This is a genomic window from Pseudomonas sp. EZ-C24, assembly GCF_014525325.1.
In the GTDB taxonomy this organism is placed as follows: domain Bacteria; phylum Pseudomonadota; class Gammaproteobacteria; order Pseudomonadales; family Pseudomonadaceae; genus Aquipseudomonas; species Aquipseudomonas shirazensis.
In genome coordinates, this window is the sequence record NZ_JACDIU010000002.1 from 1 (window position 1) to 54,912 (window position 54,912).

Sequence of the window (54,912 nt, forward strand, 5' to 3'; positions counted from 1 at the left end):
GCGGCCCCAATATCTTCAGCCTGCAATCAAGCTCAGAACAGTACGCGCGAGCGGATAGTGCCCTTCACGTGCTGCAGTTTTTCCTGAGCCAGATCCGAATACTCGGCATCGACGTCGATCACCACGTAGCCAACCTTCTCGTCGGTCTGCAGGAACTGACCGGAGATGTTGATTCCGTTTTCGGCGAAGACCTTGTTGATCTCGCTGAGCACGCCCGGGATGTTTTCGTGGATGTGCAGCAGGCGGTGCTTGCCTGGGTGGGCCGGCAGGGCCACTTCCGGGAAGTTGACCGACGACACCGAAGTACCGTTGTCGCTGTACTTGACCAGCTTCTCGGCGACTTCCAGGCCAATGTTGGCCTGCGCTTCGGCAGTCGAGCCACCGATGTGCGGGGTGAGGATGACGTTGTCCAGGCCACGCAGCGGGCTTTCGAACTCGTCATCGTTGGAGCGCGGCTCCACCGGGAATACGTCGATGGCGGCGCCGATCAGGTGCTTGTCCTTGATCGCGTTGGCCAGGCTTTCCAGCACGACCACAGTACCGCGGGCGGCGTTGATCAGGATCGAGCCCTTTTTCATCGCGCGGATTTCTTTCTCGCCGATCATCCACTGGGTCGATGGCAGCTCAGGGACGTGCAGGGAGACGATGTCAGCCAGACCCAGCAGTTCGTTGAGGCTAGCCACCTGCGTGGCGTTGCCCAGCGGCAGCTTGGTCAGCGGGTCGTAGAAGTACACCTGCATGCCGACGCTTTCGGCCAATACCGACAGCTGGGTGCCGATCGAGCCGTAGCCGACGATGCCGAGCTTCTTGCCGCGAATCTCGAACGAATTGGCCGCGCTCTTGATCCAGCCGCCGCGGTGGCAGGCAGCGTTTTTCTCGGGGATGCCGCGCAGCAGCAGGATCGCTTCGGCCAGGACCAGCTCGGCCACCGAACGGGTGTTCGAGTAAGGCGCGTTGAACACGGCAATGCCGCGCTCGCGAGCAGCGCCGAGGTCGACCTGGTTGGTGCCGATGCAGAAACAACCTACCGCCACCAGCTTCTTCGCGCAGTCGAAGATTTCTTCGGTCAGTTGGGTCCGCGAGCGGATACCAATGAAGTGCGCGTCGGCGATCTTTTCCTTGAGCTCGGCTTCGGGTATTGAACCGGTCAGATACTCGATGTTGGTGTAGCCGGCAGCCTTGAGGGTATCGACCGCGTTCTGATGCACACCTTCAAGAAGAAGGAACCGGATCTTGCTCTTGTCGAGAGAAGTCTTGCTCATCTGCGTAAACCTGTATCCCGGAGAAATAATGGCGAGGAGGTGAAGCGGCGCGGCGTCGGCCTTAGCACGAACAGCGGGAGGGCTATGCTAGCATACGCGACACAATCTGAGCTCCCACCGACAGGTGAAGAGTGCTCAGGGTGACTATGAATAAGTCGAGAGTTCCGGCGATGACCCATCCTGCGGTAATGGAAGAGCTGCTGACCCTGGTCGACCCTGGCAAGGTGCTTACCGACCCTGCTTCGCTGGAGGCATACGGCAAGGACTGGACCAAGCATTACCCGCCTGCGCCAAGCGCGATTGTGCTGCCCAAGACCATCGAACAAGTGCAGGCCATTGTCGCCTGGGCCAATCGCCATCAAGTTGCGCTGGTGCCCTCCGGTGGCCGCACTGGCCTGTCCGCCGGGGCCGTCGCTGCCAACGGTGAAGTGGTGGTGGCCTTCGACGCCATGAACCAGGTGCTCGCCTTCAATGAGTTCGACCGCACCGTGGTCTGCCAGCCTGGCGTGATCACTCGTCAGTTGCAGCAGTTGGCCGAAGAGCGCGGTCTTTATTATCCGGTCGACTTTGCTTCGTCAGGCTCCAGCCAGATTGGCGGCAACATCGGCACCAATGCCGGCGGGATCAAGGTGATCCGCTATGGCATGACCCGCAACTGGGTGGCCGGCATCAAGGTCGTCACTGGCAAGGGCGAGCTGCTCGAGCTGAACAAGGACCTGATCAAGAACGCCACCGGCTATGACCTGCGCCAGCTGTTCATCGGTGCCGAGGGCACCCTGGGGTTTGTCGTCGAGGCGACCATGCGCCTCGACCGGGCGCCACGCAACCTCACGGCGATGGTTCTTGGCACCGCTGATTTCGACTCGATCATGCCGGTGCTGCACGCGTTTCAGGGCCGGCTGGACCTGACCGCCTTCGAATTCTTCTCCGACAAGGCCCTGGCCAAGGTCATGGGCCGCGGCGATGTCCCGCCGCCGTTCGCTACCGCCTGCCCGTTCTATGCACTGCTGGAATTCGAAGCCAGCAACGAGGACGTGGCCAATGACGCCCTGGCTACCTTCGAGCACTGCGTCGAGCAGGGCTGGGTGCTGGATGGGGTGATGAGCCAGAGCGAGACCCAGCTGAAAAACCTGTGGAAGCTGCGCGAGTACATCTCCGAAACCATCTCGCACTGGACGCCGTACAAGAACGACATCTCGGTCACCGTTTCCAAGGTGCCGGCCTTCCTGCGTGAGATCGATGCCGTGGTCGCCGAGCATTACCCGGACTATGAAGTGGTCTGGTATGGCCATATCGGCGACGGCAATTTGCACCTGAACATCCTCAAGCCCGCTGACATGAGCAAGGACGATTTCTTCGCCTCCTGCGCCAGGGTCAACAAGTGGGTGTTCGAGATCGTCCAGCGCTACAACGGCTCGATCTCGGCCGAGCATGGCGTCGGCATGACCAAACGTGACTACCTCGGTTACAGTCGCTCAGCGCAAGAAATCGCCTGCATGAAGGCAATCAAGGCCGTTTTCGACCCTAACGGCATCATGAATCCGGGTAAGATCTTCGCTCCTGAATAAAAGCAGCCAGCACAAGGAATCGGCCATGAGTTACCAGCACCAGTATGTAGACGGCACGCGCATCCACTTCCCGCTGGGCAAAGTGGTCTGCATTGGGCGCAATTATGCCGAGCACGCCAAGGAACTGGACAACCCCATCCCGAGCGAGCCACTGCTGTTCATCAAGCCTGGCAGCTGCGTGGTGCCTCTGGCGGGCGGCTTCAAGATCCCGAGCGATCGTGGTGCGGTGCACTATGAAGCCGAAATCGCCGTGCTGCTGGGCAAGTCCCTTTCGGCCAAGCCATCGGTAGAAGAAGTGCTCGACGCCATCACCGGTTTTGCCCCGGCGCTGGACCTGACCCTGCGTGACGTACAGGCCAAACTCAAGGAAAAGGGCCTGCCGTGGGAGCTGAGCAAGAGCTTTGATGGCGCCTGCGTACTGCCGCCGTTCGTGGCCGCCAGCGCATTCGACGACCTCACCGACATCCCGGTACGCCTGACCATCAATGGTGCCGTGCGCCAGGACGGCAGCAGCGCGCTGATGCTCAACCCGATCGTGCCGATGATCCAGCACATGGCCGCGCAGTTCTCGCTGCAGGCCGGTGATGTGATCCTGACTGGCACCCCAGCTGGGGTCGGCCCGTTCGAGGCCGGTGACGAGCTGGTGCTGGAACTGCCTGGCGTGTGCCGCTTCGAGAGCAAGGTGCTCTAAGGGGCTGTTTGCCTAGCGCGCTGGCTCCATGGTGGAGCAAATCCCCAGAGCGGGAGCCAGCGCGATGTTTATGCAAGGCTTGTCATTTTTTTCACAAACGATCTGGATAATGCGGCTACCCGAAAGCCCATTCGCCGCGGCCAAACCCTGCTCGGCTGTCTCAGGAATCTCCTGCCATGACGTCATCCAGCGCTTCAACTCCCCCTTCCCGCAAGCGACGCCTGTTCCTGCGTTGGCCCTTTTTGCTGGGTGTCGTGGCGGTGATCGGTTATGGCGTGGTGTTCGCCATGCACTGGGATGACCGTGGCCTGCTCTGGGTCAAGGAGCGCTTCGAAACCACCGGCGAGCGCAGCGAAAGCATCTGGCTGCCGGACTACACGGCCGACATCGATGCCAAGGTGCTGCCCGGCATGAACGATGACGAAGCCTCTGACCTTGCCTACAACCCCCGGACCAAAACCCTGTTTGCGGTGATGGGCAAGAACCCGTTTCTGGTCGAGCTGACGCTGGACGGTGACGTCTTGCGCAAGATGCCGTTGCATGGCTGGTCGAACCCGGAAGGCGTGGCGGTGCTTGAGGGTGACCATCTGGCCATTGTCGATGAGCGCAACCATGAGCTCACCCTGGTTATGGTCGGGCCTGAGACCCGCGAGCTCAAGCGTGAGGATTTTCGCAGCTACGACCTGGGTGAGTCAGCCAATCAGAACAAGGGTTTCGAAGCCGTTGCCTGGGACCCGCTGCGCCAGCGTCTGCTGTTCGGCGAGGAGCGTCCACCGCGCTTGTTCACCTGGGCCACCGATGGTCGCAGCCCGCTTACAGGTACCAAACAGCCGGTGCCTAGCGAAGAACTCGACCTGCGCAACTTGTCGGGCATGAGCATCGACCCGCGTACCGGTCACACACTGCTGCTGTCGGCTGATTCGAACATGCTGCTGGAACTGGATGAAACCGGCGGGCAAGTCAGCTTCATGACCCTGCTCGGTGGCTTCAACGGTCTCAAAGACCGTATCCCGCGCGCTGAAGGCGTGGCCATGGATGAGCACGGCACCTTGTACATGGTCAGCGAGCCGGATCTGTTCTACCGCTTCAAGAAGAAATAACGGCAAAGGCAATGATGGCATTAAGCTTGTCTTCAGCTGATCGTGATTAGCTTTGCCTCCCATTCACCGAGTTTGCCTCCATGCGCCGTTATCTCCGCTTGCCTGTGCTGTTGCTGCTGTCAGTTGTTGTCGTGTTACTGGCGATCGGCGTCAAGGGTTATGAATCGCGACTGTTCGAGCGCGGCTGGTTCAACCTCAAGACCTGGTGGCAGCCGGCCGAGCAAAGCATCGGCCTGGACCGTTATAAGGTGGTGCTTGAAGGACAGGTCATTGAGGGCCTGGATGACGATGTATCGGCGCTGACCTTCGACCCTGATCGTAAAACCCTGTTTACCGTCACCAACAAACGCTCCGAGCTGATCGAACTGTCGTTGGACGGGCGCATTCTGCGCCGCGTGCCGTTGACCGGTTTCGGTGATCCAGAGGCAGTCGAGTACATCGGCCCCAACAGCTACGTGATTACCGACGAGCGCCTGCAACGGCTGATCCGGGTGCGTCTGGATGACAACACGCGCTTTCTCGACGCCAACGACGCCGAGCAGCTCAGCCTGGGCATCGGCCTGAACGGCAACAAGGGCTTTGAGGGCCTGGCCTACGACTCGGCCGGCAAGCGCCTGTTCGTGGCCAAGGAGCGCGATCCGATGGTGATTTATGAGGTGCGCGGCTTCCCCCACGATAATCCCGAACAGCCTTATTCGGTGCAGGTCGACCAGGACCGCAAGCGCGATTCGCGGTTGTTCGTGAAGGACTTGTCGAGCCTGCAGTTCGATGAGCGCAGCGGCCATCTGCTGGCGCTGTCGGATGAATCACGGCTGGTGGTGGAGCTGGATGTGAAGGGCAAACCGCTGAGTACGCTGTCGCTGCGCAAGGGTTCGCAAGGCCTGCAGAAGACGGTGCCGCAGGCGGAGGGGATTGCCATGGATGATGCCGGGACGATCTATCTGGTCAGCGAGCCGAACCTGTTCTACGTGTTCAAGCAGCCGGTTGACTGAGTAGCGCAGCCCACGGCCACCTTGAACAGGTGCCGTGGGCGCGTCGCTGTTTACTCGGCGGTGAGAGTCTTGACCCCTTCGGCGGTGCCGAGCAGCAGCACATCGGCCGGGCGCGCGGCGAACAGGCCGTTGGTGACCACGCCGACGATGGCGTTGATCTGCCGCTCGAGCTCGACCGGGTCTGTGATCTGCATGTTATGCACATCCAGGATCACGTTGCCGTTATCGGTCAGCACGCCTTCGCGGTAGACCGGATCGCCGCCCAGCTTGACCAGCTCGCGGGCAACGTGGCTGCGCGCCATCGGAATCACTTCGACCGGCAGCGGGAACTCGCCTAGCACCGGCACCAGCTTGCTGCCGTCGGCGATGCAGATGAAGGTCTTGGCCACGGCGGCGACGATCTTCTCGCGGGTCAGAGCTGCGCCGCCGCCCTTGATCAGGTTCAGGTGCGCGTCGCTCTCGTCGGCGCCGTCCACGTAGAACTCCAGCTCGCTGACGCTGTTCAGCTCGTACACCGGAATACCATGGCCCTTGAGGCGCTGGGCAGTGGCCTCGGAGCTGGCGACCGCGCCATCGAAGGCGCCTTTGTGCTGAGCCAGGGCGTCGATGAAGAAGTTGGCAGTCGAACCGGTGCCGACGCCAACGACGCTCTTGTCGTCCAGCTTGGGCAGAATGAGATCGACAGCGGCCTGGGCGACGGCCTGTTTCAGTTGGTCCTGGGTCATGCGGGCTCCGAGTGGGGCTGGGGAGTTTCGAGAGGCGCACAGTATAGCGGCAAGTGCCGGCAAAACCTCGGCTTTGCTGTGGTCCGCCGACGTGGCGCTGGGGTAGACTCGCAGGCCTTGTCCCGCGGCCAGTGATGCTTTCCCGATGCTCGAACAGTACGTCAAGATGATCCTCACCTCGCGCGTGTACGACGTTGCCGTCGAAACGCCGCTGCACAGTGCCGGCCAGTTGAGCAAGCGCCTGAACAATCAAGTGCTGCTCAAACGTGAAGACCTGCAGCCGGTGTTCTCGTTCAAGATCCGCGGGGCGTACAACAAGCTGGCGCAATTGACTGCCGAAGAGCTGGCCCGTGGCGTGGTCACTGCCTCCGCCGGCAACCATGCCCAGGGCCTGGCCCTGGCTGCGCGCGAGCTGGGCATCAAAGCCACCATCGTGATGCCCAAGACCACCCCGGAAATCAAGATCGAAGGCGTGCGCTCGCGTGGCGGCAAGGTCGTCCTGCACGGCGACTCGTTCCCCGAGGCGCTGGCCTATTCGCTCAAGCTGGTGGATGAAAAGGGCTTCGTCTATATCCACCCCTACGATGACCCGCATACCATCGCCGGCCAAGGCACCGTGGCCATGGAAATTCTGCGCCAGCACCCGGGCCGCCTCGACGCGATCTTTGTGCCGGTCGGCGGCGGCGGTTTGATTGCCGGCATCGCTGCCTACGTCAAATATCTGCGCCCGGAAATCAAGGTGATCGGCGTCGAGCCGGACGACTCCAACTGCCTGCAGGCGGCCATGGCCGCTGGCGAGCGAGTAGTGCTGCCGCAAGTCGGGCTGTTCGCCGATGGCGTTGCGGTCGCGCAGATCGGCCAGCACACCTTTGATATCTGCAAGCTGCACGTGGACGAGGTGATCACGGTCAGTACCGATGAAATCTGCGCGGCGATCAAGGATATCTACGACGATACCCGCTCGATAACCGAGCCTGCCGGCGCTTTAGGCGTTGCCGGGATCAAGAAGTACGTGGAAATGAGCGGTGTCAGTGGTCACACACTGGTCGCCATCGACTCCGGCGCCAACGTCAACTTCGACCGCCTGCGCCACGTGGCCGAGCGCGCCGAGCTGGGCGAGAAGCGCGAAGCGATCATCGCCGTGACCATCCCCGAGCGGCCGGGCAGCTTCAAGGCCTTCTGCGAGGCCATCGGCAAGCGCCAGATAACCGAATTCAACTACCGCAAGCACACCTCGGACGAGGCGCACATCTTTGTCGGCGTGCAGACCCATCCCGATACCGACCCGCGCGCCGCGCTGGTGCAGCAGTTGATCGAGCAAGGCTTCCCGGTTATCGACCTGACCGACAACGAACTGGCCAAGCTGCACATTCGCCATATGGTCGGCGGCCATTCGGCGCGGGCCCACGACGAGATCGTGCTGCGCTTCGAATTCCCCGAACGGCCGGGGGCGCTGTTCAACTTCCTGACCAAGCTGGGCGGGCGCTGGAATATCTCCATGTTCCACTACCGCAACCATGGCGCCGCAGACGGGCGCGTGGTGGCCGGCTTGCAGGTGCCCGAAGACGAGCGTCATCTGGTGCCGGCAGCGTTGGCCAAGATTGGCTACCCGTACTGGGATGAAAGCGAAAACCCGGCCTACCGGCTGTTTTTGGGTTGAGGGGCTAAGCTAGACCTCGAGAGGCTTCTCGGCGCGGTGCTGTATCAGCCAGCCGCGCCAAGGCCCGCACGCGCAACCCAAGGATCTGCACATGGAATACCTGACCACCCTGAAGACCGTGCACGTTGTCGCCACCGTGCTGTTGCTCGCCTGCGCCCTGGGCCTGGCCATCTACACCTGGCGGCTGCGCCAGCGCAGCGATGCTGCGGTCTATAGCCAGTTGCTGCGCCGCCCCCTGCTGTTTGTCTGGCTGTTGCTCGGCGTGTGCCTGGTGAGCATGCCATTCACCGGCTGGTGGCTGGTGCACCTGGTCGGCTGGCCGCTGGGGCAGACCTGGCTGTTGGCCTCGAGCGTGATCTACACCGTCGGTGCGCTGAGTGTGTGGTGGCTGCTGATCCGCCTCAACCGCTTGCGCCGGGCTGAGCCTGGCAGCCTGCGCCTGACCTTGGCACTGGCCGTGTTCAGTGCGGTGTGCTTTGTCTCGATTGCGGGCCTGATGGGCGCCAAGCCGGTCTGAGGCAGCCCGCAACAGCCCCATTTCACAGGGAATTTCACCTGGCTGCACATAAGCACGGCAGGCGCGTTGCTGCGCTTGTGAGCTTTGTGGAACAATGCGGCAATATGCGTTTTCGAGGTTGCTGCCGTGATCGACCCGGATGGATTTCGCCCCAACGTCGGTATCATTCTCACCAATGATGCTGGACAGGTGCTTTGGGCTCGACGGATCAACCAGGATGCCTGGCAATTTCCCCAGGGCGGTATCAACCCTGATGAGACGCCGGAAGATGCCCTGTACCGCGAGCTGAATGAAGAAGTCGGCCTGGAGCGTGACGATGTGCAAATTCTTGCCTGCACCCGCGGCTGGTTGCGTTATCGTCTACCCCAGCGGCTGGTGCGCACGCACAGCCAGCCATTGTGTATCGGCCAGAAACAGAAGTGGTTCCTGCTACGCCTGGTGAGCAACGAGCAACGGGTGCGTATGGACCTGACCGGCAAACCGGAATTCGACGGCTGGCGCTGGGTCAGCTATTGGTATCCGCTGGGCCAGGTCGTGACATTCAAGCGCGAGGTTTACCGCCGCGCCCTGAAAGAGCTAGCCCCGCGCCTGCTGACGCGCGACTGACGACGGAGTTCGACCCCGAGCCATGCTCAATACGCTGCGCAAGATCGTCCAGGAAGTGAACTCCGCCAAAGATCTCAAGACGGCGTTGGGGATCATTGTCTTGCGCGTCAAGGAAGCCATGGGCAGCCATGTCTGCTCGGTTTACTTGCTTGACCCGGAAACCAACCGGTTCGTGCTGATGGCCTCCGAAGGCCTCAACAAACGCTCGATCGGCAAGGTCAGCATGGCCCCCAACGAAGGCCTGGTTGGCCTGGTCGGTACCCGGGAAGAGCCGCTGAACCTGGAAAACGCCGCCGATCACCCGCGTTATCGCTACTTTGCCGAAACCGGTGAAGAGCGCTACGCGTCGTTTCTCGGCGCGCCGATCATCCACCACCGTCGAGTGGTTGGGGTGCTGGTCATCCAGCAAAAGGAGCGGCGCCAGTTCGACGAGGGCGAAGAAGCCTTCCTGGTAACCATGAGCGCGCAGCTGGCCGGGGTTATCGCCCACGCCGAAGCGACCGGTTCGATCCGTGGCCTGGGCCGGCAGGGCAAAGGCATTCAAGAGGCGCGCTTCGTCGGCGTACCGGGTTCGCCTGGCGCTGCGGTAGGCCGCGCGGTGGTGATGCTGCCGCCCGCCGATCTGGAAGTGGTGCCGGACAAGACCGTCGATGACATCGACGCCGAACTGAAACTGTTCAACAACGCCCTCGAAGGCGTGCGCGCCGACATGCGCAAGCTGTCGGCCAAGCTTGCCACCCAGCTGCGCCCGGAAGAACGGGCGCTGTTCGACGTCTACCTGATGATGCTCGAAGACGCTGCCCTTGGTGGCGAAGTGGTCGAAGTGATCAAGACCGGCCAGTGGGCCCAGGGCGCCTTGCGTCAGGTGGTCGGCGAGCACGTCAACCGCTTCGAGCTGATGGACGACGACTACCTGCGCGAGCGCGCCTCCGACGTCAAGGACCTTGGCCGGCGGCTGTTGGCTTACTTGCAGGAAGCCCGTTCGCAGACCCTGGTCTACGCCGAAAACACCATTCTGGTCAGTGAAGAGCTGACGCCCGCGATGCTTGGCGAGGTGCCGGAGGGCAAGCTTGCCGGTCTGGTTTCGGTGCTTGGCTCGGGTAACTCGCATGTGGCCATTCTGGCCCGGGCGATGGGTATCCCGACGGTGATGGGCCTGGTCGACCTGCCGTACTCCAAGGTCGACGGCATCGAAATGATCGTCGACGGCTACAAGGGCGAAGTCTTCACCAACCCCAGCGATGTGCTGCGCAAGCAGTACAAGGAAGTCGTCGAAGAAGAGCGCGAACTTGCCAAAGGCCTGGACGCACTGCGCGAGCTGCCCTGCGTAACCCCGGACGGCCATCGCATGCCGCTGTGGGTCAACACCGGCCTGCTCGCCGACGTCGCCCGGGCACAGCAACGCGGCGCCGAAGGGGTTGGCCTGTACCGCACCGAAGTGCCGTTCATGATCCAGCAGCGCTTCCCCAGCGAAAAGGAACAGCTGGCGATCTATCGCGAGCAGCTCGCTGCCTTCCACCCGCTGCCGGTGACCATGCGCACCCTGGACATTGGCGGTGACAAGGCGCTGTCGTACTTCCCGATCAAGGAAGAAAACCCGTTTCTCGGCTGGCGCGGCATTCGCGTCACCCTCGACCACCCGGAAATCTTCCTGGTGCAAACCCGCGCCATGCTCAAGGCCAGCGAGGGCTTGAACAACCTGCGCATCCTGTTGCCGATGATCTCCGGCATCCATGAGCTGGAAGAAGCCCTGCACCTGATCCACCGTGCCTGGGGCGAGGTGCGCGACGAAGGCACCGACGTACCGATGCCGCCGGTGGGGGTGATGGTCGAAATCCCGGCAGCGGTGTACCAGACCAAAGAGCTGGCGCGTCAGGTCGACTTCCTCTCGGTTGGCTCCAACGACCTGACCCAGTATCTGCTGGCGGTCGACCGCAACAACCCGCGGGTCGCCGACCTGTATGACTACCTGCACCCGGCAGTGCTGCAAGCCGTGCAAACCGTGGTGCGCGATGCCCATGCCGAAGGCAAGCCGGTGAGTATCTGCGGCGAGATGGCCGGTGACCCGGCGGCAGCGATCCTGCTGATGGCGATGGGCTTTGACAGCCTGTCGATGAACGCCACCAACCTGCCCAAGGTCAAGTGGATGCTGCGTCAGGTCAACATGAGCAAGGCCAAGGAACTGCTGGCCGACGCCATGAGCCACGACAACCCGCAAGTTATCCACAGCTCGCTGCAGCTGGCGCTGAAGAACCTCGGCCTGGCGCGGATGATCGGGCCTGGCGCGAACAAGACCCTCTAAGCCAAGGATGCTGGTGGCCCTGCTCAGACCGCCAGCTCGACCTCACCCAGATGCCCGCCGTAGGGACCAAAGCTGCGTTCGAGCATGCGCCGCTGCCCCGACTTGTGCACAAGCAGCACTGTGCTGGCGCGGGTGCCGTAGTTCTGGCTGGCAATGAATGCGCTCGACAGCAGCCGCTCGGTGGCCAGGCCAACGCCGGTGTCCGGCAAATCGGCGTCCAGCGCAGGCTGAGCGTTGCCAAGCAAACCCAGCAGCCGCTGCGGGTCGGCCTCGTCGAGCAACTCGCGCAGGCCTTGGCGGGTCTGCACCAGCTTCGGCCACGGCGTATCCAGCCGTGCATTGGACAGCCCATAGACGCCCGGCTCAAGCAATTGCGGCGCTGCGTCAGAGGCGTGCAGATAGCCCAGCTGCTGCTCGTCGCCAATCAACAGATTGAAGCCTGAGTACTCGCTGCTGCGGCTAGCCACCTGCTCAAGGTATTGCTTAACGCCGAGCTCGCCGCGCAGGTAACCAGCCACCAGTTCACCGCGAGAGCGCAGGCCTTGTGGCTGGCGCGGGTCACGGATATTGGTCAGCGCCGCGAAGCGCCCGTTCGGACCAATCCCCAGCCAACTGCCGCCGGCCTCGAGGTCGCGCCCGGCGTACACCCCCGGTGCGTCGTCCCACGCGCCCAGCGCCTGACTGGGGCGGGGATAGAACTCGTCACGATTGGCCGCAACGATCAGCGGCAGGGCATGCCCCGGCCGCCAGGCAAATACGATCAGGCACATGGCGTAGCCTCTGGTTTTTGCTCACTCTACCCACTGCATCGAGCACTGGCCATCAGCTGACACAGACTTCACTAGAGCCACAAGGCCAGCTTCCGTTACCATGCCGGACTGAATTGTAATGGGGTCGGCGAATGGAGTTCGTACTCTACCTGCTGTTGGGCGCCTGCGCCGGCGTCCTGGCCGGGCTATTCGGCGTGGGCGGCGGGATCATCATCGTGCCGGTGCTGGTGTTCAGCTTCACCTTGCAGGGCTTCGAGCCCTCGGTGCTGACCCACCTGGCCGTCGGCACCTCGCTGGCGACCATCATCTTCACATCGATCAACGCCGTGCGTGAGCACCAGCGCAAAGGCGCGGTGCAATGGTCGGTCTTTGTCTGGATGACCGTTGGTATCCTGATCGGTGCGGGTATCGGCGCCAAAACCGCTTCGTTGATCCAGGGCCCGATGCTGCAGAAGATCATTGGCGTGTTTGCCCTGGTGGTCGCCGCGCAGATGGCCCTCGACCTCAAACCCAAGGCCAGCCGTGGCATCCCTGGCAAGCCTGGGTTGTCGGTTGCCGGCGTGGTAATCGGTTGGGCCTCGGCAATCTTTGGCATCGGTGGCGGCTCGCTGACCGTGCCGTTCCTGACCTGGCGCAGCCTGCCGATGCAGCAGGCGGTGGCGACCTCATCTGCCTGCGGCTTGCCCATCGCCCTGGCCAGCGCCCTCAGCTTCATGCTGCTGGGCTGGGACGACAGCCACCTGCCGCCGCACAGCCTGGGTTACGTGTACCTGCCGGCACTGCTTGGCATTGCCCTGACCAGCATGTTTTTTGCCCGTTATGGCGCGCGCCTGGCGCACAAGCTGTCGCCGCGCCTGCTCAAACGTCTGTTCGCCGCGTTGCTGTTCTGCGTCGGCCTGAGTTTTTTGATTTAGCTGCCTGATTTGATCGAGAGGAATCACCATGCTGCCTTACCCGCAGATCGACCCCGTGGCCCTGGCCATCGGGCCGCTGAAAATCCATTGGTACGGCCTGATGTACCTGATCGGCATCGGCGGTGCCTGGCTGCTGGCCTCGCGCCGGCTGAACCGCTTCGACCCGACCTGGAGCCGCGAGAAGCTCTCTGACCTGGTGTTCTGGCTGTCGATGGGGGTAATCGTCGGCGGACGCCTGGGCTATGTACTGTTCTATGACCTGCACGCCTACCTGGCCAACCCGACGCTGATATTCGAAGTGTGGAAGGGCGGCATGTCGTTCCACGGCGGCTTTATCGGCGTGATGCTGGCCGCGCTGTGGTTCGGCAAGCGCAACAACAAGTCGTTCTTCGAGCTGATGGACTTCGTAGCGCCGCTGGTGCCGATTGGCCTGGGTGCCGGGCGCATCGGCAACTTCATCAACGCCGAGTTGTGGGGCAAGGCGACCGACGTGCCGTGGGCGATGGTCTTCCCGCCGTTCAGCGACCCGGCGCAACTGCCGCGTCACCCGTCGCAGCTGTATCAGTTTGCCCTCGAAGGTGTGGCATTATTCCTGATCCTTTGGCTGTACTCGCGCAAGCCGCGCCCGACCATGGCCGTGTCCGGCATGTTCGCGCTGTTCTATGGCATCTTCCGCTTCATCGTCGAGTTCGTGCGTGTGCCTGATGCCCAGCTTGGCTACATCGCCTTTGGCTGGTTGACCATGGGCCAGTTGCTCTGCCTGCCGATGATCATTGGCGGCATCGTGCTGATCTGGCTGGCCTACAACCGCAAACCCACGGCCAACGCCGCGGTCTGATTTTCACGGCAGGGGCGATCCCCCTGCCGTTCTCGTTACAGGTAAGTCATGAAACAGTATCTAGATCTGGTCCGCGACGTCATCGACAACGGCACCCTGCAGAGCAACCGCACCGGCGTGCGCACCATCAGCCTGCCCGGCGCCATGCTGCGCTTCGACCTGCAGAAAGGCTTCCCGGCCGTGACCACCCGCCGCCTGGCGTTCAAGTCGGCCATCGGCGAGATGGTCGGTTTTCTGCGTGGGGTGAAAAACGCCGGCGAGTTCCGCGAGCTGGGCTGCAAGGTCTGGGACCAGAACGCCAACGAAAACGCCCAGTGGCTGGCCAACCCGTTCCGTCAGGGGCATGACGACCTCGGCGAAATCTACGGCGTGCAATGGCGCCAGTGGCCAGGCTACAAGCGTGTGCCGCTGAGCAACCCGGCAGCCATCGCCATGGCCGAGCAACAAGGCTTCCGCCAGATCGCCCAGGACGAAGAAGACGGCCAGGCGTTCGTCATCCTCTACAAAGCCATCGATCAGGTGCGTCAGTGCCTCGATACCATCGCCAACGACCCGGGCAGCCGGCGCATCCTGTTCCACGGCTGGAACTGCGCCCAGCTCGACGAAATGGCCCTGCCGCCGTGCCACCTGCTGTACCAGTTTCACCCCAATGTCGAGACCAGGGAAATCTCCCTGACCCTCTACATCCGTTCCAATGACCTCGGCCTGGGCACGCCATTCAACCTCACCGAAGGCGCTGCGCTGCTGTCGCTGTTCGGCCGCCTGACCGGCTACACCCCGCGCTGGTTCACCTACTTCATCGGCGACGCCCATGTGTACGAGAACCACCTGGACATGCTCAACGAGCAGTTCACCCGCGAGCCTTTGCCGGCACCCAAACTGGTGATCAGCGACCGCGTGCCTGAGTTTGCCAAGACCGGGGTGTACGAGCCGGAGTGGCTGGAGAAGATCGAGCCGAGCGACTTCAGCCTGGAAGGCTACGAGCATCACCCGCCACTGACGGCGCCGATGGCGGTGTGATTTGGATTGGTCGCGGGGTCAGGTGCCCCGCGATATTCCTGATCAATGCCCATGACTCCTGCCCACATGCGAGTGCTCGGTCTCTGGCACTGACACCGCACCATTCACCTCCAACTGCTGCAGAATCGCGCATTCCGCCCCGGGTGCGGTGCAGCGTTGGCGCAATTCCACCAGTTGCTCCTGCAGTGCCAGCAGGCCGTCGATGCGGGCCTGGACGTGGTCGATGTGCTCGTCGATCAGCGCGTTGACGCTGCCGCATTGGCCCTCCGGGCTGTCGCGCAGGCGCAGCAGGCTGCGGATCTCGTCCAGGGTCATGTCCAGCGTACGGCAGTTGCGGATGAAGGTCAGGCGCTCGACGTGGGCCTGGGTGTACAGCCGGTAGTTGCCGTCACTGCGGGCGGGCTCGGGCAGCAGTTGCTCGCGCTCGTAGTAGCGGATGGTCTCGACGGCGCAGTCAGTGGCTTTGGCCAATTCCCCGATTTTCATCACGAATCCTCTGCAGATGGCTTGACCCTATAGTGGCTACAGGGTGTTCACTTGGCAATAACTACCCTGTAACCGAGCGTCTTTGCCGCGCAAAGCCTGCTCAAGGGATCGGCGCATCAGCTAAGGACGACTCCATGAACCAGCCTGTCAGCCATGACCACGCGCATGACCATGACGCCCATGACCACGGCCATGAGCACCAGCATGCGCATGCCGCCAAGAGCGCTTGCCAAGACACCAAGGCCCACAGCTGCTGTGGCGGCGAGCCTGCGCCTGCGCTGGTGCAACTGACCGAGCAGGCCAGCAGCGATGCGCAGCTCAGCCGTTTTCGCATCCAGGCCATGGACTGCCCGACCGAGCAAGGTCTGATCCAGGACAAGCTGGGCAAGATGGCCGGTATCGAGCAGCTTGAATTCAACCTGATCAACCGTGTGCTCGGCGTGCGCCATACGCTGCAAGGCACGGACGCAATCGAGCGGGCGATCGACAGCCTGGGCATGCGCGCCGAGCCGCTGACTGACGATGAAGACAGCACAGCTGCGCCTGCCGCCAAGACCCGCTGGTGGCCGCTGGCACTGTCGGCAGTGGCGGCGATTGCCGCCGAAATCGTGCACTTCAGCGCGCTGGCGCCGGAGTGGGTGGTGGCCTTGCTGGCCTTGGCAGCCATTCTTGGCTGTGGTCTGGGCACCTACAAAAAGGGCTGGATCGCCCTGAAAAACCGCAACCTCAACATCAACGCGCTGATGAGCATCGCGGTGACCGGCGCCGTATTGATCGGCCAATGGCCCGAGGCGGCGATGGTGATGGTGCTGTTCACCGTTGCCGAGTTGATCGAAGCGCGCTCGCTGGACCGCGCCCGCAACGCCATCGGCGGCTTGATGCAGCTGACCCCGGATATGGCCACCGTGCAGCAGGCCGATGGTCAGTGGCTTGAGGTGGAAGTGCGTGGTGTAGCGCTCGGTGCGTCGGTGCGGGTGCGTCCTGGCGAGCGCATCGGCCTCGACGGGGAAGTGCTCAGCGGGCAATCGAGTGTCGATCAGGCGCCGATCACCGGCGAAAGCCTGCCCGTGGAGAAGGTTGTCGGCGACAAGCTGTTCGCTGGCACCATCAACCAGGAAGGCGCGCTGGAGTACAAAGTTACTGCCCTTGCCGGCCAGTCAACCCTGGCGCGGATCATCAAGGCTGTGGAAGAGGCGCAGGGCGCGCGTGCGCCGACCCAGCGCTTTGTTGATCAGTTCTCGCGCATCTACACCCCAGTGGTGTTTGCCCTGGCCCTGGCCGTGGCGATTCTGCCGCCGCTGCTGATGGGCGGCGTCTGGTTTGACTGGATCTATCGCGCACTGGTCCTGCTGGTAGTGGCGTGCCCATGTGCACTGGTGATTTCGACCCCGGTGACGATTGTCAGTGGCCTTGCCGCTGCAGCGCGCAAGGGCATTCTGATCAAGGGCGGGGTGTATCTGGAGGGCGGGCGCAAGCTGGACTTCCTGGCCCTGGACAAGACCGGCACGATCACCCATGGCAAACCGGTGCAGACCGATTTCAGCGCGCTTGATCCGCTCTTTGCAGACCGCGCCCAGGCGCTGGCTGCCAGCCTCGGCGAGCGCTCCGACCACCCGGTATCGCGGGCCATCGCGCAGTTTGCCCAGGCGCAGCAACTGCCGTTGAGCGACGTCAGCAACTTTGCCGCGCTGTCCGGGCGCGGTGTGCGTGGCGAGATCGACGGCCAGCTGTATCATCTGGGCAACCATCGCCTGGTCGAAGAGCTGGGTTTGTGCTCGCCGCAACTGGAAGCGCAGCTCGATACGCTGGAGCGCCAAGGCAAGACCGTGGTTCTGCTGCTCGATCGCAGCGGCCCGCTGGCGCTGTTTGCCGTAGCCGATACGGTCAAGGACAGCAGCCGCCAGGCGATTGCCGAATTGCATGAGCTGGGTATCAAAACGGTCATGCTGACCGGTGATAATCCGCACACCGCGCAAGCGATCGCTGCCCAGGTAGGTATCGACCGAGCCGAGGGCAACCTGCTGCCAAGCGACAAGCTGAAGACTATCGAAGCGCTCTACGCCCAAGGGCACCGGGTCGGCATGGTCGGCGACGGCATCAACGATGCACCGGCACTGGCCCGCGCTGAAATCGGCTTCGCCATGGCGGCAGCGGGAACCGACACGGCGATTGAAACCGCCGATGTGGCCCTGATGGACGACGACTTGCGCAAAATCCCGGCATTCGTCAGGCTTTCCCGCGCCAGCGCGGCCATTCTCATCCAGAACATCGTCCTCGCGTTGGGGATCAAGGCGATCTTCCTGGTGGTTACCTTTACCGGCATGGCCACCCTGTGGATGGCGGTCTTCGCCGACATGGGCGTGAGCCTGCTGGTGGTGTTCAACGGTCTGCGCCTGCTGCGCAAATAAGGGATCTGCATGCTGAGTTCCGAGCTCAAGGCCTTCTACATGGTTGCCCGCCTGGGCAGCATCACCCAGGCCGCGAAGAAGCTCGGGCTCAGCCAGCCCACGGTGACCACGCAGATTCGCCAGCTGGAAAGCCACTACGCGGTGGAGCTGTTCTACCGCGGTGGGCGCCGGCTGGTATTGAGCGAGAGCGGTGCGCGCCTGCTACCGATGGTCAAGACCTTGCTGCAGCAGGAAGCGGACATCGAGTTCGAGCTACGCAACAGCGGCCAGGCCCAGGGCAGTCTGCGCATCGCCGCCACCGCGCCGTATTACATTCTCGACCTGGTGAAAATTTTTCGCCAACGCCTGCCGCAGGTGGACGTAGCGGTGGAAATCGGCAACTCGCAACAGGTGCTGGAGATGCTCGAAGACTATCGCGTGGACGTCGCCGCATCCTCGCAACTGGTCGAGGATGCACGGCTGGTGCGGCGAGTGCTGGGCACGGACCCGCTGGTGGTGGCCGTGCACCGTAGCCATCCGTTGGCGCAACGGCAGACGCTGGCCATCGATGCCCTGGCCGGTCATTGCCTGCTGATGCGCGAGCAGGGTTCAACCACGCGGCTGATGACCGAACAGATGCTTGCCGGGCGTGGGGTCAAGGTCGGCACCTTGCTCGAGATCGGCAGCCGCGAGTCGATCCGCGAGGCCGTGCTGCGCAACATCGGCATCAGCATCATCGCCCGCCATGAGGTACCGCATAACCCCGAGCTGGCCGTGCTCACCCTGGAAGGTGCACCGGTCATGCACGAGTACCTGTATTGCCTCAAGGAGCGGCGCCAGGCGCGCCTGCCAGCGGCGTTTCTTGGTGTCGCGCAGGAAGTATCAGGTATTCAGTTGTAAGTGCTGCGGCAGGCTTCATTGCGCAAAGGCCAGCACGGCCACTCCCAAATCTGCCTATGGCACTATCGCCAGCTTTGCCCTGAACGCCACAGAACCTTCGCATTGCCTCCCTAGCATGGCCTCTATCTGATCACGAGGCCTGGCCATGACCCACGCTACCCCTACCCCTGGCGGACCGGTAAAAGTGCGCGGTATCGACAAACGCTTCGGCGCCTTCGCTGCGCTGAACAACGTTTCCCTGGATATCGGTGCCGGCGAGCTGGTGTGCCTGCTCGGCCCGTCCGGCTGCGGCAAGACCACCCTGCTGCGTTGCATCGCCGGCCTCGAGCGGCAGGACCGTGGCGAGCTGTACCTGGGCGAGCGCGACATCTCCGAGCTGCCGCCGCAGGCCCGCGACTACGGCATCCTGTTCCAGTCCTATGCGCTGTTCCCCAACCTCACGGTCGAGGCCAACATAGCCTACGGTCTGAATACCAGCAGCCGCGACCAAGCGCGCCAGCGGGTCGGGCAGATGCTTGAGTTGGTCGGCCTGCTTGGCAGCGAGAAGAAATATCCAGGCCAGTTGTCCGGTGGTCAGCAACAGCGGGTGGCGTTAGCCCGCGCCCTGGCCCCGGCGCCGTCTTTGTTGTTGTTGGACGAGCCGATGTCGGCGCTGGATGCGCGGGTACGTGAGCACCTGTGTGGCGAGCTGCGCCAACTGCAGCGCCAGCTCGGCATCACCACCCTGATGGTCACGCACAACCAGGACGAAGCCATGTTGATGGCCGACCGCATAGCCGTGATGAACAACGGCCAGGTCGAGCAGTACGACACCCCGCAAGCGATCTACGACCGGCCGGCCACGCCATTCGTGGCCGAGTTCGTTGGCCAGGGCAACTGGTTGCCGTTCCAGCGCAACAGTGCCAGCCACGCCCAGGTCGGCGGGATGAACCTGCGCCTGGCCGCCAATGCCGGTGCGGCCAGCAGCGGTAGGCTGTTCTGTCGCCCTGAGGCGATCACGGTCAACCCGCTGGTGCATGAAGAAAACCTGTTCCCGGCCAAGGTGCGCGAAGTCACCTTCCTCGGTAACCGTTGCCGCATGGCCTTTGAGCTGCACACTCTGCCGGGGCATACCCTACTTGCCGAGCTGGCGCCGGAGGCCATGCCGCGCCTTGGTTCTCAGGACATCTGGGTGGCGCTGCCGCCGCAGAGCCTGCAGGTGTTTGCCTGAGATGGCCGGGCCAATCTCCATGCCCTTGAACCTGGCCACGGCGGACCGAGGCAACGGCGTTGCGCTGGCCGACCGGATCTTTGTGCTCGGCGGCAAAAGCCTGCTGCTGGTGCTGCTGATCGTGGCAGTGCTGCTGCCGCTGCTGGCGATCTTCTGGCGCGGCTTCAGCGGCGACGCCGGCCAGGGCGGCGGCTTGCTGGCAGCACGGGAGCTGTTTGCCAGCGCCAACTTCCGCTGGCTGCTCGGTAACAGCCTGGCAGTTGCCTTCACCGTGGCCGCTATCGTCATACCGCTGGCGTATCTGTTTGCCTACGCCCTGCAGCGCACCTTGATCCCGGCCAAGCCACTGTGGCGGGGGATTTCCCTGCTGCCGTTGTTGGCCCCGTCGATGTTGCCGGCGATTGCGCTGGTCTATCTGTTCGGTAACCAGGGCCTGCTGCGCAGCCTGCTCGACGACAACATCTACGGCTTCTGGGGCATCGTTGTCGGTGAGGCCATCTATACCTTCCCGCATGCCTTGATGATTCTGCTGTCAGCGCTGTCGCTGGCCGATGCGCGGCTGTTCGAAGCGGCTTCGAGCATGGGCGCGGGACCAGTGCGGGCATTCTTCAGCGTGACTTGGCCGGCGACCCGCCAGGCCGTGTTTGCCGCGTTCTGCCTGGTGTTCACCCTGACCATCACTGACTTCGGTGTGCCAGTGGTGGTGGGCGGTGACTATCAGGTGCTGGCGCTGGAAGCCTACAAAGCCGTGGTAGGGCAGCAGCAGTTTGGCCGAGGTGCACTGATCGGCATGGTCCTGCTGCTGCCGGCGCTGTTCAGTTTTGCTGTCGATGCCTGGCTCCGCCGGCGCCAGGGCCAGGCCATGAGTGGCCGGGCGCAGGTGTTCGAGCCCAAGCCGTCGCGCCGTCGCGATGCTGTCTTTCTCGCGGTGGTGGTGCTGGTGTGCAGCGTGCTGCTGGCGGTGGTGGGCATGGCGGTGTATTCGTCGCTGGTCACCTTCTGGCCTTACAACTTGTCGCTGTCGGTCAAGCACTACCTGTTTGAAGACACCGCCGGCGGTGGCTGGCTGGCCTATCGCAACAGCGTGAGCATGGCGCTGTACACGGCCTTGATCGGCAGCCTGGTGATCTTCGTCGGCGCCTACCTGATGGAAAAAACCCAGGGCCAACGGCTGCTCAACCAGTCGCTGCGACTGCTCAGTTTCATTCCGATGGCGGTGCCGGGTCTGGTGTTGGGCCTGGGTTACGTCTTCTTCTTCAACCTCGCCAGCAACCCGCTGCACGTGTTCTACGGCAGCATGACCCTGCTGGTGGTGTGCACCATTGCTCACTATCTAACTACCGCACAGATGACCGCAACCACCGCCCTGCGCCAGCTCGACGGCGAATTCGAAGCCGCAGCGCTGTCGCTCAAGGCGCCGCTGTACCGGCATTTTCTGCGGGTCAGCCTGCCGATCTGCCTGCCGGCCTTGCTCGACATCATCCGCTACCTGTTCGTCTCGGCGATGACCACGGTGTCGGCGGCGATCTTCCTCTACAGCCCCGACACCATCCTCGCCGCCGTGGCGGTGTTGAACATGGACGATGCCGGCAATGTTGGCGGCGCTGCGGCGATGTCGACGCTGATCCTGCTCACCAGTGCTACCGCTTCGTTGCTGCTGGCCGCCGCCTCGCGCGGCCTGTTGCGCCGCTCCCAGGCCTGGCGCCAATCCGCGCCCGGTCATTGACTGCCTGCCCACCCTGAAAGGAACCGCACCATGTTCAAGCCAGTTGCCCTTGCTGCTGCCATCAGCGCCATTTTCAGCCTGCAGGTGTCTGCCGCAGAGACTCAGCTGACGGTCTACACCGCGCTCGAAGCCGAGCAGCTGAAGACCTACAAACAGGCCTTCGAAAAGGCCAACCCGGACATCGAGATCAAGTGGGTGCGCGACTCCACCGGGATCATTACCGCCAAGCTGCTGGCCGAGAGAGACCGCCCGCAGGCTGATGCAGTGTGGGGCCTGGCGGCGTCCAGCCTGGCCATTCTCGACCAGCAGAAAATGCTCGAAGCCTATGCGCCGAAGGACCTGGCGACGATCTCGAAGAACTACCGCGACGCGGCCAATCCGCCGGCCTGGGTGGGCATGGATGTATGGGCCGCGACCATTTGCTTCAACACCGTCGAGGCCGAAAAGCAGGGCCTGAGCAAGCCGGTCAGTTGGCAGGACCTGACCAAGCCTGAGTACAAGGGCAAGATCGTCATGCCCAACCCGGCCTCATCGGGCACTGGCTTCCTCGACGTCAGCGCCTGGCTGCAGACCTTTGGCGAGCCGCAGGGCTGGGCGTACATGGACGGCCTGCACCAGAACATCGGCCAGTACGTTCACTCCGGCTCCAAGCCGTGCAAGCTGGCCGCGTCGGGTGAATTCCCGATCGGCATTTCCTTCGAGTACCCGGCCGTGCAGCTCAAACGCCAGGGGGCGCCGCTGGACATCATCCTGCCCAAGGAGGGCCTGGGCTGGGAGATTGAAGCCACTGCAGTGATCAAGGGCACGCCCAAGGCCGCTGCCGCCAAGCGCCTGGCAGACTTCTCGGCCAGCCCTGCGGCGATGGACCTGTATAAGGAGAACTTCGCCGTGCTCGCTGCCCCCGGCATGGCCAAGCCGCAGACCGAGTTGCCGGCAGACTATGAGCAGCGCCTGATCAAAAACGACTTTGCCTGGGCCTCGCAGAACCGCGACAAGATCCTTGCCGAGTGGCGCAAGCGCTACGACGGCAAGTCAGAGAAGGTCGCCCAGCAGTAACTCAAAGCTGCTCGAGCAACTGCTCCAGTTGCTCCTGGCGCTCGGCCTGATTGAGCCTCGCGCCAGGGTTGAGCGACGACCACTGCGGGTGTGCCCGGGCCTTGTGCAGGGCTTCGGGCAGCTTGCCCTCGCGCCAGGCCTTGTCTTCCCCCGCCTGCAGCTGAATGCTCTGCTGCGCCGCATGGCCGCGGCTGTCCAGGGCCTTGAGAAGCTGCTGCTGACGCAACGCCAGCAGCCGCAGCACAGCGTCATCCACCGTCAATTCCCGCTGGCCCTTGAGCTTGCCGAGCAAGCGCGAGCCGTAGCTGCGTGCGGTTTGCAATGCGCCGCCAGCGATTGCACCGGCCAGCGCAGCGGCGCCCAGGGTCAGCCCGCCCACCAGCAAATCAACGCCGGCGCCCGCGGCTGCACCGGCAGCAACGCCGCTGCCCAGGCGCACACCAAGCAGTTTCAAGGTTTCCGGGTTGAACAGATCATCGCCCCAGCGCCCATCCAGCAACGGCAAGTCGCCTGCGCTGGCGTCTTCGCGGCGGAACGCATAAAGCTTGAGCAACCCCTCGACACAGCGTTGCTCGCGCTGGCGCACTGCTTGGCGCAGGGCTTCGATCGCCTGCGCTTCGGCCGCCGGTTGGGCCTCGACGCTACGCCGGCAGGCGGCACAATCGAGCAACAGTTCGGCGATCAGGCGCTTGGCGCTGTGCTGGCGGGCCAGACGCTGCGCCTGCTGATCCTCGATCAGCCGTTGCAGGGCGGGACGTGACTCTTCCAGCAACAGCGCGAGGCTTTCATACAGGCGGCGCTCGCCGTCTTCCGGCGGGGCCACGCTATCAAACCGCACCAGTGCATGCAGGCCCAGCCGTGCCAGGGCTTCGCGCCATTCCGGCTCGCGGTGCTCGCTGCTGGCGACAAAGTTGAGCACCGGCAGCAGCGGTCGCCCGCAGCTGGCCAGCACTTCCAGTTCATCACGGTATTTGGCCAATACCGGCTCACGGGCATCGATCACGTACAGCCCGGCATTGCTGGCGAGCAACTGGCGCAGCACCTTGGCTTCCTGTTCGAAACGCTGACGGGCTTCGCTGCCTTGCAGAAAGCGCTCGAGCCGGGCTGGGCCATCCAGCCGTTCGCCGGGCCGTTCCAGGCGTTCGAGATAGTCGAGCAGGGCGATGGCATCTTCCAACCCTGGCGTGTCGAACAGGTCCAGCAACGGCTCGCCATCCACCGACAGCCGCGCACCTTCGACGTGGCGGGTGGTGCTGGGGCGATGCGAGACTTCGCCGAAACCGACGTCACGGGTCAGCGTGCGCAGCAGCGAGGTCTTGCCGACATTGGTGTGGCCGACCACGGCCAGTTTCAGCGGCTCAGTCATGGCCTTGCTCCAACCAGTTCAAAGGGGCACTGTCGGCATAGGGCAGGCCGAGGCGCTCGAGGGCTTCGTGCCAGTCGCTCAGGCGCGCGCTGTCCAAGGTCTGCCCGGTAAGCGCCGGCAGCAGCCAGATCCGCGTTGCGCCTGCGTTGCGCGCCAGTTCGGCGAGCAGCGCCAGGCTGCCACGGTCTGGAGAGCGGCGTGGGTCGCAGGCGATGGCCAGGCGGGCCGGCGGGAAGCGGCTGAGTTGCTCAAGCAGCTTGTTGCGCGACTCGCGGCTGTCGAGCAGGCCGGCGTCGCTCACTCCAGCCGGCAACGCCGGCGGCCAGGGGCGTTGATCATCCAGTTCCAGGCCCACCAGCACTGCACCGCTGGCGCTGGCGTCCAGGTGCCCGGCGTGAAACTCCGGCAGTAATTGCGGTGCTGCGTCCTGCACGCCCAGCCGTTCGCTGCTGGGCATCAGCGCTTCGCGCAAGTGCGCATAGCCGGGCAGGCTCACGTCCAGTTGCAGGCGGTTACGGCCCTGGCGCCAGCGCCACAGGCACAGCAGCGCCAGCAGCAGGCGCGGCAGCAGGCCATACACCAGTACCACCCCAAGCAACCAGCTGGCCCAGGCCTGGCGCGCTACATCCAGCGCCGGCAGGGTCGCGCCGCTGGCGCGGATCATCGCTTCGTCCGGCACGGCAAAGCCGAGCAGCGAGGGCAGGGCGCCAAGGGTATGGGTCAGGGTAATGAACGGCTCGGCGGCGAGCAGGGTAGTTTCCCAGACAAAGCCGTAACGGCGGGTTGCCAGCAATGCCAGCAGCATTACCACGGCGGCAATCATCGCCAACAGCCACAGGCCATGCACCAGGGCACCGAGCAACCAGCGGTTGAGGCGCTTACGTTGCAGCAGCACCACCAGCGCCGGCGCCAGGTGCGCGGCCTTGGCGTCGCGGGCGAAGCGCTCGCTCAGCCACAGCCACAGCCGGCCCAGGGTTGCCCCTTGCTCGCCGGCGAACAGCAGGCCGCCTGCCCAGCCGATCAGCATCAGCAGGTTGAGCCCGAGCAGGCTGCCCAGGGCCCAGAACACATTGACCGGGCGTTGACCATCGCCAAGCGCGGCCAGTCCGAGGCCGGCGCCGCTGACTACCGCCAGAATCATCATTGCCAGCAGGGCCAGCCGTGCGCCTTGTTTCCAGTGGCGCAACGCCTCGGCCAGGCCATCGCGTTCGGCCAGCCACAGGGCACGGGTTTCGATCCGCGCAGCAAGGTCGCCGCCTTGCTGGCGGGCGCGGCGGTTGGCTTCCTGATCTTCCAGAGGACCGGCGTGTTCCTCGCGCAGGCGGACCGCTTCGGTGAGCCAGCGCTTGTCGAGTGGAGTGGGTGCAGTCACAAGGTCTTCCAATGCACAGGTCAGGGCACAAGCTTAACCCAGCTGCGGTTTGCTATCCTCGTCGGCATGAAGACATCTCTCCCCCTCAGCCTGATCGCGGCCTGCGCCAGCAACCGCGTGATCGGCATCGACAACTCCATGCCCTGGCACCTGCCGGGGGACTTCAAATACTTCAAGGCCACCACCCTCGGCAAGCCGATCATCATGGGCCGCAAGACCTGGGATTCGCTGGGCCGGCCGCTGCCAGGGCGGCTGAACATCGTCGTCAGCCGCCAGCCTGGCTTGCAGCTGGAAGGCGCCGAGGTGTTCCCCTCGCTGGAGCAGGCGCTGGCACGTGCCGAGCAATGGGCGCACGAGCAGGGCGTCGATGAGCTGATGCTGATTGGCGGCGCGCAGTTGTACGCGCTGGCGCTGGAGCAGGGGCTGGTCAGCCGCATGTACCTGACCCGGGTCGAACTGTTGCCGCAGGGCGATGCGTGGTTCCCGGAGTTCGACGCGCAGCAGTGGACACTGGATTCGAGTGAAGCCCAGGCGGAAGACGGCAAGCCTGGCTACCACTTCGAGGTATGGAACAAGCGTTGATAGACAAGGGCCGCGATGCGGCCCTTGTGCGTTTCAGGTGTGGCTCAGCTCGGCGTGCTGGTCATCGTCCAGCACGGCCTTGTCGGTACTCTTGAGCAACTGGCTGGTGACCACGCCTGCGGTCATCGAGCCATTCACGTTCAACGCGGTGCGGCCCATGTCGATCAGCGGCTCGACCGAGATCAACAGCGCCACCAGCTCGACCGGCAGGCCCATCGCCGGCAGCACGATCAACGCGGCGAAGGTCGCGCCGCCACCCACACCTGCGACACCCGCCGAGCTCAAGGTGACAATCGCGATCAAGGTGGCAATCCACAGCGGATCGAAGGTATCGATACCCACCGCTGGCGCCACCATCACCGCCAACATGGCCGGATAGAGGCCGGCGCAGCCATTCTGGCCGATGGTTGCGCCAAACGATGCGCTGAAGCTGGCGATCGACTGCGGCACGCCCAGGCGCCGGGTCTGCGCTTCGATATTGAGCGGAATGCTCGCCGCACTGGAGCGGCTGGTGAAGGCGAAAGTCAGCACCGGCCAGACCTTGCGCAGGAAGCGCAGCGGGCTGACTCCGGTGGCGGCTAGGATCAGGCCATGTACCACGAACATCAGGCCCAGGCCGAGGTACGACACCAGCACGAAGCTGCCCAGTTTTAGGATGTCTTCGATGTTCGAGCTGGCGACCACCTTGGTCATCAACGCTAGCACGCCGTACGGGGTCAGCTTCATCACCAGGCGCACCAGGCGCATGACCCAGGCTTGCAGGGTGTCGATGGCCGACAGCGCGCGTTCACCTTTTTCGCGGTCATCCTTGATCAGTTGCAGTGCCGCCAGGCCAACGAACACGGCGAAGATCACCACGCTGATGATCGAGGTCGGCTTGGCCTTGGCCAGATCGGCAACCGGGTTGCTCGGCACGAATGACAGCAGCAGCTGCGGGATATTCAGATCGGCGACCTTGCCGGCATAGTCGCTCTGGATCGCCTGCAGCCGCGCCGCTTCGGGGATGCCCGCGACCAGGCCCTCGGCGCTGAGGCCGAACAGGTTGGTCAGCAATACGCCAATCAAGGCAGCGATGGCAGTGGTCAGCAGCAATGTGCCGATGCTCAGCACACTGATCCGGCCCAGCGCCGAAGCATTGTGCAGGCGCGCTACTGCGCTGAGGATCGAGGCAAAGATCAGCGGCATGACGATCATCTGCAACAGCCCGACATAGCCGTTACCGACCAGATCGAGCCAACCGATGGTGGCCTTGAGCACCGGATGCCCTGCGCCGTAAACAGTGTGCAAGGCCAGGCCGAACCCTACGCCCATGACCAACCCGAGCAGGACCTTCTTGGCCAGGCTCCAATCGGTGCGGCGGGTTTGCGCCAGGCCCAGCAGCAGGGCCAGAAACGCCAGCAGATTAAGTGACAACGGCAGGTTCATTACAGCTCCGGGATCGAAAAAGGGGGCGTCGCGTCTGGGCGCGATTGCGAACTCAAATGCTAACAGCTTGAAAACAAACGAATTTATATCTGAATGGAATGTGCTTAGGTCGGTATGGAATAACAACGTCTTCGACGTCGCAATAAACAAACCGTTTCACCTGATGAGCGCTGTCTGAGCGGGCAGGCTGACTACAGGCGAAAAAAAACCGGCGCACCAGGCGCCGGTCTGTTTTTGCCGAAAAGCCTTACAGCCCGTCGAGCAACGCCTTGTCGCGCACAGCGCCTTTGTCGGCACTGGTTGCCAGCAGCGCGTAAGCCTTCAGCGCCGTGGTGACTTTGCGCGGACGCACTTCCACCGGCTTCCAGCCCTTCTTGTCCTGCTCGGCGCGGCGGGTGGCCAGCTCCTCATCGCTGACCAACAGGTTGATCGAGCGGTTGGGGATGTCGATCAACACCTTGTCGCCATCGCGCACCAGGCCAATCGCGCCACCGGCAGCGGCTTCAGGCGAAGCGTGGCCGATCGACAGACCCGAGGTACCGCCAGAGAAGCGGCCATCGGTGAGCAGGGCGCAGGCCTTGCCCAGGCCTTTGGACTTCAGATACGAGGTCGGGTAGAGCATCTCTTGCATGCCCGGGCCGCCTTTCGGGCCTTCGTAACGGATGATCACGATGTCGCCGGCCTGTACTTCATCGGCCAGAATGCCGCGCACGGCGCTGTCCTGGCTCTCGAAGATCTTCGCGTTGCCTTCGAACACGTGGATCGATTCGTCAACACCGGCAGTTTTCACCACGCAGCCATCAAGGGCAATGTTGCCGTACAGCACGGCGAGGCCGCCTTCTTGCGAATAGGCGTGCTCGAAGCTGCGGATGCAGCCGTTTTCACGGTCGTTGTCGAGGGTTTCCCAACGGGTCGATTGGCTGAACGCGGTCTGCGTCGGGATGCCACCAGGGCCGGCCTTGAAGAAGGTGTGCACAGCTTCATCGTCGGTCTGGGTGATATCCCATTTGGCGATGGCTTCTTCCATGCTCGGGCTGTGCACGGTCGGCAGGTCGGTGTGCAGCAGGCCGCCACGGGCCAGCGAGCCGAGGATGCTGAAGATGCCGCCGGCGCGGTGGACGTCTTCCATGTGGTACTTCTGAATGTTCGGCGCAACCTTGCACAGCTGCGGCACCTTGCGCGACAGCCGGTCGATATCACGCAGGTCGAACTGGACCTCACCTTCCTGGGCTGCAGCGAGCAGGTGCAGGATGGTGTTGGTCGAGCCGCCCATGGCGATGTCGAGCATCATGGCGTTTTCGAACGCCTTGAAGTTGGCGATGTTGCGCGGCAGCACCGAGGCGTCGTTGTCGCCGTAGTAGCGTTTGCACAGCTCGACGATGGTACGGCCGGCAGTGAGGAACAGCTGCTCACGGTCGGAGTGGGTGGCCAGGGTCGAACCGTTGCCAGGCAGGGCCAGGCCGAGTGCTTCGGTCAGGCAGTTCATCGAGTTGGCGGTGAACATGCCGGAGCACGAGCCACAGGTCGGGCAGGCGCTGCGCTCGTACTCGGCGACTTTTTCATCGCTGGCGGTAGAGTCGGCGGCGATGACCATGGCGTCGACCAGGTCCAGGCCGTGGCTGGCGAGTTTGGTCTTGCCGGCTTCCATCGGCCCGCCGGAGACGAAGATCACCGGGATGTTCAGGCGCAGTGCAGCCATGAGCATGCCAGGGGTGATCTTGTCGCAGTTGGAGATGCACACGATGGCGTCGGCGCAGTGGGCGTTGACCATGTACTCGACCGAGTCGGCGATGATCTCGCGGCTGGGCAGCGAATAGAGCATGCCGTCGTGGCCCATGGCGATGCCATCGTCGACCGCAATGGTGTTGAACTCTTTGGCCACGCCACCGACGCGCTCAATCTCGCGGGCGACCAGTTGGCCCAGATCCTTGAGGTGCACATGCCCCGGGACGAACTGGGTGAACGAGTTGGCGATGGCGATGATCGGTTTCTTGAAGTCTTCGTCCTTCATCCCGGTTGCGCGCCACAGGGCACGGGCACCGGCCATGTTGCGGCCGTGGGTGGAAGTCTTGGAACGATAATCAGGCATGAAGCACTCCTGGCGGCTGAATCAGGTCAGAAAAAAGGGAAGTGAGCTTCTCTTGTCCTTTGCACCGCAGGCCGGTTGCCACTGGCACGGATGAGGTCGAAAACACTACGGGATCGCCGCAAGCTCGACCAGAGCTCATAAACCCGCCGGGGATGACTGGCGATGAATAGGCCGATTCTACACCGCTGCGGCCGTGAAGGGAGGCCGATGTGCCGGGTGGATATTGGCTAGGCATTGGCCGAACTGTCGTAGGAGCTTTCCTAAATGCGCTCGAACGGGCAATTGCTGGCTGACGTGCCCTCGCCAGCTGCCTATTATCGCCGCGCCGCATGTGCGGCTCGACGAGATACACCCTCAATGGACCTTCCCAGTTTTCAGTTCATCACGAACCTGCATTCTGGCACTGAGCGCGCTGGCGCCAGGGCTGCCGAAGGCTTGCACCTGAGAGGGTGAGGGCTGCAGGCGCCCGCGTCGGCGCCTGGAGACAACACATGCACTACTCCCCCGATTATGTAGACGCGCAAGCCAAGCAGCGCCGCGACGCCCAGGCTCGACGTGACCACCTGCTGCGGTCGCAGCTCCATCCTGCCGGCACCGCCGGTGCGCTGATGATCAGCCAGTACTCAAGCCTGGAGAGTGGCTTGAGCGCCAGTCAGGCGATCGACATGCTGCGCCGCGAGGCGGCTGATGCCGAAACCATCTATCAGTCCTATGTGCTCGATGAGCAGCGCAACCTGCTCGGCACCGTGTCGCTGCGCGAGCTGATCCTGGCAGCACCCGAGGCGGCGATTGAACAGGTCATGGTGCGCAATATCATCAGCGTCAGCGTGCACACCTTGCAGGAAGAGGTGGCGCGGTTGATTCGCCTGCATGACCTGCTGGCGGTGCCAGTGCTCGACGACGACGGTCGCTTGGTCGGTCTGGTGACCTGTGACGAAGCGTTGGATGTGGTGGTGGAAGAAGCCACCGAAGACTTCCACAAGGGCGCGTTGATCGCCAATCACGTCGGCAACCTGCGCGACGCCACGCTGGGGCTGCTGTACCGCAAGCGCGTGCTGTGGCTGGTGTTGCTGGTGTTCGGCAACCTGTTCTCGGGCGCGGGCATCGCCGCGTTCGAGGAAACCATCGCTGCGCATATCGCCCTGGTGTTCTTCCTGCCATTGCTGGTCGACAGCGGAGGCAATGCCGGTGCGCAGTCGGCAACCCTGATGGTACGAGGCCTGGCGACGGGCGAAGTGGTCATGGCGGACTGGCTGCGGATGCTTGGCCGCGAGTGCGGCGTGGCCCTGGCGCTGGGTGCGACCATGGCAGTGGCGGTAGCTTCGCTGGGGATGTTGCGCGGCGGTGCGGACATCGCCTTTATCGTCGCCAGCAGCATGCTGGTGATCGTCTTGATTGGCAGCCTGATCGGCATGAGCCTGCCGTTTCTGCTCAGCCGGATCAACCTTGATCCAGCCACGGCGAGTGGGCCATTGGTGACGTCGGTGGCTGATGCAGTGGGGGTGTTGATCTACTTCGGCATTGCTTCGCAGGTGCTGGATATCTGAGCAGCAGCGATGACAGCGACCAGGCGTCGCTGTCATCGCGCTCAGGCCAGCGGCTTAGCTGTTGGGCAGCAAGCGGCAAGTGATGCTCTTGATGTAGCGGGTTTCAGGGATCGCCGGGTGCACCGGGTGATCAGGGCCCTGACCGCCGCGCTCGAGCAACTGCAGGTTGCGGTCGAGGTGCCGGGCGCTGGTCAGCAGGATGTTATTGAGGTCGTCTTCGGGCAAGTGCATCGAGCACGAAGCGCTGACCAGAATGCCGTCCTTGTTGAGCAGGCGCATGGCTTGCTCGTTCAGGCGACGGTAGGCGCCTTCGCCGTTTTTCAGGTCTTTCTTGCGTTTGATGAAGGCGGGTGGGTCGGCGATGATCACGTCGAAGCGCTCTTCAGCGGCCTTCAGCTCGCGCAGTGCTTCGAACACGTCACCTTCTATGCAGGTCAGCTTGTCGCCGATGCCATTGAGTGCTGCGTTGCGCTCGACACCGTCCAGAGCAAAGCTTGAGGCATCCACGCAGAACACTTCGCTGGCACCGAACACGCCGGCCTGCACGCCCCAGCCACCGATGTAGCTGAACAGGTCGAGTACGCGCTTGCCTTTGGCATACGGCGCCAGGCGGGCACGGTTCATGCGGTGATCGTAGAACCAGCCGGTCTTCTGCCCTTCACGCACCGGGGCTTCGAACTTGACGCCGTTCTCTTCCAGGGCGACCCAGTCCGGCACTTCACCGTAAACGGTTTCGACATAACGCTGCAGGCCTTCGGCATCGCGCGCGGCGGAGTCGTTCTTGAACAGGATGCCGCTCGGCTTGAGCACCTGCACCAGGGCGGCGATCACGTCGTCCTTGTGCTGCTCCATGGTCGCCGAGGCCAGTTGCACTACGAGGATGTCGAAGAAACGGTCGACGACCAGCCCTGGCAGCAGGTCGGAATCGCCGTAGACCAGGCGGTAGCAGGGCTTGTCGAACAGGCGCTCACGCAGCGACAGGGCTACGTTGAGTCTGTGCACCAGCAGCGATTTGTCCAGCTGCAGCTTGATGTCACGCGACAGCAGGCGCGCGCAGATCAGGTTGTTCGGGCTCAGCGCGACGATGCCCAGCGGTTTGCCGTTGGCGGCCTCGAGCACAGCCTGCTGGCCGGCTTGCAGGCCTTGCAGTGGCGTCGCGGCAACATCGATTTCGTTGCTGTAGACCCACAGATGGCCGGCGCGCAGGCGGCGATCGGCATTGGCTTTGAGGCGTAGGCTGGGCAGGGACATGACGTCGCTCCGGAAAAAAGAGCGGGATTATAGCCTGTTGCCAGGCCCGTCGGTGCGGTGGATGACGAAGCGCTGCGGGAGCTGCAAGGGTGGCTGACACCTGGGGTAGCAATCTTGGGTCGTGCTGCAATGATGCAGTGGTTGGTGCGTTGGGGGGCGCCGGGGTTAGAATCGGCTGACCTTATCGAGTATGTACGTATGTCCCAGGAACTCACCGCCGAACAGATCCAGCACGCCTTGCAGGGCATCACCATTCCGCCGCAGCCGCAGATCATGGTCGACCTGCAGTTCGAGCAGTACATGCCCGACCCCGATCTGGAAACCATCGCCAAGCTGATCGCGCAGGATCCGGGGCTGTCGGGGGCCTTGCTCAAACTGGTCAATTCGCCGCATTTTGGCCTGAGCAACAAGATTGGCTCGATCCAGCGTGCGGTCAACCTGCTCGGCAGCCGCTCGATCATCAACCTGATCAACGCGCAGTCGATCAAGGGCGAGATGAGCGATGAGACCATCGTTACCCTCAACCGCTTCTGGGACACCGCCCAGGACGTTGCGATGACCTGCCTGACCCTGGCCAAGCGGGTCGGCATTCAGGCAGCGGACGAAGCCTATACGCTGGGCCTGTTCCACGATTGCGGCGTGCCGTTGATGCTCAAGCGCTTCCCCAACTATATGGAAGTGCTCGAAGAGAGCTACGCGAAAGCCGATGAGCAGACCCGCGTGGTCGATACCGAGAATCGCGCGTTCAACACCAATCACTCGGTGGTGGGTTACTTCACCGCCAAGTCCTGGCGCCTGCCCGAGCACATCAGCGCGGCCATCGCCAACCACCACAACGCCCTGGCGGTGTTCCGCGACGAAACCTCGCGCAATACCCAGAACCAGCTGAAGAACCTCTTGGCAGTGCTGAAGATGGCCGAGCACATCTGCTCGTCGTATCAGGTGCTGGGCAATCAGTCGGTCGATCATGAGTGGAACGCGATCAGCGCGCTGGTGCTCGATTACATCGGCCTGTCCGACTACGACTTCGAGAACCTCAAACAGACCATTCGCGAATTGGGCGGGCGCTGACCGATGCCTGAATTGCCAGAAGTCGAAACCACCCGCCGGGGCATTGCGCCGTATCTTGAGGGCCAGCGCGTCAGTCGCGTGGTGGTGCGCGAGCGGCGTCTGCGCTGGCCGATCCCGGATGACCTCGATGTGCGGTTGTCCGGGCAGCGTATCGTCAGCGTCGAGCGGCGGGCCAAATACCTGTTGATCAACGCCGAGGTCGGCACGCTGATCAGCCATCTGGGCATGTCGGGCAATCTCAGGCTGGTCGAACTGGGTTTGCCGGCGTCCCGCCATGAACACGTCGATATCGAACTCGAGTCCGGGCTGGCGCTGCGCTACACCGACCCGCGCCGCTTTGGTGCGATGCTCTGGTCGCTTGATCCGCTCAAGCATGAACTGCTGCTGCGGCTGGGGCCGGAGCCACTGACCGAGCTGTTTGACGGCGACCGCCTGTTCAAGCTGTCACGTGGGCGGGTGATGGCGGTCAAGCCGTTCATCATGGACAACGCGATCGTGGTCGGAGTGGGTAACATCTACGCCACCGAAGCGCTGTTCGCCGCTGGCATCGATCCGCGCCGTGAGGCGGGCGGTATTTCCCGTGGGCGTTATCTGAAGCTGGCGCTGGAGATCAAACGGGTGCTGGCAGCGGCCATCGAGCGTGGCGGCACCACCTTGCGCGACTTTGTTGGCGGCGATGGCCAGCCGGGCTATTTCCAGCAGGAGCTGTTTGTCTATGGTCGCGGCGGCATGCCCTGCAAGGTATGTGGCACTGACCTGCGCGAACTCAAGCTGGGCCAGCGGGCCAGTGTGTATTGCCCGCGCTGCCAGCGCTGACGCCGCTCAGGGCAGCACCAGTGCCTGGCCAACCCCGCGCGGGTCGCTGGCAGCCTCAACGCTGCCAGCCTGCTTGTTCCAGTACAGCACCTGCTGGTTGCCATAGCTGCGACCAAGATCCTTGAGGCGATAGCCGCGCGCTTCCAGCTGGGCTTGCTCGGCAGCACTGAACGCCCCCGGCTCGTGCTCGACTACATCCGGCAGGTATTGATGGTGATAGCGCGCAGTTGCCGGCCAATCCTGCACCGGTTGGCCCTGTAGAAAGCCCATCATCGACAACAGCACCATGCTCGGAATGCGGCTGCCGCCCGGCGTGCCAAAGCTGGCGAACTGGGTCGGGCTCTCGATAAAGCTTGGGCTCATGCTCGACAGCGGCCGCTTGCCCGCCGCCACGGCGTTGGCCTGGCTGCCGGCCAGGCCGTAGCTGTTGCTGCCACCTGGGTCGGCGGCAAAGTCGTCCATTTCGTTGTTCAGCACGACGCCGGTACCGGCTACGGTGAACGCCGCACCAAACGGCAGGTTGACCGAAAGCGTCGCAGCGAGGGCATTGCCCTCGGCATCGATCACTGCAAAATGCGTGGTGTGATCGCCTTCGCGCCAGGCCGGCGCGGGCGGCAGGGCACTGCTTGGGGTGGCTTGATAGACGTCGATACCGTCGGCCAGACCGGTCAGGTAACTGCGTGCCAGGAGCTTGTTGATTGGGTTGCTGACGTAATCGGGATCACCCAGCAGGCCGCGGTCGCGGTAGGCACGGCGCAATACTTCGAGTACATAGTGGCTGCGCTGGACCGGCTCGGCGCTCTGCCACGGCAGGCGTTGGAGCATCGCCAGGGTTTGCGCCAGAGCAACACCGCCGGCCGAGGGCGGTGGGCTGCTGATCAGCTCGCGCTGGTCGGCCAGCTTGAAGCGCAAAGGCTCGCGCCAGACGCTGCGATAGCTGGCCAGGTCGTCGAGGCTCCAGATACCGCCCGCCTGGCGTACACCGGCCACCAGCCGCTGCGCCAACTGGCCGCGATAGAAACCATCGCGGCCGTGCGCGGCAAGCTGTTGCAGGGTAGCTGCCAGTTCGGGCTGGCGGATCAGTGTGCCCAGTGCCGGCACCTGATTGTCACGCAGGAACAGCCGCGCGCTCTGCGCATCCTCACGCAACGCTGCAAGACGCATCTGCGCCCGGTCGCGATAGACCCGGTCAACGGCAAAACCTTCATTGGCGAGGCGAATGGCCGGCGCCAGGCTGTCCTTGAGCGGCAGTTTGCCATGGGTGTTGGCCAGATCAGCCAGGGCTTGCGGCAGGCCAGGGATGGCAGCGGCCAATGGACCGTTGATCGACAGGCTCGGGCTGAGCTTGCCATCTTTCAGGTACATGTCAGCGGTTGCTGCGCCGGGCGCACGCTCGCGGGCATCGAGAAAACGGTAGCGTGGCGTCTCGCCGGCTTCACGCAGCAGGAAGAAGCCACCACCGCCCAGCCCGGAACCGTAAGGCTCGACCACGGCCAGCGCAGCGCTGACGGCAATCGCGGCATCGAAGGCATTGCCGCCCTGTTCGAGAATCAAGCGGGCGGCAGCGGTCGCGTCGGCGTGTGGACTAGCAATCGCAGCGCGGCCAGGCACCTGGGCCTGGGCGGCCGTCGCCAGCAGTGTGACAACCGCACCAAGCGCCGCCCGGCGCAAACCGCGCAGGCTGATCACTAGGCTTTGCCGGTAATCCGCTGATATTTGGCCATCAGCTCGTCGGTGGTTTCCGGGTGCGCTTCATCCAGCGGGATGCAGTCGACCGGGCAGACCTGCTGGCACTGCGGCTCGTCATAATGGCCAACGCACTGGGTGCACAGGTTCGGATCGATCACGTAGATCTCTTCACCTTGGGAGATGGCAGCGTTCGGGCACTCGGGTTCGCAGACGTCGCAGTTGATGCAATCGTCGGTGATGATCAGGGACATGGGGGCTCCGGCCGGGGCTCTGGGCCCGGGCATGTTTCAGACCTAATGGCCGCAATTGTGCCGCAATCGCGCCCGCAGTGCACGCGGGCGCGACGTTCAGGCGCTGCAGATCACTTCTTGAAGCGTTCGGTGAGGGCCTCGGCCACTGCTGGATGAACGAACTTGGTGATGTCTCCGCCCAGCGCGGCGATCTCCCTGACCAGGGTCGAGGAGATGAACGAGTAACGTTCCGAAGGCGTCAGGAACAGGCTTTCGACGTCGGGCGCCAGTTGCCGGTTCATGTTCGCCAGCTGGAACTCGTACTCGAAGTCCGACACCGCACGCAGGCCGCGCAGGAACACATTGGCGTTCTGCTCCTTGGCGAAATGCGCCAGCAGGCTGGAGAAGCCGATGACCTCGACATTGGGCAAGTGGCTGGTGACTTCACGCGCCAGAGCGACCCGTTGTTCCAGCGGGAACAGTGGGTTTTTCTTGGGGCTGGCCGCCACGGCGATGATCACATGATCGAACAGACGCGAAGCGCGCTCGACCAGGTCGCCATGGCCCTTGGTAATCGGGTCGAAAGTACCCGGGTACAACACTCGGTTCATCGCGTCATCCTGGCTGGAGTGCGTTGGGGAGTCGGATGGTAGCGCAGCGACTGCGCCCGGCCAAGTCGCACGGCCTGACCAAGGCACTATAGACAGTCCGGGCAGGGCTTGTCATGCGCGCGCGAGTCAGCGAATGAACAGCTTGTAGACCAGTCGTTGCAGTGCTTTGCCGTAAGGCGGATAGATCAGCCGGGCCAGGTTGAGCCGCTGCTTGCTCAGTACTGCCCTGGCGTTGCTGAAGGTCAGGAAGCCGTCGTGACCGTGATAGCGGCCCATGCCCGAAGGCCCGACGCCGCCAAAGGGCAGGTCATCCTGGGCAACATGCAGCAGGGTGTCGTTGATGCACACCCCGCCCGAGTGGCTGTGCTGCAGTAGCAACCGCTGCTGCGCGCGGTCCTGGCCGAAGTAATACAAAGCCAAAGGCCGCGGCCGCTGATTGATGTAGGCGAGCGCATCGTCGAGCTTGTCATACGGCACCAGCGGCAGCAGTGGGCCGAAGATTTCGTCCTGCATGATCTGCATGTCATCGCTCACATCCAGCAGCAGATGCGGCGGCAGGCGGCGACCTTCGCGGCTTTCATGCGGATACAGGTCAAGCACCTGAGCACCTTTGTCGCTGGCATCCGCGAGCAAGTGCACGAGCCGCTGCAGTTGCTGCGGGTTGATGATCGCGCTGTAGTCGCGGTTGCCGGCGATGCTCGGGTACAGGCGGCGCACGGCCTGTCGGTAGGCGTCGGCAAACGCGCCGACACGATCACGCGGTACCAGTACATAGTCGGGCGCGACGCAGGTCTGGCCGGCATTGAGCAGTTTGCCAAAGGCGATGCGCTCGGCGGCACCGGCCAGGGCCGCGTCGGACGAAACTATGACCGGCGACTTGCCGCCCAGCTCCAGCGTTACCGGAGTCAGGTTGTTGGCCGCCGCCAGCATCACCCGCCGGCCGATGCTGGTGGCACCGGTGAACAACAGGTGGTCGAACGGCAGGCGGGCAAATGCCTGGCCGACCTCGACCTCCCCCAGCACCACGCTGACCAAGTCCTCGGGAAACACCCGCGCCAGCAGCGCTTGCAGGGCGATTCCGCTGGCCGGGGTGGCCTCACTGAGTTTGAGCATGACCCGGTTGCCCGCCGCCAGCGCTCCGGTCAACGGGCCAATGGCCAGAAACAGCGGGTAGTTCCACGGCACGATAATGCCGATCACACCCAAAGGCTGGTACTCCACCCGCGCGCTGGCCGGTTGAAAGGCCAGACCGACCTTGCGTCGCGAGGGCCGCATCCAGCGCTGCAGTTGGCGCTCGGCATCGCGCAGGCCTTGCACCGTGGGCAGCAGCTCGGCCAGCAGGGTTTCATCAGCGCTACGCCCGGCAAAGTCGGCATCGATCGCCTCGATCAAGCGCTGTTGGTCTGCCAGCAGCGCTTCACGCAGGCTTTTCAGCCATTGCCGGCGCTGCGCGGCAGGTGGCGACGGGTTGGCGGCGAACGCCTGTCGCTGCAGGGCGAACGTCGCTTGCAGGTCGAGGTCGGAATGCACAGGAGGCGCGCTCAGGGTTGAAGACATCACAGGCTCCGCGAGGCCGGACAGGTGCTAGAGCTTGTACTCTAATTCGATCAGGATTTCGACCCGTCAGCAGCCTGCAATCGTGCAACCGTGGCTGGATTGACCGTAAGATGCGGTATCGAACTGCCCGTAACCTGGAGCTGAGCATGGCCCCACGCATCAATACCCGTGAGCGCATCGTGCAAAACAGCCTGGAGCTGTTCAACCAGCAGGGCGAGCGCAGCGTCAGCACCAACCACATCGCAGCGCACATGGAAATGTCGCCCGGCAACCTGTACTACCACTTCCCCAACAAGCAGGCGATCATCGCCGTGCTGTTCAGTCAGTACGAAGAGCTGGTCGACAGCTTTCTGCGCCCGCCCCAGGGCCGCGCGGCGACCGTCGAAGACAAACGCTTCTATCTCAAGGCACTGCTCGCGGCGATGTGGAATTACCGCTTTCTGCATCGCGACCTGGAGCACCTGCTTGAGAGCGATCTGGAGCTGGCGGCCCGCTATCGGCGCTTTTCCCAGCGCTGCCTGGTGCAGGGCCAGGCGATCTACCGCGGCTTTGTCGATGCAGGCATCCTCGCCATGGCGCCGGCGCAGATCGAGTCGCTGACCATCAATGCCTGGATCGTGCTGACTTCGTGGGTGCGCTTTCTCAGCACCACCCGCGAACATTCGGCGCATCTGGGTGAAGAAGCTTTCAAGCGCGGCGTCTATCAAGTGCTGGTGCTGGAGCTGGGCTTCGTTACGGCCGATGCGCGCGCTGCCGTCGACGCCTTGTGCGATGAATTTCACATACCTCTCAACCAGGCCCTGGCGCACTGACGCCTTGCTGCCATTCGATCAGGAGATTGCCATGCCCCTCGCGCAGTTGATCACCCCACAGCAGTTGGCCGAGCGTCTGGACTCGCCTCGGCTGGTGATTCTGGACTGTCGTTTTGCTCTGGAGGACGTCGATTACGGCCAGCGCAGCTATGCCGAAGGGCATATCGCCGGCGCGCACTTTGCCGATCTTGAGCGCGACCTGAGTGGCAAGGTGGTCAGGGGGCACACCGGCCGGCATCCGTTGCCGGACCCGCAAAGGCTGATCGAGCGGCTGCGCGAGTGGGGAGTGGACAACGACAGCGAGGTGGTGCTGTATGACGACGGCCCTGGCGCCTTCGCCGCACGCGCCTGGTGGCTGCTGGTGTGGCTGGGCAAGCGCGACGGTGTGGCGATACTCAATGGCGGGCTCAAGGCCTGGCATGCCGCGCAACTGCCGCTGAGCCTGGATTCGCCACCCAAGCGCGAGGGCGGCTTCAGCGGTGAGGCCGATACGCAGCTATTGATCGATGCCGAGCAGTTGCTGGCCGAGCTGGACAAACCTGAGCTGACCTTGCTCGACGCCCGCGGCTTGCCGCGTTTTCGTGGTGAGGTGGAGCCGATCGATGCGGTGGCGGGGCACATTCCCGGAGCCAGATGCGCGGCATTCACCGACAACCTAGGCGCCGATGGCCGTTTTCTGCCGGTCGAACAGCTCAAGCAGCGCTTTGCCGAGCAGTTGGCCGGGCGCGCGCCAGAGCAGCTGATTGCCTACTGCGGCTCGGGGGTGACGGCGTGTCACAACCTGTTTGCCCTGGCGCTGGCCGGCTATCCGTTGGGCCGCTTGTATGCAGGTTCCTGGAGTGAGTGGATCAACGACCCGCAGCGCGGCGTGGCCACTGGCGACTGAGGCCGTCAGCGCTTAACCGCGCTCGGCCAGCCACTGCGGAATGCGCCGCTCAAGGTAATACCCCGGCTTGCGCAGGCTGCCTTCGACAAAGCCTACATGCCCGCCGCGGGCATGCAGTTCGAATTCGGTCTGCGCCGGCAGCTCTTCAGGCGTCGGCAGGCTACGGGTGAACACGAACGGGTCGTCGCTGGCGTGAATGATCAGGGTCGGTGTGCGGTTCTCGCCCAGGTAATAGCGGCTGGATGCTCGCCGATAGTAATCGTGCGCATCGGCAAAGCCGTGCAGCGGCGCGGTGACCTTGTCGTCGAAATCCCAGAACGTGCGCATTTTGCCCAGCGCGCCTAACTGCTCGATCTGCTCCAGCCCCTGCTGCTGGCCGGTGGCGCGAAAGTACTGCTGCTTGTGTTGCACGTAGGCCAGCATCTCGCGCATGAAGTGCGCTTGATAGATTTTCGAAAAACCCAGCCCGATGCGGTCGGCGCATTGATCCAGGCGAAACGGCACCGATACCGCGACCGCTGCCTGCAACTGACTGGCGGCGCCGCTTTCACCCAGGTACTTGAGTAGCACGTTGCCGCCCAGTGAGTAACCGACCGCATACAACGGCGCCAGCGGCCGCTGCGCACGCAGGTGCTGGATGATTTCGGCAAGGTCTTCGCTGGCGCCGGAGTGATAGCTGCGCGCAAGCAGATTCGGCTCACCCGAACAGCCACGCCAGTTGACCGCAACACTGGCCCAGCCGAGCGCCTGCAAGGCATGCTGCAAACCCTTGACGTAGGGCGAGCTGGACGAGCCGGTGAGGCCATGCAGGACCACCACTAACGGCGTGTCGAGCTGATGCGGCCCGTACCAGTCGAGGTCGATGAAGTCGCCATCGGTCAGCCAGAGCCGCTCGCGACTGCGGGCCAGCTCGGGCAATCTGCGCCAGAGCGGGCCCCACAAGGTTTGCAGGTGAGGGTTGGTCAGGCCGGTGGCCGGGCGGAACTGGGCAGTGTGGCTGGGCATGCTGGGGCGGCTCGTGATGTGCCTGCCTAGAGTGCCATGAAACGGCGCCGCTGTACCTGTGCTATCGGGCGCTGTGTGGCAGCGGCGGCAAGGGCTGCTGCGGTTGGTCCGAGCCCAGGCTGACGGTCACCATGCGACTCAGGTCGAGGTGCTCCTGCAGTGCGTGGCGTGCGCTGCGTGCGCTGACTGCGCTCAACTGCGCCTGGTAGGTGACCAGATGATCGGCGGGCAGGCCCTGATGGCTGCCTTTGCTCAACAGCTCCACCAGCCCGCTGTTGGTTGCCACCGAGCGTACCAACTGGCCAGACAGCTGCCGACGGCTTAGCTCCAGTTCGGCGTTGGTGGGCCCCTCATTTACCAGCGCTTCGAGCATGCCCGCGACCAGTTCGCGGCTCGCCTCGCGGTATTGCGCGGCGCAGTCCCAGCCGATGGCGAGCACGCCGCCGGCCTTGAGCGGGGATGGCCGGCAACTGATGTGATAAGTCAATCCGCGGCGTTGCCGCAGCTCCTGCATCAGGCGTGAGTCGAATCCTGAGCCGAGGACATCGGCTGCCAGAACCAGCGCCGGATAGTCTGCCTGCGACGGCCGCCCGCTCATGGGTACCGCAAGCAGGAGGGTGTTGTTTGCAGCAGGCGTTGGCACATGTGCGCTGGCGGCGCTGGTGGGCGGAACCGGCGGCAGCTCGGCAGCGGCCCAGCCTTGCGGCAGAGCCTCGGCGAGCTGCTCGACCAGCGCCTCGGCTTGCGCCCGCGACAGATCGCCGACGATCGACACCTGCAGGTTGTTGGCCGAGTAAGCGCGCTGATGGAAATCACGCAAATCCTGGGCGGTCAGGGCCTGAATGCCCTGCTCAGTGCTACCCAATGGGGCGGCATACGGGTGCCCGGCATACAAGCGGCTGAACAGTTCACTCTGGGCGCGGGTTGGCGCAGCGTTGTAGCGAGAGCTCTGGAATGCCCGTAGTTGCTGCTTGACCTTGACCAGTTGCTGTTCGTCGAAGGCGGGCCGTGCAAGCATCTCGGTAAACAGCGCCATGGCCTGCGCCAACACCACTTCGCTGCTCAGACAGCGCAGCGACAACGAGGCATGCTCCAAGCGGATCTGCGTGCTGAGGATCGCGCCCAATCGCTCTGTCTGTTCGGCAAACTGCTCGGCGTTCAAGCGCTCGGTGCCTTCATCGAGCATATACATCGTCAAGGCTGCCAGCCCGCTGTGTTCGGCATCCACGCTGGTGCCGGCATTGAACAGAACGATCAGGTCAATCATCGGCAATTGGCGCGCCTCGACGAACCGTACCTGGGTGCCATGGCTGGTCTGCCAGGCCTGTACCTCAGTGCGAACCTGTTCGAACTGGCTCAGGTCGATGCCTTCGGCTGAGGACAGGTTGGCGGTAACGGCGGTGGGTGCAATGCTTGTCGAATCAGTCATGGGTTTGCTCCTGGGGCATCATGTAGGTAATGCTCAGTCGATCCCGGGTCAGGTAGCTGAGGGCTGCGTGGCGCACAGCGTCTGCGCTGACCTGCTCGATGGCGTGCTGCTCACGGTCGAGAAACGCAGGGTCGACGCCGATTGCGGCATATCGCCCAATGGCGTCGGCCTGCTGGCTGATCATGTCTCGGCCGAACACCAGATTGGCCAGCAAGCGTGCCTTGGCGCGCTCAAGCTCCGCTTCGCTGGGCGCTGTCTGGGCCAGCACCTGCAGCTCGTCCAACACCACTTCGCCGGCTTGCTGCGGGGTGCCTTGCTGGGGGTTGCTGAACATGAAAAACGACATCAGGCTGTCGCCACGCATCAGGTGCCGGTACTCGGCGCGCATCGCCTGGATCAACTGCCTGCGATTGACAAGTTGCCGATACAGCCGCGAGCTGACGCCATTCATCATCAGTTCCGGGATCAGGCGTAGTGCGCAGCTCTCATGCTCATCGACTGCGGTTGCCTGGCTGGGAACGTTGAAGTTCATGATCAAACCCTCGCGCATCTGTGCCAAGGCCACGGTTTGGCTGCGCGATTGCAACGCAGTCGGCCCTGTTGGGCGCCTATTGAATGGCACTTGAGCGCGGGCCACAGCGGCAAAATGGCGCTCGACATACCGGCGCAGGCGCGCCAGATCGATATCGCCCACGACCACCAGTGTCGCGTTGGCGGGCTGATACCAGTTCTGGTACCAACGGCGCGCGGCTTGAGCGGTGAGGCTTTCAACATCGGCCTGATGGCCGATGATCGGGGTCGCATACGGGCTGCTGCCGTGGGCCAGGAGCCTGTCCCGCTCCAGGGCGATGGTCAGTGGGCTCTGGTCGGTCTGCAGGCGTCGCTCTGCCAGCACGACCTGCACCTCGCGCTCGAAGGTCGACTGCTCGAAGCGCGCAGTGCCCATGGCATCGGCCATTGCTTCCAGTACGATCTCCAGGCGGCTGACAGGCAGCGTTACCGGGAAGCACGTAGCATCTTCGGAGGTGAAGGCGTTGGGGTCGCCGCCCAGCAGGGTAAGCAGTTTGGAGTACTGCCCCGATGCCAGTTTGCTGCTGCCTTCGAACATCAGGTGTTCGAGCAGATGCGACAGGCCGGATTGGCCGGCCGGCTCATAGCTTGAGCCGACGTGGTACCACAGTTGCGCACTGACCAGCGGGGCGCGGTGGTCCTGGCGCAGATAGACCTGCAGGCCGTTGTCGAGTTTGAAGCTTTGCAGCGGCGGCTGCGTGAGCACCGTCTGGCTGGCTGACAAAGGGGTTGCGGACGAGGTCATGATTGGAGCGCTCCTGTTCGACGTTAGAACGAAGCAGCTTCAATCAAGCGGGTGACCCACCTGCGTTAATTAATTACGCAGGTGGGCTGCGGGCGTCAGCCGCGTTGCCACAGTGCGTAATGCACCTGGCCGGTCTTCTTCTCACGGTGCAGGCGCCAACTGGCAGGCATCTGCAGCGAAGACGGCGCTACTTCGCTTTCGGTGTAGATCCAGGCCCGCTCGCGCAGCCACTGGCGTTCTTCGAGCAGGCTGCAGGTGTTGGCCAGCAGGTCCTGATTGAACGGCGGATCGAGAAAAACCACGTCGAACTGCTTTTTCGCTTCGCCATCCAGATAACGCAGGGCGTCGGTCTGGAGGATCTGCCCGCGGGCGCAGCGCAGCAGCTCGAGGTTGTCCTTGAGGTTGCTGACCGCGGCGCCGTTGTTGTCCAGCGCCACGGCATTTTCGGCGCCGCGCGACAGGGCTTCGAGCACCAGCGCACCGCTGCCAGTGAAGGCGTCGAGCACCTGCGCGCCTTCGATGTAGGGCGCGAGCCAGTTGAACACGGTTTCGCGCACGCGATCAGGGGTAGGCCGCAGGCCCGGGCCGTCCGGCACCGGCAGGCGGCGGCTGCGCCACTCGCCAGCGATGATGCGCAGGTGACCCTGGCCTTGGCTCACGCCGGGCTTGGCGCGAGCGGGGGTGGATGGCTTGGCCATTAATGCTCCGGTACGCCAAGCGGCTGCTCGGCGGGTTTGTCAGTAGGCGGCGGCAGCGGTTGCTGCGCGACTTTCGGGCCGACCGTGACGATCACCAGTTTGTCCGCTGCCAGGTGCTTGTTCATGGCGGCCTTGACCTGCTCGACGGTGAGGCTCTGCGACTGCTGCATGAAGTCTTCGAGCCAGGTCAGAGGCAGGTTGTAGAAGCCGATTGCGCCCAGCTGGCCAACGATGCTGGCGTTGCTGGCATTGGACAACGGGAAGCTGCCGGCCAGTTCGCGCTTGGCATCGTCCAGCTCTTGCTGGGTCGGGCCGCTCTTGAGGTAGTCGGCAAGGATATCCTGAACCAGCTTGAGTGTCCCTTCGCTGAGTTCGGCGCGGGTCTGCAGGTTGATCATGAACGGGCCGCGGACCTGCATCGGGCTGAACACAGAGTACACGCCGTAGGTCAGGCCGCGCTTCTCGCGCACCTCGCTCATCAGCCGCGTGCCAAAGGCACCGCCACCAAGGATCTGGTTACCCAGCGACAGTGCTGGCCAGTCCTTGTCCTGGCGGTCGATACCCAGCTCGGCAAGCATCAGGTGGGTCTGCTTGGACGGGAAGTCGATGTGGGTCAGGCCCGCTTTCGGTTCGCTCGGCTCGGCCGGTTTGGCCAGCGCTGGGCCTTGCGGCAGCGCGGCGGAAACCTGCGCAGCAATCGCTTCGGCATCACTGCGGCTGAGGTCGCCAACCAGCGCGATCACGGCATTTTTCGAGGTATAGGCCTTGGCGTGGAACGCGCGCAGTTGCTCCAGAGTGATCGCCGGGATGCTCTGCGCAGTGCCGTCACTCGGCTGGGCATATGGGTGATCGCCATACAAGTTGGCGAACAGCGCCTTGCCGCCGATCTTGGCCGGGTTCTGCTTCTCGTACTCAAAACCGGCCAGCAGCTGGTTCTGGATGCGTTTGAGCGCGTCGGCGGGGAAGGTCGGCTTGCCGACCACTTCGGCAAACAGCTTCAGGGCCGGCTCGCGCTTGTCGCTGGCGCTGAGGCTGCGCAGGGTCGCTACCGCCATGTCGCGGTAGGAACCATTGCCAAAGTCGGCGCCCAGGCCTTCGAAGCCTTCAGCGATTGCAGTGACGTCCTTGCCGGCAACGCCTTCGTTGAGCATGGCGTTGGTCAGCGTGGCCAAGCCAGCGACGTTACCGTCCTGGCTGCTGCCGGCGGCAAAGGTCACGCGCAGGTCGAACATCGGCAGTTCGCGGGCTTCAACGAACAGTACGCGGGCGCCTTCGGCGGTGTTCCAGCTCTGGATGTTCAGTTCACGCCGGCTCGGCGCCTTGCCGTCCAGTTCGGCCAGCGACTGCAGGGTATTGGCTGGTCTTGCGGCACTGCTGGCAGGCTTGGCATCGGTAGTGGTTGCGGTAGCGGCATCGGACTGCGCCGGGCGGGTCAGCATAATGGTGCCGGCGACTGCCAGGGCAACCGCGCCGAGACCGATCAGGGCGTAGCGTGGAAGGCGGCGATCACTCATGAGCGGACTCCTCGGGCAGTACATGGGCAACGCTCAGGCGTTCGCGGGTGAAATAGGTGCGGGCGGCGTCCTGGATGTCCTGCGGGGTCACTTGCTTGAGCTCGTCCAGTTCGCTGTCGATCAGCTTCCAGGACAGGCCGACGGTTTCCAGCTGGCCGATGGTGGTGGCCTGGCTGCTGATCGAGTCACGGTCATACACCAGCCCGGCGATGACCTGGGCGCGTACACGCTCGAGCTCTTCGGCGGTTGGCGGAGTGGTCTTGAGTTCGTCGAGCAGCTGCCAGATGCCTTTTTCGACATCAGCCAGGGTCTTGTGCTTTTGCACATTCGGCGTGGCCGAGATCAGGAACAGGCTGTCGCCGCGAGTAAACGCGTCGTAACCGGACGACGCGCCGGCGACCAGCTCCTGGCCGCGCTCCAGGCGTGCTGGCATGCGCGCGCTGTAGCCGCCGTCGAGCAGCGCCGAGATCAGCCGCAGGGCATGCACGGTGCGTGGCTCCTTGGCGGTGGCCAGGCCTGGCACGTTGAAGCCGTAGATCAGGCTCGGCAACTGCGTACGCACGTGCAGGGTCAACTGGCGCAGGCCGGGCTCGGCCAGCTCCAGCGGCAGCTTGGACGGCGGCACGGCGCGTTTCGGGATGGCGCCGAAGTACTTCTGCGCAAGGCCTTTGACTTCATCGACGGTAACGTCGCCGACCACCACCAGGGTGGCGTTGTTCGGCGCGTACCAGGACTCGTACCAGTGGCGCAGCTCCTCGACTTTCATCCGCTCCAGGTCCGCCATCCAGCCGATGGTTGGCGTGTGGTAGCCGCTGGCGGGGTAGGCCATGGCGCTGAACAGCTCGAATGCCTTGGCGTTGGGCTGATCGTCGGTGCGCAGGCGCCGTTCTTCCTTGATCACTTCGATTTCACGGCTGAATTCGTCGGCCGGCAGGCGCAGGCTGGCCAGGCGGTCGGCTTCGAGCTCGAACGCGACCGGCAGGCGATCGCGCGCCAGCACTTGGTAATAAGCGGTGTAGTCGTCGCTGGTAAAGGCGTTTTCTTCAGCGCCGAGGTCGCGCAGGATCCGCGAAGCTTCGCCCGGGCCGAGTTTGGCGCTGCCTTTGAACATCATGTGCTCGAGCGCATGGGACAACCCAGTCTGGCCCGGGGTCTCGTAGCTGGAGCCGACCTTGTACCAGATCTGCGAGACCACCACGGGGGCGCGGTGGTCCTCGCGCACGACCACTTTGAGGCCGTTGTCGAGGATGAATTCGTGGGTCGGTTGCGGATCGGCGGCAAGTGCTGCCAGGGGCAGGCAGAGCGTGCTGAGCAGCAGGCCAGCAGCGCGGCGGGCTAGAGCATTCATACGATGATTAACCTGTACGGCGGCCCGCTTCGGTTTAGCGTCAGCAGGCCAGGAGGTGCTAGGATACTGATCCGGTTGCCTGGCGACCATGCCTGTCGCCGTTCTGGCCCGCAGGACCCTACGACAAAACGTTGCGCATGAACCAGCCGGATTCAAGATAGTCTGTTCTGCGTGATAGAGAATTCCAGATGCGCCACTAATGGCTCATCGCGACTTGAGATAGCCGTCCTCCATGTTTGGTTCCAACGACGACAAGAAAGCGCCGGCCGAGGCTGGTGAGAAAAAAGGCCTGTTCGGCTGGTTCCGCAAGAAACCACAGCAAGCTGTCGCCGAACAGCCGCAAACCCCTGAAACCCAGGTTGCAGAGCCTGTTGCACCCGTCGAGCAGGCTGCTCCGGTTGCGCCGGCGGCGCTGGCCGAGCCTGAGCCTGTGCTGCTTGAAGCGGCGCCGGTGATTGCGCCGCAGCCGGTTGTCGAGGCTGCGCCTGAACCTGAACGTGAGCCGCTTGCGCCAGCGGCCGTGGCTGAAACTGCACCGCCGGTCAGCAATCTGGTGCTGCCGGTGGCCGAGGAGCCGGTTGCGCTGGTGCCGGACCTTGAGCCAGTTGCGCCACCGGTCATTCCTGTGCGGCCGCTGGTCGAGCCGGTTGCGGTTGAAATGGTTGCCGAGCCTGAATTGGTTGCTCAGGCTCCTGTACTCGAGCCAACGCCAGAACCAGAGCCACAAGCTCCGGTAGTTGCTGTCGCGCCAGTCGTCGAACCTGAGCCGGCTGTTGTCGCCGCCGCCGTTCTGCCTGCCGTCGTCGAGCCGGCCGCAGCCCCTGCCGTTGCCAGCGAACCTGCCAAGGCCGGGTTCTTCGCCCGCCTCAAGCAAGGCCTGTCCAAGACCAGCGCCAGCATCGGCGAAGGCATGGCCAGCCTGTTCCTGGGCAAGAAAATCATCGACGATGATCTGCTCGAAGAAATCGAAACCCGCTTGCTGACCGCCGACGTCGGCGTCGAAGCCACGTCGGTGATCGTGCAGAACCTGACGCAGAAGGTTGCGCGCAAGCAGCTGGCCGACGCCGACGCGCTGTACAAGTCGCTGCAGGACGAGCTGACCGCGCTGCTGCGCCCGGTCGAGCAGCCCTTGCACATCGACACCCAGCACAAACCCTACGTGATCCTCGTGGTTGGCGTGAACGGCGCTGGCAAAACCACCACTATCGGCAAGCTGGCCAAGAAGCTCCAGCTCGATGGCAAGAAGGTCATGCTGGCTGCCGGCGACACCTTCCGCGCCGCTGCGGTCGAGCAGTTGCAGGTCTGGGGTGAGCGTAACCAGATCCCGGTCATCGCCCAGCACACCGGCGCCGACTCGGCTTCGGTGATCTTCGATGCCGTACAGGCCGCCAAGGCTCGTGGCGCCGATGTGCTGATCGCCGACACTGCTGGCCGCCTGCACACCAAAGACAACCTGATGGAAGAGCTGAAGAAGGTCCGTCGGGTGATCGCCAAGCTGGATGCCGACGCACCCCACGAAGTGCTGCTGGTGCTGGATGCAGGCACCGGCCAGAACGCCATCAGCCAGGCCAAGTACTTCCACCAGAGCGTCGAGCTGACCGGCCTGGCCCTGACCAAGCTGGACGGCACCGCCAAAGGCGGGGTGATCTTCGCCCTGGCCAAGCAGTTCAAACTGCCGATCCGCTTTATCGGTGTGGGTGAAGGCATCGATGACCTGCGCACCTTCGAGGCCGAGCCGTTCGTCAAAGCCCTGTTCAATGAGCGGGAGCCTTCATGATTCGATTCGAACAGGTCGCCAAGCGCTACCCCAACGGCCACGTCGGCCTGCATGAGCTGAGTTTCCGCGCCCGTCGCGGCGAGTTCCTGTTCGTTACCGGCCACTCCGGCGCCGGCAAGAGCACCTTGCTGCGTCTGTTGCTGGCCATGGAGCGCCCGACCAGCGGCAAGCTGCTGCTGGCGGGGCAAGACCTCGGCCAGATCAGCAACGCGCAGATCCCGTTTCTGCGCCGGCAGATCGGCGTGGTGTTCCAGAATCACCAGCTGCTGTTCGACCGCACCGTGTTCAACAACATCGCCTTGCCGTTGCAGATTCTCGGGCTGTCCAAGCCGGAAATCGCCAAGCGCGTTGATTCGGCGCTGGAGCGCGTGGCACTGAGCGACAAGGGCGATTTGTTCCCGGCGGACCTGTCCACCGGCCAGCAACAACGCGTCGGTATTGCCCGTGCCATCGTTCACCAGCCGGCTTTGCTGCTGGCTGACGAACCTACTGGCAACCTCGACCCGCGCCTGGCGGCCGAGATCATGGGCGTGTTCGAGGACATCAATCGCCTCGGCACCACCGTTCTGATTGCCAGTCACGACCTGGCACTGATCGCCCGCATGCGCCACCGCATGCTGACCCTGCAACGCGGCCGACTGATCGGCGATGGCGAGGCTGGCCAATGAGTACTACCCGCACCCCCAAGGTTTCCGAGCGTGTTGCGCCCAAGCCCGCTGATCCGCAACCAAGCAAGAAACGCGGCGGCAGCGACGACGACGGCCCGGACTTCCGCACCCTGTTCCACGCCTGGCTGGAAAGCCACCGCGCCAGCCTGCTCGACAGCCTGCGCCGGTTGGCCAAGCAGCCGATCGGCAGCTTCTTCACCTGCCTGGTGATGGCCGTGGCCCTGAGCATGCCCATGGGCCTGTCGCTGTTGCTGAAGAACGTCGAGCAACTGGGCGGCTCCTGGCAGCGCGCTGCGCAGATTTCGCTGTACCTCAAGCTCGATGCGGGCAGCAGGGAAGGCGAAGCGCTGCGAGATGAAATCAAAGGCATGCCTGGCGTAGCAGATGCCCAGTTCGTCAGCCGCGAAGAGGCTCTGGAAGAGTTCCAGCAGCAGTCGGGCCTCGGCCAGGCGCTGCGCGAGTTGCCGGACAACCCCTTGCCCGGGGTGGTCGTAGTGACCCCGACCGAAGTCGACAAGCCGGCCCTGGAAGCCTTGCGCCAGCGCCTGGCTGAGCTTCCACGGGTGGATGTGGCGCAGCTGGACCTGGTCTGGGTCGAGCGGTTGGCGGCGATCCTCAAGCTGGGCGATCGTTTCGTCTTTGGCCTGGCCGTGATGCTGGTTTCAGCTTTGTTGTTAGTAATCGGTAACACAATTCGTCTACATATCGAGAACCGCCGCGTCGAGATCGAAGTGATCAAGCTGGTCGGTGGTACCGACAGCTACGTACGCCGGCCGTTTCTGTATATGGGCGCGCTGTATGGGCTGGGCGCCGGGCTGCTGGCCTGGGCGATTCTGGCGTTTGGCCTGAACTGGCTCAACGACGCGGTAATCGGCTTGTCCGGGCTGTATGGCAGTGACTTTGCGCTGGCCGGTGTGCCGGCTGCCGACGGTCTGTCGCTCTTGATTGGTGCGGTGTTGTTAGGGTATATCGGTGCATGGATTGCGGTGGCTCGCCACTTGAATGAGCTGGCCCCACGATAATGTTTTTGCGCCATCATTGACGTAAACGGGAACTTGCACGACAGTTTCCGGTCATTTATGGCAGTGCTCACAAGGCACGAATCCAGTGAGTCGGAGGTTCTTGAATGACCACTTCGTTGCAACCTGCCTATGCGTTGGTCCCCGGTGCAAACCTGGAAGCCTACGTACATACGGTGAACAGCATTCCCCTGCTGACGCCCGAGCAGGAGCGTGAACTGGGCGAACGTCTTTTTTACGAGCAGGATGTTGAGGCTGCTCGGCAAATGGTTATGGCCCACCTGCGCTTCGTCGTGCACATCGCACGCAGCTATGCAGGGTATGGGCTGGCGCAAGCTGACCTGATCCAGGAAGGTAACGTCGGCCTGATGAAGGCTGTCAAACGCTTCAACCCGGAAATGGGCGTACGTCTGGTGTCCTTCGCGGTGCACTGGATCAAGGCCGAGATCCATGAGTTCATCCTGCGCAACTGGCGCATCGTCAAGGTCGCGACCACCAAGGCCCAGCGCAAGCTGTTCTTCAACCTGCGCAGCCAGAAGAAGCGTCTGGCCTGGCTGAACAACGATGAAGTGCATCGTGTCGCCGAAAGCCTGGGCGTCGAGCCGCGTGAAGTGCGCGAGATGGAAAGCCGCCTGAGCGGCCATGACATGGCCTTCGATCCTGCTGCTGAAGCGGACGACGACAGCGCGTTCCAATCGCCGGCGCATTACCTTGAAGATCACCGCTACGATCCGGCGATGCAGCTCGAGGACGCTGACTGGAGCGATAACTCCACCAGCAATCTGCACCAGGCCCTGAGCGGGCTGGATGATCGCAGCCGCGACATTCTCTATCAGCGCTGGCTGGCTGAAGAGAAGGCCACATTGCATGAGCTGGCCGAGAAGTACAGCGTATCGGCTGAGCGTATTCGCCAGCTCGAGAAGAATGCGATGAACAAGGTCAAGGCACTGATCGCAGCCTGATCGTCGCAGCAATGAAAAAACCGCCTGGCCCTGATGGGGCAGGCGGTTTTTTTGTCGCTGCTGAACGCCAGCGGCTAATTCACTGGCTGCGGCCTGCCTCAAGCTGCTGCAGGTAGTCGGCGCCACCCAGCTGGCTCATCTGCCGGCGAATCCAGCCTGCGCGGCTGGCAACATAGGTGCTCGGCCGGCCGGCATTCCACTTCAGCGGGCTGGGCAGCACTGCAGCCAGTTGCGCGGCCTGCTGGCGCGTCAGACGGCTGGCATCGACGCCAAAGTGGTAACGCGCTGCGGCCTGGGCGCCAAATACCCCAGGGCCCCATTCGACGCTGTTCAGGTACACCTCAAGGATCCGCTCCTTGGACCAGAACAGCTCGATCACCGCCGTGAACCAGGCTTCCAGGCCTTTGCGAAACCAGCTGCGGCCCGACCACAGGAACAGGTTCTTGGCTACCTGCTGGGTCAAGGTGCTCGCTCCGCGAATATTGCCGCCGCGCTCGTTATGGGCAAACGCTGCCTGAATCGCCGGGATGTCAAAACCCCAGTGGCTGGCAAATTTCTGGTCTTCACCGGCAATCACCGCAACCTTGAGGTCATCGGATATGCCCTGCCACGGCTGCCAGTCACGCTGCAGGTCGATCGGCTCGCCACTGAACCACGACTGCACCTTGCGCTCGACCATCAGCGCGGTGCCCGGTGGCGGCACCCAGCGCAGGACCAGAACCAGCACGATACTGCCGGCGGCAAACCAGAGCAGGGCGCGTACGCAGCGACGGATCAGGGATGACAGCATGGCGATGGCTTGGCCGGACCGATGGAACCGGCCATTATACAGACCCCTCTCGAGGAGTCCTCCCCATGCTTCGAAGCTTCCTCATGCTGGCCGCGTTTTTTGCCTTCACCGGTGTCGCCCTCGGTGCGTTTGCCGCGCACGGCCTGAAAAACCGCCTGACTGCCGACTACCTGGCGATCTTTCATACCGGTGTGACCTATCAGCTGGTGCATGCCCTGGCGCTGTTTGGCGTTGCCCTGCTGGCTGCGCATCTGCCAGGGCGGCTGGTCGGCTGGGCCGGTTGTCTGTTCGCCGTGGGCATCGTGCTGTTCTCCGGTAGCCTTTACCTGCTGACCCTGACCGGCGTGAGCAAGCTGGGCATGATCACCCCCATCGGCGGCCTGTGCTTCCTTGCCGGCTGGCTGTGCCTGGGCTTGGCGGCGTGGCGGCTGGGCTGACCGGCTGGTCCACAATCGCGACTAATGGCGGCTGTCGCCCTTGGGTTCAGAGGTTGATCGGGGCTAGAATGCGGGCCCCAAAGAACAACGGTGGCCGTGTGCATGCGCATTCAATTGAACGGTGAACCCTACGAAGTGCCTGCCGGTGAGAGCGTTGCCGGCTTGCTCGCGCGGCTGGAGCTGACTGGGCGCCGGGTGGCTGTCGAGCTCAATCTCGATATCGTGCCGCGCAGCCAGCACGACAGCACGCTGCTAAACGAAGGTGATCAGCTCGAAGTGGTGCACGCCATCGGCGGCGGCTAGTCGCCTGACGTTCACCTGCAAGTCCCGCAACCTTTCCAGAGGAACAACGATGAGCAATGTTCGTAGCGACAAGCCCTTCATCCTGGCCGGGCGCACGTTCCAGTCGCGCCTGCTGGTTGGCACCGGCAAGTACCGTGACATGGAAGAAACCCGCCTGGCCATCGAAGCCTCGGGTGCCGAGATCGTCACAGTCGCCGTGCGCCGCACCAACCTGGGCCAGATCCCGGGCGAGCCGAACCTGCTCGACGTGCTGCCACCCGACCGCTACACCATCCTGCCCAACACCGCTGGCTGCTACGACGCAATCGAAGCCGTGCGTACCTGCCGCCTGGCCCGTGAGCTGCTCGATGGCCACAACCTGGTCAAGCTGGAAGTGCTCGCCGACCAGAAGACCCTGTTCCCCAATGTGATCGAAACCCTCAAGGCCGCCGAAGTGCTGGTCAAGGAAGGTTTCGACGTGATGGTCTACACCAGTGATGACCCAATCATCGCGCGTCAGCTGGCAGAGATCGGCTGCATCGCGGTGATGCCGCTGGCGGGCCTGATCGGTACCGGCCTGGGCATTTGCAACCCGTACAACCTGCAGATCATCCTTGAAGAATCCAAGGTGCCGGTGCTGGTCGATGCCGGCGTCGGTACCGCTTCCGATGCCACCATCGCCATGGAAATGGGCTGCGAGGCGGTGCTGATGAACTCGGCCATCGCCCACGCCCAGCAACCGGTGCTGATGGCCGAAGCCATGAAATACGCTATCAATGCGGGTCGTCTGGCTTATCTGGCCGGGCGTATGCCGAAAAAACTGTATGCCAGCGCCTCGTCGCCGCTGGATGGTCTGATCAAGTAAGAGTTTCTGATGACTGAATCGCAAGATACGCCGATCCCCGCTGACGGCGAAGAGCGCCCGCACCGCCGCATCAAGAGTTTCGTGATGCGCGCTGGGCGCATGACCGAAGGCCAGCAACGTGGTCTTGATCAGGGCGCGCCCCTGTTCGTGCTACCGCTGGCCGACAGCCCGGTCGATTACGACCAGGTATTCGGCCGCTCGGCGCCGCGCACCCTGGAAATCGGCTTCGGCATGGGGCACTCGCTGCTGGAGATGGCTGCTGCCGCACCAGAGCAGGACTTCATCGGCGTCGAAGTGCACCGCCCGGGTGTTGGCGCGCTGCTCAATGGCGTGCTGACCCAGGGGCTGCAGAATCTGCGGGTGTACGACTGCGATGCGATCGAAGTGCTCAACCGCTGTGTCGCGGATAACAGCCTTGATCGCTTGATGCTGTTCTTCCCGGACCCGTGGCACAAGGCTCGTCACCACAAGCGCCGCATCGTCCAACTGGAGTTCGCCGAACTGGTGCGCAGCAAGCTCAAGCCGGGTGGCGTTTTCCATATGGCCACCGACTGGGAACCGTATGCCGAGTACATGCTGGAAGTGATGAGCGCCGCGCCGGGCTATCGCAACCAGGCCGAGGATGGCACCTATGTACCGCGCCCCACAGAGCGGCCGATCACCAAGTTCGAACGCCGTGGCGAACGACTTGGGCATGGCGTCTGGGATTTGAAGTTCGAGAAGGTTGACTGATACCGGCGTCGGCTGAATTGGGGGCGCTGTGCGCCCC

50 protein-coding genes are annotated in these 54,912 nt (G+C 63.5%); 30 read left to right on the forward strand and 20 right to left on the reverse strand.

Annotated features, from left to right (window positions below; all coding sequences use genetic code 11):
* Positions 1 to 32: 32 nt before the first annotated feature.
* Entirely contained in the window at positions 33 to 1,262 is a 1,230-nt protein-coding gene (gene serA, locus IDM28_RS00215; protein WP_188035130.1) for a phosphoglycerate dehydrogenase, read from the reverse strand.
* A 170-nt stretch (positions 1,263 to 1,432) separates the two neighbouring features.
* Between serA and IDM28_RS00220 the strand changes: the two genes are divergently transcribed.
* From IDM28_RS00220 to IDM28_RS00235, 4 genes are all read left to right on the forward strand, one after another.
* On the forward strand, positions 1,433 to 2,830 hold the full coding sequence (locus IDM28_RS00220; protein ID WP_150573035.1) for an FAD-binding oxidoreductase: 1,398 nt from the start codon (positions 1,433 to 1,435) through the stop codon (positions 2,828 to 2,830).
* A gap of 25 nt (positions 2,831 to 2,855) precedes the next feature.
* Positions 2,856 to 3,521: a fumarylacetoacetate hydrolase family protein gene (locus IDM28_RS00225; RefSeq protein WP_188035131.1), complete on the forward strand. Its 666-nt coding sequence runs from the start codon at positions 2,856 to 2,858 to the stop codon at positions 3,519 to 3,521.
* Positions 3,522 to 3,697: 176 nt separating this feature from the next.
* On the forward strand, positions 3,698 to 4,621 hold the full coding sequence (locus tag IDM28_RS00230; protein WP_188035132.1) for an SdiA-regulated domain-containing protein: 924 nt from the start codon (positions 3,698 to 3,700) through the stop codon (positions 4,619 to 4,621).
* A gap of 80 nt (positions 4,622 to 4,701) precedes the next feature.
* Positions 4,702 to 5,613, forward strand: coding sequence for an SdiA-regulated domain-containing protein (locus tag IDM28_RS00235; RefSeq protein ID WP_188035133.1), 912 nt, complete (start codon positions 4,702 to 4,704; stop codon positions 5,611 to 5,613).
* Positions 5,614 to 5,663: 50 nt separating this feature from the next.
* Here the strand turns inward: IDM28_RS00235 and rpiA are convergent, their stop codons facing one another.
* On the reverse strand, positions 5,664 to 6,338 hold the full coding sequence (rpiA, locus tag IDM28_RS00240; protein WP_101315381.1) for a ribose-5-phosphate isomerase RpiA: 675 nt from the start codon (positions 6,336 to 6,338) through the stop codon (positions 5,664 to 5,666).
* Between the two features lie 145 nt (positions 6,339 to 6,483).
* On the opposite strand from rpiA, the gene ilvA reads away from it, so the two are divergent.
* From ilvA to ptsP, 4 genes are all read left to right on the forward strand, one after another.
* Positions 6,484 to 7,998, forward strand: coding sequence for a threonine ammonia-lyase, biosynthetic (ilvA, locus tag IDM28_RS00245; RefSeq protein ID WP_101315383.1), 1,515 nt, complete (start codon positions 6,484 to 6,486; stop codon positions 7,996 to 7,998).
* A 91-nt stretch (positions 7,999 to 8,089) separates the two neighbouring features.
* Complete coding sequence (locus IDM28_RS00250) at positions 8,090 to 8,515, forward strand: DUF2269 family protein (protein WP_101315384.1); 426 nt, start codon at positions 8,090 to 8,092, stop codon at positions 8,513 to 8,515.
* Between the two features lie 126 nt (positions 8,516 to 8,641).
* Positions 8,642 to 9,121: an RNA pyrophosphohydrolase gene (locus IDM28_RS00255; protein ID WP_101315386.1), complete on the forward strand. Its 480-nt coding sequence runs from the start codon at positions 8,642 to 8,644 to the stop codon at positions 9,119 to 9,121.
* 22 nt (positions 9,122 to 9,143) lie between these two features.
* Positions 9,144 to 11,423: a phosphoenolpyruvate--protein phosphotransferase gene (gene ptsP, locus IDM28_RS00260; protein ID WP_150570401.1), complete on the forward strand. Its 2,280-nt coding sequence runs from the start codon at positions 9,144 to 9,146 to the stop codon at positions 11,421 to 11,423.
* A 23-nt stretch (positions 11,424 to 11,446) separates the two neighbouring features.
* On the opposite strand, the gene IDM28_RS00265 is transcribed toward ptsP, so the two are convergent.
* Positions 11,447 to 12,193, reverse strand: a complete 747-nt coding sequence (locus tag IDM28_RS00265; protein ID WP_188035134.1) for an NRDE family protein — start codon at positions 12,191 to 12,193, stop codon at positions 11,447 to 11,449.
* A gap of 131 nt (positions 12,194 to 12,324) precedes the next feature.
* Here IDM28_RS00265 and IDM28_RS00270 point away from each other — a divergent pair, with 131 nt between their 5' ends.
* The 3 genes from IDM28_RS00270 to IDM28_RS00280 are packed head-to-tail and all read left to right on the forward strand — an operon-like array spanning position 12,325 to position 14,965.
* Positions 12,325 to 13,107 (forward strand): sulfite exporter TauE/SafE family protein, encoded by a 783-nt coding sequence (locus IDM28_RS00270; RefSeq protein ID WP_101315392.1) that lies wholly within the window; start codon positions 12,325 to 12,327, stop codon positions 13,105 to 13,107.
* A gap of 28 nt (positions 13,108 to 13,135) precedes the next feature.
* Entirely contained in the window at positions 13,136 to 13,945 is an 810-nt protein-coding gene (gene lgt / locus IDM28_RS00275) for a prolipoprotein diacylglyceryl transferase (protein WP_101315394.1), read from the forward strand.
* A gap of 48 nt (positions 13,946 to 13,993) precedes the next feature.
* Positions 13,994 to 14,965: a thymidylate synthase gene (locus tag IDM28_RS00280; protein ID WP_101315396.1), complete on the forward strand. Its 972-nt coding sequence runs from the start codon at positions 13,994 to 13,996 to the stop codon at positions 14,963 to 14,965.
* Positions 14,966 to 15,007: 42 nt separating this feature from the next.
* Here IDM28_RS00280 and cadR read toward each other — a convergent pair whose 3' ends face one another.
* Entirely contained in the window at positions 15,008 to 15,451 is a 444-nt protein-coding gene (gene cadR, locus IDM28_RS00285) for a cadmium resistance transcriptional regulator CadR (RefSeq protein ID WP_101315398.1), read from the reverse strand.
* A gap of 134 nt (positions 15,452 to 15,585) precedes the next feature.
* Between cadR and IDM28_RS00290 the strand changes: the two genes are divergently transcribed.
* The 5 genes from IDM28_RS00290 (at position 15,586) to IDM28_RS00310 (ending at position 22,730) form a co-directional block, all read left to right on the forward strand.
* Entirely contained in the window at positions 15,586 to 17,859 is a 2,274-nt protein-coding gene (locus IDM28_RS00290; protein WP_188035135.1) for a heavy metal translocating P-type ATPase, read from the forward strand.
* A gap of 9 nt (positions 17,860 to 17,868) precedes the next feature.
* Positions 17,869 to 18,738: a LysR family transcriptional regulator gene (locus tag IDM28_RS00295; RefSeq protein WP_101315402.1), complete on the forward strand. Its 870-nt coding sequence runs from the start codon at positions 17,869 to 17,871 to the stop codon at positions 18,736 to 18,738.
* 145 nt (positions 18,739 to 18,883) lie between these two features.
* Entirely contained in the window at positions 18,884 to 19,948 is a 1,065-nt protein-coding gene (locus IDM28_RS00300; protein WP_188035136.1) for a putative 2-aminoethylphosphonate ABC transporter ATP-binding protein, read from the forward strand.
* Between the two features lies 1 nt (position 19,949).
* Entirely contained in the window at positions 19,950 to 21,674 is a 1,725-nt protein-coding gene (locus IDM28_RS00305; protein ID WP_188035137.1) for a putative 2-aminoethylphosphonate ABC transporter permease subunit, read from the forward strand.
* 30 nt (positions 21,675 to 21,704) lie between these two features.
* Positions 21,705 to 22,730 carry a putative 2-aminoethylphosphonate ABC transporter substrate-binding protein gene (locus tag IDM28_RS00310; RefSeq protein ID WP_188035138.1) on the forward strand — a complete coding sequence of 342 codons (1,026 nt, stop codon included), beginning with the start codon at positions 21,705 to 21,707 and terminating at the stop codon, positions 22,728 to 22,730.
* A 1-nt stretch (position 22,731) separates the two neighbouring features.
* On the opposite strand, the gene IDM28_RS00315 is transcribed toward IDM28_RS00310, so the two are convergent.
* Complete coding sequence (locus IDM28_RS00315) at positions 22,732 to 24,096, reverse strand: GTPase/DUF3482 domain-containing protein (protein WP_150573027.1); 1,365 nt, start codon at positions 24,094 to 24,096, stop codon at positions 22,732 to 22,734.
* Positions 24,089 to 25,480, reverse strand: coding sequence for a DUF2868 domain-containing protein (locus tag IDM28_RS00320; RefSeq protein ID WP_188035139.1), 1,392 nt, complete (start codon positions 25,478 to 25,480; stop codon positions 24,089 to 24,091). Before IDM28_RS00320 ends, IDM28_RS00315 begins: the two co-directional genes overlap by 8 nt.
* A gap of 54 nt (positions 25,481 to 25,534) precedes the next feature.
* On the opposite strand from IDM28_RS00320, the gene IDM28_RS00325 reads away from it, so the two are divergent.
* Positions 25,535 to 26,050 carry a dihydrofolate reductase gene (locus IDM28_RS00325; RefSeq protein WP_188035140.1) on the forward strand — a complete coding sequence of 172 codons (516 nt, stop codon included), beginning with the start codon at positions 25,535 to 25,537 and terminating at the stop codon, positions 26,048 to 26,050.
* A gap of 33 nt (positions 26,051 to 26,083) precedes the next feature.
* Here IDM28_RS00325 and IDM28_RS00330 read toward each other — a convergent pair whose 3' ends face one another.
* Together IDM28_RS00330 and ilvD are read right to left on the reverse strand one after the other, a co-directional pair.
* Positions 26,084 to 27,475, reverse strand: a complete 1,392-nt coding sequence (locus IDM28_RS00330; protein WP_101315415.1) for an L-cystine transporter — start codon at positions 27,473 to 27,475, stop codon at positions 26,084 to 26,086.
* 247 nt (positions 27,476 to 27,722) lie between these two features.
* On the reverse strand, positions 27,723 to 29,564 hold the full coding sequence (gene ilvD, locus IDM28_RS00335) for a dihydroxy-acid dehydratase (RefSeq protein ID WP_188035141.1): 1,842 nt from the start codon (positions 29,562 to 29,564) through the stop codon (positions 27,723 to 27,725).
* A 491-nt stretch (positions 29,565 to 30,055) separates the two neighbouring features.
* Here ilvD and mgtE point away from each other — a divergent pair, with 491 nt between their 5' ends.
* Positions 30,056 to 31,111: a magnesium transporter gene (gene mgtE / locus IDM28_RS00340; RefSeq protein ID WP_150570392.1), complete on the forward strand. Its 1,056-nt coding sequence runs from the start codon at positions 30,056 to 30,058 to the stop codon at positions 31,109 to 31,111.
* 54 nt (positions 31,112 to 31,165) lie between these two features.
* On the opposite strand, the gene IDM28_RS00345 is transcribed toward mgtE, so the two are convergent.
* Complete coding sequence (locus IDM28_RS00345) at positions 31,166 to 32,362, reverse strand: class I SAM-dependent rRNA methyltransferase (RefSeq protein ID WP_103435664.1); 1,197 nt, start codon at positions 32,360 to 32,362, stop codon at positions 31,166 to 31,168.
* A gap of 252 nt (positions 32,363 to 32,614) precedes the next feature.
* On the opposite strand from IDM28_RS00345, the gene IDM28_RS00350 reads away from it, so the two are divergent.
* Positions 32,615 to 33,433, forward strand: a complete 819-nt coding sequence (locus IDM28_RS00350) for an HDOD domain-containing protein (RefSeq protein WP_178080808.1) — start codon at positions 32,615 to 32,617, stop codon at positions 33,431 to 33,433.
* A 3-nt stretch (positions 33,434 to 33,436) separates the two neighbouring features.
* Positions 33,437 to 34,249: a bifunctional DNA-formamidopyrimidine glycosylase/DNA-(apurinic or apyrimidinic site) lyase gene (gene mutM / locus IDM28_RS00355; protein WP_101315427.1), complete on the forward strand. Its 813-nt coding sequence runs from the start codon at positions 33,437 to 33,439 to the stop codon at positions 34,247 to 34,249.
* Positions 34,250 to 34,255: 6 nt separating this feature from the next.
* On the opposite strand, the gene ggt is transcribed toward mutM, so the two are convergent.
* The 4 genes from ggt to IDM28_RS00375 form a co-directional block, all read right to left on the reverse strand.
* Entirely contained in the window at positions 34,256 to 35,938 is a 1,683-nt protein-coding gene (gene ggt, locus IDM28_RS00360; RefSeq protein ID WP_410524645.1) for a gamma-glutamyltransferase, read from the reverse strand.
* Positions 35,938 to 36,189, reverse strand: a complete 252-nt coding sequence (locus IDM28_RS00365; RefSeq protein ID WP_101315429.1) for a YfhL family 4Fe-4S dicluster ferredoxin — start codon at positions 36,187 to 36,189, stop codon at positions 35,938 to 35,940. Before IDM28_RS00365 ends, ggt begins: the two co-directional genes overlap by 1 nt.
* 110 nt (positions 36,190 to 36,299) lie before the next feature.
* On the reverse strand, positions 36,300 to 36,779 hold the full coding sequence (gene coaD / locus IDM28_RS00370; protein ID WP_101315431.1) for a pantetheine-phosphate adenylyltransferase: 480 nt from the start codon (positions 36,777 to 36,779) through the stop codon (positions 36,300 to 36,302).
* A 126-nt stretch (positions 36,780 to 36,905) separates the two neighbouring features.
* Positions 36,906 to 38,336, reverse strand: a complete 1,431-nt coding sequence (locus tag IDM28_RS00375) for a coniferyl aldehyde dehydrogenase (protein WP_188035142.1) — start codon at positions 38,334 to 38,336, stop codon at positions 36,906 to 36,908.
* A 146-nt stretch (positions 38,337 to 38,482) separates the two neighbouring features.
* On the opposite strand from IDM28_RS00375, the gene IDM28_RS00380 reads away from it, so the two are divergent.
* A complete protein-coding gene (locus IDM28_RS00380; protein WP_101315435.1) occupies positions 38,483 to 39,148 on the forward strand; it encodes a TetR/AcrR family transcriptional regulator in 666 nt (221 codons plus the stop codon).
* 31 nt (positions 39,149 to 39,179) lie between these two features.
* On the forward strand, positions 39,180 to 40,034 hold the full coding sequence (locus IDM28_RS00385) for a sulfurtransferase (protein ID WP_188035143.1): 855 nt from the start codon (positions 39,180 to 39,182) through the stop codon (positions 40,032 to 40,034).
* A gap of 12 nt (positions 40,035 to 40,046) precedes the next feature.
* Here IDM28_RS00385 and IDM28_RS00390 read toward each other — a convergent pair whose 3' ends face one another.
* From IDM28_RS00390 to IDM28_RS00415, 6 genes are all read right to left on the reverse strand, one after another.
* Positions 40,047 to 41,039 carry a hydrolase gene (locus tag IDM28_RS00390; protein ID WP_188035144.1) on the reverse strand — a complete coding sequence of 331 codons (993 nt, stop codon included), beginning with the start codon at positions 41,037 to 41,039 and terminating at the stop codon, positions 40,047 to 40,049.
* 61 nt (positions 41,040 to 41,100) lie between these two features.
* A complete protein-coding gene (locus tag IDM28_RS00395; RefSeq protein ID WP_188035145.1) occupies positions 41,101 to 42,468 on the reverse strand; it encodes a M16 family metallopeptidase in 1,368 nt (455 codons plus the stop codon).
* On the reverse strand, positions 42,461 to 43,783 hold the full coding sequence (locus IDM28_RS00400; RefSeq protein ID WP_150573335.1) for a M16 family metallopeptidase: 1,323 nt from the start codon (positions 43,781 to 43,783) through the stop codon (positions 42,461 to 42,463). Before IDM28_RS00400 ends, IDM28_RS00395 begins: the two co-directional genes overlap by 8 nt.
* Before the next feature lie 95 nt (positions 43,784 to 43,878).
* The gene (gene rsmD / locus IDM28_RS00405) at positions 43,879 to 44,481 is read right to left on the reverse strand and encodes a 16S rRNA (guanine(966)-N(2))-methyltransferase RsmD (RefSeq protein WP_101315445.1); all 603 of its coding nucleotides are present in this window, start codon (positions 44,479 to 44,481) and stop codon (positions 43,879 to 43,881) included.
* On the reverse strand, positions 44,481 to 45,995 hold the full coding sequence (locus IDM28_RS00410) for a M16 family metallopeptidase (protein ID WP_150570386.1): 1,515 nt from the start codon (positions 45,993 to 45,995) through the stop codon (positions 44,481 to 44,483). Before IDM28_RS00410 ends, rsmD begins: the two co-directional genes overlap by 1 nt.
* Positions 45,988 to 47,343, reverse strand: coding sequence for a M16 family metallopeptidase (locus tag IDM28_RS00415; protein WP_101315449.1), 1,356 nt, complete (start codon positions 47,341 to 47,343; stop codon positions 45,988 to 45,990). The genes IDM28_RS00410 and IDM28_RS00415 overlap by 8 nt, the downstream gene beginning before the upstream one ends.
* Before the next feature lie 232 nt (positions 47,344 to 47,575).
* Here IDM28_RS00415 and ftsY point away from each other — a divergent pair, with 232 nt between their 5' ends.
* From ftsY to rpoH, 4 genes are all read left to right on the forward strand, one after another.
* Positions 47,576 to 49,120 carry a signal recognition particle-docking protein FtsY gene (ftsY, locus tag IDM28_RS00420; protein ID WP_188035146.1) on the forward strand — a complete coding sequence of 515 codons (1,545 nt, stop codon included), beginning with the start codon at positions 47,576 to 47,578 and terminating at the stop codon, positions 49,118 to 49,120.
* Positions 49,117 to 49,788 carry a cell division ATP-binding protein FtsE gene (ftsE, locus tag IDM28_RS00425; protein ID WP_101315453.1) on the forward strand — a complete coding sequence of 224 codons (672 nt, stop codon included), beginning with the start codon at positions 49,117 to 49,119 and terminating at the stop codon, positions 49,786 to 49,788. Before ftsY ends, ftsE begins: the two co-directional genes overlap by 4 nt.
* On the forward strand, positions 49,785 to 50,810 hold the full coding sequence (gene ftsX / locus IDM28_RS00430) for a permease-like cell division protein FtsX (RefSeq protein WP_103435675.1): 1,026 nt from the start codon (positions 49,785 to 49,787) through the stop codon (positions 50,808 to 50,810). Before ftsE ends, ftsX begins: the two co-directional genes overlap by 4 nt.
* Positions 50,811 to 50,914: 104 nt before the next feature.
* A complete protein-coding gene (gene rpoH, locus IDM28_RS00435) occupies positions 50,915 to 51,769 on the forward strand; it encodes an RNA polymerase sigma factor RpoH (protein WP_101315457.1) in 855 nt (284 codons plus the stop codon).
* Positions 51,770 to 51,848: 79 nt separating this feature from the next.
* Here rpoH and mtgA read toward each other — a convergent pair whose 3' ends face one another.
* Positions 51,849 to 52,559 carry a monofunctional biosynthetic peptidoglycan transglycosylase gene (gene mtgA, locus IDM28_RS00440; RefSeq protein WP_188035147.1) on the reverse strand — a complete coding sequence of 237 codons (711 nt, stop codon included), beginning with the start codon at positions 52,557 to 52,559 and terminating at the stop codon, positions 51,849 to 51,851.
* Positions 52,560 to 52,624: 65 nt separating this feature from the next.
* On the opposite strand from mtgA, the gene IDM28_RS00445 reads away from it, so the two are divergent.
* The 4 genes from IDM28_RS00445 (at position 52,625) to trmB (ending at position 54,875) form a co-directional block, all read left to right on the forward strand.
* Positions 52,625 to 52,996, forward strand: coding sequence for a DUF423 domain-containing protein (locus IDM28_RS00445; RefSeq protein WP_101315461.1), 372 nt, complete (start codon positions 52,625 to 52,627; stop codon positions 52,994 to 52,996).
* A gap of 102 nt (positions 52,997 to 53,098) precedes the next feature.
* Positions 53,099 to 53,299 (forward strand): sulfur carrier protein ThiS, encoded by a 201-nt coding sequence (thiS, locus tag IDM28_RS00450; protein ID WP_101315463.1) that lies wholly within the window; start codon positions 53,099 to 53,101, stop codon positions 53,297 to 53,299.
* A 49-nt stretch (positions 53,300 to 53,348) separates the two neighbouring features.
* On the forward strand, positions 53,349 to 54,143 hold the full coding sequence (locus IDM28_RS00455; protein ID WP_101315465.1) for a thiazole synthase: 795 nt from the start codon (positions 53,349 to 53,351) through the stop codon (positions 54,141 to 54,143).
* 9 nt (positions 54,144 to 54,152) lie between these two features.
* Complete coding sequence (gene trmB, locus IDM28_RS00460) at positions 54,153 to 54,875, forward strand: tRNA (guanosine(46)-N7)-methyltransferase TrmB (protein WP_101315467.1); 723 nt, start codon at positions 54,153 to 54,155, stop codon at positions 54,873 to 54,875.
* Positions 54,876 to 54,912 lie beyond the last annotated feature (37 nt).

Coding starts and splice junctions, on each gene's coding strand:
- ftsE (WP_101315453.1), top strand. CDS start 49,117: ATGATTCGATTCGAACAGGTCGCCAAGCGCTACCCCAACGGCCACGTC.
- IDM28_RS00235 (WP_188035133.1), top strand. CDS start 4,702: ATGCGCCGTTATCTCCGCTTGCCTGTGCTGTTGCTGCTGTCAGTTGTT.
- IDM28_RS00380 (WP_101315435.1), top strand. CDS start 38,483: ATGGCCCCACGCATCAATACCCGTGAGCGCATCGTGCAAAACAGCCTG.
- IDM28_RS00250 (WP_101315384.1), top strand. CDS start 8,090: ATGGAATACCTGACCACCCTGAAGACCGTGCACGTTGTCGCCACCGTG.
- rpiA (WP_101315381.1), bottom strand. CDS start 6,338: ATGACCCAGGACCAACTGAAACAGGCCGTCGCCCAGGCCGCTGTCGAT.
- trmB (WP_101315467.1), top strand. CDS start 54,153: ATGACTGAATCGCAAGATACGCCGATCCCCGCTGACGGCGAAGAGCGC.
- IDM28_RS00315 (WP_150573027.1), bottom strand. CDS start 24,096: ATGACTGAGCCGCTGAAACTGGCCGTGGTCGGCCACACCAATGTCGGC.
- IDM28_RS00330 (WP_101315415.1), bottom strand. CDS start 27,475: ATGAACCTGCCGTTGTCACTTAATCTGCTGGCGTTTCTGGCCCTGCTG.
- IDM28_RS00400 (WP_150573335.1), bottom strand. CDS start 43,783: ATGACCTCGTCCGCAACCCCTTTGTCAGCCAGCCAGACGGTGCTCACG.
- IDM28_RS00290 (WP_188035135.1), top strand. CDS start 15,586: ATGAACCAGCCTGTCAGCCATGACCACGCGCATGACCATGACGCCCAT.
- mgtE (WP_150570392.1), top strand. CDS start 30,056: ATGCACTACTCCCCCGATTATGTAGACGCGCAAGCCAAGCAGCGCCGC.
- rpoH (WP_101315457.1), top strand. CDS start 50,915: ATGACCACTTCGTTGCAACCTGCCTATGCGTTGGTCCCCGGTGCAAAC.
- IDM28_RS00445 (WP_101315461.1), top strand. CDS start 52,625: ATGCTTCGAAGCTTCCTCATGCTGGCCGCGTTTTTTGCCTTCACCGGT.
- lgt (WP_101315394.1), top strand. CDS start 13,136: ATGCTGCCTTACCCGCAGATCGACCCCGTGGCCCTGGCCATCGGGCCG.
- IDM28_RS00305 (WP_188035137.1), top strand. CDS start 19,950: ATGGCCGGGCCAATCTCCATGCCCTTGAACCTGGCCACGGCGGACCGA.
- rsmD (WP_101315445.1), bottom strand. CDS start 44,481: ATGGCCAAGCCATCCACCCCCGCTCGCGCCAAGCCCGGCGTGAGCCAA.
- IDM28_RS00410 (WP_150570386.1), bottom strand. CDS start 45,995: ATGAGTGATCGCCGCCTTCCACGCTACGCCCTGATCGGTCTCGGCGCG.
- ftsY (WP_188035146.1), top strand. CDS start 47,576: ATGTTTGGTTCCAACGACGACAAGAAAGCGCCGGCCGAGGCTGGTGAG.
- IDM28_RS00395 (WP_188035145.1), bottom strand. CDS start 42,468: ATGACTGATTCGACAAGCATTGCACCCACCGCCGTTACCGCCAACCTG.
- thiS (WP_101315463.1), top strand. CDS start 53,099: ATGCGCATTCAATTGAACGGTGAACCCTACGAAGTGCCTGCCGGTGAG.
- mutM (WP_101315427.1), top strand. CDS start 33,437: ATGCCTGAATTGCCAGAAGTCGAAACCACCCGCCGGGGCATTGCGCCG.
- IDM28_RS00345 (WP_103435664.1), bottom strand. CDS start 32,362: ATGTCCCTGCCCAGCCTACGCCTCAAAGCCAATGCCGATCGCCGCCTG.
- ptsP (WP_150570401.1), top strand. CDS start 9,144: ATGCTCAATACGCTGCGCAAGATCGTCCAGGAAGTGAACTCCGCCAAA.
- serA (WP_188035130.1), bottom strand. CDS start 1,262: ATGAGCAAGACTTCTCTCGACAAGAGCAAGATCCGGTTCCTTCTTCTT.
- IDM28_RS00365 (WP_101315429.1), bottom strand. CDS start 36,189: ATGTCCCTGATCATCACCGACGATTGCATCAACTGCGACGTCTGCGAA.
- IDM28_RS00230 (WP_188035132.1), top strand. CDS start 3,698: ATGACGTCATCCAGCGCTTCAACTCCCCCTTCCCGCAAGCGACGCCTG.
- IDM28_RS00295 (WP_101315402.1), top strand. CDS start 17,869: ATGCTGAGTTCCGAGCTCAAGGCCTTCTACATGGTTGCCCGCCTGGGC.
- IDM28_RS00225 (WP_188035131.1), top strand. CDS start 2,856: ATGAGTTACCAGCACCAGTATGTAGACGGCACGCGCATCCACTTCCCG.
- IDM28_RS00310 (WP_188035138.1), top strand. CDS start 21,705: ATGTTCAAGCCAGTTGCCCTTGCTGCTGCCATCAGCGCCATTTTCAGC.
- cadR (WP_101315398.1), bottom strand. CDS start 15,451: ATGAAAATCGGGGAATTGGCCAAAGCCACTGACTGCGCCGTCGAGACC.
- IDM28_RS00325 (WP_188035140.1), top strand. CDS start 25,535: ATGAAGACATCTCTCCCCCTCAGCCTGATCGCGGCCTGCGCCAGCAAC.
- IDM28_RS00390 (WP_188035144.1), bottom strand. CDS start 41,039: ATGCCCAGCCACACTGCCCAGTTCCGCCCGGCCACCGGCCTGACCAAC.
- IDM28_RS00270 (WP_101315392.1), top strand. CDS start 12,325: ATGGAGTTCGTACTCTACCTGCTGTTGGGCGCCTGCGCCGGCGTCCTG.
- mtgA (WP_188035147.1), bottom strand. CDS start 52,559: ATGCTGTCATCCCTGATCCGTCGCTGCGTACGCGCCCTGCTCTGGTTT.
- IDM28_RS00415 (WP_101315449.1), bottom strand. CDS start 47,343: ATGAATGCTCTAGCCCGCCGCGCTGCTGGCCTGCTGCTCAGCACGCTC.
- ftsX (WP_103435675.1), top strand. CDS start 49,785: ATGAGTACTACCCGCACCCCCAAGGTTTCCGAGCGTGTTGCGCCCAAG.
- ilvD (WP_188035141.1), bottom strand. CDS start 29,564: ATGCCTGATTATCGTTCCAAGACTTCCACCCACGGCCGCAACATGGCC.
- IDM28_RS00375 (WP_188035142.1), bottom strand. CDS start 38,336: ATGTCTTCAACCCTGAGCGCGCCTCCTGTGCATTCCGACCTCGACCTG.
- IDM28_RS00280 (WP_101315396.1), top strand. CDS start 13,994: ATGAAACAGTATCTAGATCTGGTCCGCGACGTCATCGACAACGGCACC.
- IDM28_RS00385 (WP_188035143.1), top strand. CDS start 39,180: ATGCCCCTCGCGCAGTTGATCACCCCACAGCAGTTGGCCGAGCGTCTG.
- coaD (WP_101315431.1), bottom strand. CDS start 36,779: ATGAACCGAGTGTTGTACCCGGGTACTTTCGACCCGATTACCAAGGGC.
- IDM28_RS00220 (WP_150573035.1), top strand. CDS start 1,433: ATGACCCATCCTGCGGTAATGGAAGAGCTGCTGACCCTGGTCGACCCT.
- IDM28_RS00265 (WP_188035134.1), bottom strand. CDS start 12,193: ATGTGCCTGATCGTATTTGCCTGGCGGCCGGGGCATGCCCTGCCGCTG.
- IDM28_RS00300 (WP_188035136.1), top strand. CDS start 18,884: ATGACCCACGCTACCCCTACCCCTGGCGGACCGGTAAAAGTGCGCGGT.
- ilvA (WP_101315383.1), top strand. CDS start 6,484: ATGCTCGAACAGTACGTCAAGATGATCCTCACCTCGCGCGTGTACGAC.
- IDM28_RS00455 (WP_101315465.1), top strand. CDS start 53,349: ATGAGCAATGTTCGTAGCGACAAGCCCTTCATCCTGGCCGGGCGCACG.